The 57,671-nt window shown below is 39.3% G+C and carries 50 protein-coding genes (1 of these 50 running past the window's edge); 8 read left to right on the forward strand and 42 right to left on the reverse strand.

Going from position 1 to position 57,671, the window contains the following annotated elements:
- Positions 1-250 precede the first annotated feature (250 nt).
- Together QCD85_RS00005 and QCD85_RS00010 are read right to left on the reverse strand one after the other, a co-directional pair.
- Positions 251-934, reverse strand: coding sequence for an HAD family hydrolase (locus QCD85_RS00005; protein WP_301261307.1), 684 nt, complete (start codon positions 932-934; stop codon positions 251-253).
- A gap of 224 nt (positions 935-1,158) precedes the next feature.
- Entirely contained in the window at positions 1,159-1,674 is a 516-nt protein-coding gene (locus QCD85_RS00010) for a DUF3939 domain-containing protein (protein ID WP_273615841.1), read from the reverse strand.
- Positions 1,675-1,978: 304 nt separating this feature from the next.
- Here QCD85_RS00010 and QCD85_RS00015 point away from each other — a divergent pair, with 304 nt between their 5' ends.
- The 3 genes from QCD85_RS00015 to QCD85_RS00025 all read left to right on the forward strand — a co-directional run bounded on the left by QCD85_RS00015 (position 1,979) and on the right by QCD85_RS00025 (position 4,176).
- On the forward strand, positions 1,979-2,962 hold the full coding sequence (locus QCD85_RS00015; RefSeq protein WP_301261942.1) for a YpdA family putative bacillithiol disulfide reductase: 984 nt from the start codon (positions 1,979-1,981) through the stop codon (positions 2,960-2,962).
- 115 nt (positions 2,963-3,077) lie between these two features.
- Positions 3,078-3,530, forward strand: coding sequence for a DUF441 domain-containing protein (locus QCD85_RS00020; RefSeq protein WP_373461954.1), 453 nt, complete (start codon positions 3,078-3,080; stop codon positions 3,528-3,530).
- Between the two features lie 139 nt (positions 3,531-3,669).
- Entirely contained in the window at positions 3,670-4,176 is a 507-nt protein-coding gene (locus QCD85_RS00025; protein ID WP_301261308.1) for an ADP-heptose synthase, read from the forward strand.
- Positions 4,177-4,257: 81 nt separating this feature from the next.
- Here the strand turns inward: QCD85_RS00025 and QCD85_RS00030 are convergent, their stop codons facing one another.
- A complete protein-coding gene (locus QCD85_RS00030) occupies positions 4,258-4,557 on the reverse strand; it encodes a HesB/YadR/YfhF family protein (protein ID WP_273615840.1) in 300 nt (99 codons plus the stop codon).
- Positions 4,558-5,076: 519 nt separating this feature from the next.
- On the opposite strand from QCD85_RS00030, the gene QCD85_RS00035 reads away from it, so the two are divergent.
- Together QCD85_RS00035 and QCD85_RS00040 are read left to right on the forward strand one after the other, a co-directional pair.
- The gene (locus QCD85_RS00035; RefSeq protein ID WP_273615838.1) at positions 5,077-6,822 is read left to right on the forward strand and encodes an ABC transporter ATP-binding protein; all 1,746 of its coding nucleotides are present in this window, start codon (positions 5,077-5,079) and stop codon (positions 6,820-6,822) included.
- Positions 6,823-6,831: 9 nt separating this feature from the next.
- A complete protein-coding gene (locus QCD85_RS00040) occupies positions 6,832-8,967 on the forward strand; it encodes an ABC transporter ATP-binding protein (protein WP_301261309.1) in 2,136 nt (711 codons plus the stop codon).
- Between the two features lie 75 nt (positions 8,968-9,042).
- Here QCD85_RS00040 and QCD85_RS00045 read toward each other — a convergent pair whose 3' ends face one another.
- On the reverse strand, positions 9,043-10,314 hold the full coding sequence (locus QCD85_RS00045; protein ID WP_274170280.1) for a methyl-accepting chemotaxis protein: 1,272 nt from the start codon (positions 10,312-10,314) through the stop codon (positions 9,043-9,045).
- Between the two features lie 342 nt (positions 10,315-10,656).
- Between QCD85_RS00045 and QCD85_RS00050 the strand changes: the two genes are divergently transcribed.
- Complete coding sequence (locus tag QCD85_RS00050) at positions 10,657-11,823, forward strand: AI-2E family transporter (protein WP_273615835.1); 1,167 nt, start codon at positions 10,657-10,659, stop codon at positions 11,821-11,823.
- Positions 11,824-11,965: 142 nt separating this feature from the next.
- On the opposite strand, the gene QCD85_RS00055 is transcribed toward QCD85_RS00050, so the two are convergent.
- The 4 genes from QCD85_RS00055 to QCD85_RS00070 form a co-directional block, all read right to left on the reverse strand.
- Positions 11,966-12,895 carry an S-layer homology domain-containing protein gene (locus QCD85_RS00055; protein ID WP_301261310.1) on the reverse strand — a complete coding sequence of 310 codons (930 nt, stop codon included), beginning with the start codon at positions 12,893-12,895 and terminating at the stop codon, positions 11,966-11,968.
- 115 nt (positions 12,896-13,010) lie between these two features.
- On the reverse strand, positions 13,011-14,720 hold the full coding sequence (gene argS, locus QCD85_RS00060) for an arginine--tRNA ligase (protein WP_301261311.1): 1,710 nt from the start codon (positions 14,718-14,720) through the stop codon (positions 13,011-13,013).
- Positions 14,721-15,302: 582 nt separating this feature from the next.
- Positions 15,303-15,641 (reverse strand): four-helix bundle copper-binding protein, encoded by a 339-nt coding sequence (locus QCD85_RS00065; protein WP_274172944.1) that lies wholly within the window; start codon positions 15,639-15,641, stop codon positions 15,303-15,305.
- Positions 15,642-15,720: 79 nt separating this feature from the next.
- A complete protein-coding gene (locus QCD85_RS00070; RefSeq protein ID WP_301261312.1) occupies positions 15,721-16,740 on the reverse strand; it encodes a CobW family GTP-binding protein in 1,020 nt (339 codons plus the stop codon).
- 149 nt (positions 16,741-16,889) lie between these two features.
- Here QCD85_RS00070 and QCD85_RS00075 point away from each other — a divergent pair, with 149 nt between their 5' ends.
- Positions 16,890-17,402, forward strand: coding sequence for a MogA/MoaB family molybdenum cofactor biosynthesis protein (locus tag QCD85_RS00075; RefSeq protein ID WP_273615831.1), 513 nt, complete (start codon positions 16,890-16,892; stop codon positions 17,400-17,402).
- 200 nt (positions 17,403-17,602) lie between these two features.
- Here the strand turns inward: QCD85_RS00075 and QCD85_RS00080 are convergent, their stop codons facing one another.
- From QCD85_RS00080 to yfmF, 23 genes are all read right to left on the reverse strand, one after another.
- Positions 17,603-18,601 (reverse strand): acrylyl-CoA reductase family protein, encoded by a 999-nt coding sequence (locus tag QCD85_RS00080; protein ID WP_301261313.1) that lies wholly within the window; start codon positions 18,599-18,601, stop codon positions 17,603-17,605.
- 158 nt (positions 18,602-18,759) lie between these two features.
- Positions 18,760-20,214 carry a nicotinate phosphoribosyltransferase gene (locus QCD85_RS00085; RefSeq protein ID WP_273615829.1) on the reverse strand — a complete coding sequence of 485 codons (1,455 nt, stop codon included), beginning with the start codon at positions 20,212-20,214 and terminating at the stop codon, positions 18,760-18,762.
- 91 nt (positions 20,215-20,305) lie between these two features.
- Entirely contained in the window at positions 20,306-20,848 is a 543-nt protein-coding gene (locus QCD85_RS00090; RefSeq protein ID WP_301261314.1) for a cysteine hydrolase family protein, read from the reverse strand.
- A 48-nt stretch (positions 20,849-20,896) separates the two neighbouring features.
- Complete coding sequence (locus QCD85_RS00095; protein ID WP_204824509.1) at positions 20,897-21,670, reverse strand: NUDIX domain-containing protein; 774 nt, start codon at positions 21,668-21,670, stop codon at positions 20,897-20,899.
- 71 nt (positions 21,671-21,741) lie between these two features.
- Positions 21,742-22,140 carry a PaaI family thioesterase gene (locus QCD85_RS00100; protein WP_273615827.1) on the reverse strand — a complete coding sequence of 133 codons (399 nt, stop codon included), beginning with the start codon at positions 22,138-22,140 and terminating at the stop codon, positions 21,742-21,744.
- Positions 22,141-22,170: 30 nt separating this feature from the next.
- Positions 22,171-23,211 (reverse strand): GNAT family N-acetyltransferase, encoded by a 1,041-nt coding sequence (locus QCD85_RS00105; RefSeq protein ID WP_301261315.1) that lies wholly within the window; start codon positions 23,209-23,211, stop codon positions 22,171-22,173.
- A 132-nt stretch (positions 23,212-23,343) separates the two neighbouring features.
- A complete protein-coding gene (locus QCD85_RS00110) occupies positions 23,344-23,805 on the reverse strand; it encodes a RicAFT regulatory complex protein RicA family protein (RefSeq protein ID WP_204824512.1) in 462 nt (153 codons plus the stop codon).
- 32 nt (positions 23,806-23,837) lie between these two features.
- A complete protein-coding gene (gene miaB, locus QCD85_RS00115; RefSeq protein ID WP_204824513.1) occupies positions 23,838-25,388 on the reverse strand; it encodes a tRNA (N6-isopentenyl adenosine(37)-C2)-methylthiotransferase MiaB in 1,551 nt (516 codons plus the stop codon).
- A gap of 169 nt (positions 25,389-25,557) precedes the next feature.
- Positions 25,558-26,295, reverse strand: coding sequence for a L,D-transpeptidase family protein (locus QCD85_RS00120; protein WP_301261316.1), 738 nt, complete (start codon positions 26,293-26,295; stop codon positions 25,558-25,560).
- A gap of 112 nt (positions 26,296-26,407) precedes the next feature.
- A complete protein-coding gene (gene pduL, locus QCD85_RS00125) occupies positions 26,408-26,980 on the reverse strand; it encodes a phosphate propanoyltransferase (RefSeq protein WP_273615823.1) in 573 nt (190 codons plus the stop codon).
- A 278-nt stretch (positions 26,981-27,258) separates the two neighbouring features.
- Positions 27,259-27,519, reverse strand: coding sequence for a stage V sporulation protein S (locus tag QCD85_RS00130; RefSeq protein WP_017813748.1), 261 nt, complete (start codon positions 27,517-27,519; stop codon positions 27,259-27,261).
- Between the two features lie 156 nt (positions 27,520-27,675).
- Positions 27,676-28,470, reverse strand: coding sequence for a TIGR00282 family metallophosphoesterase (locus QCD85_RS00135; protein ID WP_273616286.1), 795 nt, complete (start codon positions 28,468-28,470; stop codon positions 27,676-27,678).
- Positions 28,471-28,535: 65 nt separating this feature from the next.
- Positions 28,536-30,077, reverse strand: coding sequence for a ribonuclease Y (rny, locus tag QCD85_RS00140; RefSeq protein WP_069327318.1), 1,542 nt, complete (start codon positions 30,075-30,077; stop codon positions 28,536-28,538).
- A gap of 366 nt (positions 30,078-30,443) precedes the next feature.
- Complete coding sequence (locus tag QCD85_RS00145; RefSeq protein WP_273615822.1) at positions 30,444-31,205, reverse strand: regulatory protein RecX; 762 nt, start codon at positions 31,203-31,205, stop codon at positions 30,444-30,446.
- Between the two features lie 143 nt (positions 31,206-31,348).
- Positions 31,349-32,416: a recombinase RecA gene (gene recA / locus QCD85_RS00150; RefSeq protein ID WP_273616285.1), complete on the reverse strand. Its 1,068-nt coding sequence runs from the start codon at positions 32,414-32,416 to the stop codon at positions 31,349-31,351.
- A gap of 314 nt (positions 32,417-32,730) precedes the next feature.
- The gene (locus tag QCD85_RS00155; RefSeq protein ID WP_301261317.1) at positions 32,731-34,005 is read right to left on the reverse strand and encodes a competence/damage-inducible protein A; all 1,275 of its coding nucleotides are present in this window, start codon (positions 34,003-34,005) and stop codon (positions 32,731-32,733) included.
- A 165-nt stretch (positions 34,006-34,170) separates the two neighbouring features.
- Positions 34,171-34,758 carry a CDP-diacylglycerol--glycerol-3-phosphate 3-phosphatidyltransferase gene (gene pgsA, locus QCD85_RS00160; RefSeq protein ID WP_274170290.1) on the reverse strand — a complete coding sequence of 196 codons (588 nt, stop codon included), beginning with the start codon at positions 34,756-34,758 and terminating at the stop codon, positions 34,171-34,173.
- 128 nt (positions 34,759-34,886) lie between these two features.
- Positions 34,887-35,375 carry a YajQ family cyclic di-GMP-binding protein gene (locus QCD85_RS00165; RefSeq protein ID WP_204824518.1) on the reverse strand — a complete coding sequence of 163 codons (489 nt, stop codon included), beginning with the start codon at positions 35,373-35,375 and terminating at the stop codon, positions 34,887-34,889.
- A gap of 126 nt (positions 35,376-35,501) precedes the next feature.
- Positions 35,502-36,554 (reverse strand): helix-turn-helix domain-containing protein, encoded by a 1,053-nt coding sequence (locus QCD85_RS00170; RefSeq protein ID WP_301261318.1) that lies wholly within the window; start codon positions 36,552-36,554, stop codon positions 35,502-35,504.
- 37 nt (positions 36,555-36,591) lie between these two features.
- Positions 36,592-37,359 carry a DUF3388 domain-containing protein gene (locus tag QCD85_RS00175; protein ID WP_069327324.1) on the reverse strand — a complete coding sequence of 256 codons (768 nt, stop codon included), beginning with the start codon at positions 37,357-37,359 and terminating at the stop codon, positions 36,592-36,594.
- 322 nt (positions 37,360-37,681) lie between these two features.
- The gene (gene ymfI, locus QCD85_RS00180; protein WP_273616284.1) at positions 37,682-38,410 is read right to left on the reverse strand and encodes an elongation factor P 5-aminopentanone reductase; all 729 of its coding nucleotides are present in this window, start codon (positions 38,408-38,410) and stop codon (positions 37,682-37,684) included.
- A 44-nt stretch (positions 38,411-38,454) separates the two neighbouring features.
- Positions 38,455-39,738, reverse strand: a complete 1,284-nt coding sequence (gene yfmH, locus QCD85_RS00185; RefSeq protein ID WP_273615818.1) for an EF-P 5-aminopentanol modification-associated protein YfmH — start codon at positions 39,736-39,738, stop codon at positions 38,455-38,457.
- Between the two features lie 2 nt (positions 39,739-39,740).
- Positions 39,741-41,024, reverse strand: coding sequence for an EF-P 5-aminopentanol modification-associated protein YfmF (gene yfmF, locus QCD85_RS00190; protein WP_273615817.1), 1,284 nt, complete (start codon positions 41,022-41,024; stop codon positions 39,741-39,743).
- 396 nt (positions 41,025-41,420) lie between these two features.
- Between yfmF and QCD85_RS00195 the strand changes: the two genes are divergently transcribed.
- Positions 41,421-42,497, forward strand: a complete 1,077-nt coding sequence (locus QCD85_RS00195) for a stalk domain-containing protein (RefSeq protein WP_204824522.1) — start codon at positions 41,421-41,423, stop codon at positions 42,495-42,497.
- A gap of 156 nt (positions 42,498-42,653) precedes the next feature.
- Here the strand turns inward: QCD85_RS00195 and QCD85_RS00200 are convergent, their stop codons facing one another.
- The 11 genes from QCD85_RS00200 to truB all read right to left on the reverse strand — a co-directional run.
- A complete protein-coding gene (locus QCD85_RS00200) occupies positions 42,654-45,452 on the reverse strand; it encodes an FtsK/SpoIIIE family DNA translocase (protein WP_301261319.1) in 2,799 nt (932 codons plus the stop codon).
- 171 nt (positions 45,453-45,623) lie between these two features.
- On the reverse strand, positions 45,624-47,303 hold the full coding sequence (locus QCD85_RS00205; RefSeq protein WP_273615815.1) for a ribonuclease J: 1,680 nt from the start codon (positions 47,301-47,303) through the stop codon (positions 45,624-45,626).
- Between the two features lie 491 nt (positions 47,304-47,794).
- Entirely contained in the window at positions 47,795-48,673 is an 879-nt protein-coding gene (gene dapA / locus QCD85_RS00210; protein ID WP_301261320.1) for a 4-hydroxy-tetrahydrodipicolinate synthase, read from the reverse strand.
- 51 nt (positions 48,674-48,724) lie between these two features.
- Positions 48,725-49,963 carry an aspartate kinase gene (dapG, locus tag QCD85_RS00215; RefSeq protein ID WP_301261321.1) on the reverse strand — a complete coding sequence of 413 codons (1,239 nt, stop codon included), beginning with the start codon at positions 49,961-49,963 and terminating at the stop codon, positions 48,725-48,727.
- Between the two features lie 18 nt (positions 49,964-49,981).
- The gene (locus QCD85_RS00220) at positions 49,982-51,028 is read right to left on the reverse strand and encodes an aspartate-semialdehyde dehydrogenase (protein ID WP_273615812.1); all 1,047 of its coding nucleotides are present in this window, start codon (positions 51,026-51,028) and stop codon (positions 49,982-49,984) included.
- A 204-nt stretch (positions 51,029-51,232) separates the two neighbouring features.
- Positions 51,233-51,688 (reverse strand): dUTP diphosphatase, encoded by a 456-nt coding sequence (gene dut, locus QCD85_RS00225; protein WP_373461953.1) that lies wholly within the window; start codon positions 51,686-51,688, stop codon positions 51,233-51,235.
- The gene (locus tag QCD85_RS00230; RefSeq protein WP_274170296.1) at positions 51,672-52,925 is read right to left on the reverse strand and encodes a M16 family metallopeptidase; all 1,254 of its coding nucleotides are present in this window, start codon (positions 52,923-52,925) and stop codon (positions 51,672-51,674) included. The genes dut and QCD85_RS00230 overlap by 17 nt, the downstream gene beginning before the upstream one ends.
- 226 nt (positions 52,926-53,151) lie before the next feature.
- Positions 53,152-55,260 (reverse strand): polyribonucleotide nucleotidyltransferase, encoded by a 2,109-nt coding sequence (pnp, locus tag QCD85_RS00235; RefSeq protein WP_273615809.1) that lies wholly within the window; start codon positions 55,258-55,260, stop codon positions 53,152-53,154.
- Positions 55,261-55,485: 225 nt separating this feature from the next.
- Positions 55,486-55,755, reverse strand: a complete 270-nt coding sequence (rpsO, locus tag QCD85_RS00240) for a 30S ribosomal protein S15 (protein WP_273615808.1) — start codon at positions 55,753-55,755, stop codon at positions 55,486-55,488.
- Positions 55,756-55,918: 163 nt separating this feature from the next.
- The gene (locus tag QCD85_RS00245) at positions 55,919-56,869 is read right to left on the reverse strand and encodes a bifunctional riboflavin kinase/FAD synthetase (RefSeq protein ID WP_273615807.1); all 951 of its coding nucleotides are present in this window, start codon (positions 56,867-56,869) and stop codon (positions 55,919-55,921) included.
- Between the two features lie 33 nt (positions 56,870-56,902).
- Positions 56,903-57,671: the 3' portion of a tRNA pseudouridine(55) synthase TruB gene (truB, locus tag QCD85_RS00250; RefSeq protein WP_301261322.1), read on the reverse strand. Its footprint extends 173 nt past the window's final position; 769 of the gene's 942 nt are visible here — the last part of the coding sequence; the start codon falls outside the window, past its right edge; it ends in the stop codon at positions 56,903-56,905.

Raw genomic sequence — 57,671 nt, forward strand, 5'->3', positions numbered from 1 at the left:
TTGATTTTTTGATAATGATTCTGTCATCATTTCCTCCAAATAATTCATAGTTATTAGGTGTTTATTTCAACTTTAATATTCTAATCCATTTAATTGTAAAATAAGGGGCAATCTAACAAACAAGTAAGCCTATAGTATCACATTATTTTTTCAAAAAATAGAATTTTCTTCATTGAACGACAAAAAAAGACCTTAATAATAAGGTCTTTAGTTTCATTTTCAAATCAAAATCATGTCTACTCTCCTAATACTACTTCTTAACCCCCTGCCAAATATCCTCCAACTCATTCAATTCATCAATCATATACCAAGGTTCTACACCCAACTTCTTATCCCACTCAAAACTTCGACGCAGGAAAATACCGCGCATGCCTGATTGGGAGGCTCCCCAGATATCGTTGGTAGGATGATCGCCGACAAATATTGTTTCTTCTCCGGTTGTGCCTAATTTCTCTAATATCATCTCGTAAATCTTCGGATCTGGCTTTTTGATCCCTGCTTCACCTGAAGTCAAAATGACATCAAAGTAAGATTCCAATCCCAAATGCTCTACTTTGCCATATTGTATTTCATGTGCTCCATTGGTTAACATGCCTAACTTATACCCTTGATCCCGACATGCTTGAATAGCATCGAGCGCATGATTCATTAGACGTGCTTCTTTCATATAGTGCTCTGTATAATAAGCAAATAACTCATCTACAGTAGGCTTCTCTGCCCAGGGTAGGAGTTCAACTAATTCTTCAAAAAATCCACGTTTAGGACGATACCCATCGGCATCAGCGATACGCATATATCCTAGTATATCTCTCGCTTTCTCTTCATTGATATGACCTAAATAATGATTGATCAACTTTTGCGAAAAGGCTCGAAACGTATAATCTCGATCCATCAATGTATTATCCAAATCAAAAATAACTGCACTAATCTTCATATTCTGTCCACTCCTACAAGTAAATTATGTATACATTCTGCTAAAAGTATACCAAATCTTGTCTGGCTTCGCTTTTGCCTATCGTAGAATATCTATCAAAATAGCAAACAACACAGCAAAAAACCCGCACATTACTAAGCGGGTTTTATTAAGTATACAGTTTGCAGAGAATATTCTCTCTTTGGTCTGTGAATGTTCAACTTTATGATAACTTATAAGTCATTTTACAATAATACGTAAGAATGATCTTCCTGTGCTTTGACATCAGGTAATGCCACAGGTTGACGATGGGTAACCATCATTTCTTGATCGGTCATATACAATTTGAATTCAGGAATCTCATGCAAATAATGCTGTTGATACAACATACGACAATCGACTTCAAAATACACAGAATCTTCTACAATCGGTAATTTTCCAGTCTCATTCATATAATCATCGACAGCAAGCTGTACACGATCCAAATGGTACGGAATAGACTGTTCTTCTTCTGCAAAAATTTCAAATGTTTCACGTGATAAATAGAACTTCTGGTCACTCACTCCGCCTAAATAACGAGCAATTCGTGGCAGATCGAGACTTCCATCTTCTTTCATCAACACCGTACGATTAATACCGTTATCCATTTCGCGTTCAAATTGCAATACGGCACACCGCAACTCATCTAATGTGACATGAACAGATGGTAACTTATTGACGTCTTCTTTGTCTTTTCTTCTAAATAGTCCAAGTACAGACATATCGGTCTCTCCTCCCTCAAGCTGGGATTATTAAGCGATCGAGTGCGAAAACGTTTTCAGATACGTGTAAAGAAAGTTGCTAACTTTTTTGTGCTTACTATCATTGTACCTCATTTAACATACATTGATTCAATTTTTTACAAATTTGTGCGTTTTGAACGTTAAATTGTGTCTATGTGCCTAAGTACGCTAGAATTTTATAACATATTAAGGTAGGATAAATATGGTTCTATTTTAATAACGATCTGAACGGATAAGATCGTTTATACAGAAAAGAGATTATGGAAGGAGCTAGACCACTGTGATGGAAGATGTAATTATTATCGGTGCAGGGCCTTGCGGGCTGTCTGCTGCAATCGAATGCACACGCTTAGGCACGAAGACATTATTGATCGAAAAGTATAATATGGTACATTCTATTTATTTGTACCCCACAAATATGCAATTTTTCAGTACCCCGGAACTGTTAGAAATCGGAGATTTGCCATTTTCAACTCCGTATGACAAGCCTTTCCGCCATGAAGCTTTAGCTTATTATCGTCGTGCAGCAGGTCATTATGATCTGCGTGTTCAACCTTATACAGAAGCGCTTGAGGTACAGCCACTACAAGACGGTACATTTGCAATTCAGACCACCAATCGTCATGGTGAAGACAAAACTTATACGGCACGCAAAGTGATTCTGGCGACAGGTTATTTTGATCATCCTAACTACTTGGGTATCCCGGGCGAAGAATTGGATAAAGTCACTCACTATTTCCGCGAAGCTCATCCTTATGCAGGTATGAAAGTAACAGTAATCGGAGGCAGTAACTCTGCTGTCGATGCTGCACTTGAAATTGTACGTGTAGGGGCTCATGTCGATATGGTCTATCGTGGTAGTGATCTTTCGCAAAATATCAAATCCTGGGTACGCCCTGTATTTGAAGGTCAGGTACTCAAAGGCAATGTGACTCTTCATCTCAATTCTAAAGTAACCGAGATCACTCCATCTCAAGTTATTATTACGCAAAATGATGGGGAAACAGCGACGATCGAAAATGATTTTGTACTTGCGATGACAGGCTTCCATCCTGATCGTAAATTACTCACTTCTGCTGGTATTGAAATGAGTGATGATATGGATAAGCCGAAGTTCGATCTGGAAACGATGGAATCCAATATTCCAGGGCTCTATGTAGCAGGCGTTATCGCTTCGGGTCGTAATGCTAATGAAGTATTTATCGAAACCGGTCGTCGTCATGGTAACAAAATTGCTAACCATATTCATAAGCAAATGGCTCATTAATCATTGTAGAATCCATACAGAATAGACTACATGTAGTTGATTACCTGTAAAAAGTGTCCGCTTAGGCGGGCATTTTGCTATGTAATGACATCATGAAAGGAGTGATCTTATCAAAATGGCTGCGATTGATACACCGGCAATAATTTTGTTAGTGCTTGTCGCTCTTGGGATTATCGGCAACAACTCTACGGTTACGATTGCAATGCTTGTGTTATTGCTTATTCGTGTATTAGGCTGGCATCAAGCATTCCCATGGTTGCAGAAATATGGGTTAACGATCGGGATTATTATTTTGACAATTGGTGTGATGACTCCACTCGCAAGTGGCAAAATTTCACTAGATACGATCCTTTCTTCTTTTTTAAGTTGGAAATCACTTGCTGCGATAGGGATTGGTTTATTTGTCGCTTACTTGGGCGGACGAGGAACCATATTAATGACCAATCAACCAACAGTAGTAGCCGGGTTATTGATCGGAACACTAATCGGTGTCGCTTTTTTCAAAGGTGTTCCTGTTGGGCCATTGATTGCAGCAGGTCTGCTCTCTTTATTAATCGGCAAATCCTAGCAACTATTCTACATGAGGACAAACTCTATTCAACGATTGTGCTTATCCGATAGGCTTAGGTGTGGTATACTTTCTAAATATGAATCGATGATAAAATGCTTATATTGAATGTGTTAGCATCATCCAGGAGGATACACCTATGTCTCAAACTTTTGTTATTGAAGCGGTTATGATCGCTATCTATGGTCAACTGCTTGATCCGGAAAAACCGGTAGAATATATTGTGCCATACACAAGTATTATGGAATTATACGAATTTGCTGAAAGTACTGAACCTCTAATGAACGAAGACAATGAGAATCAGTATGTCAAAACAAGAATTCAGCAATTGATTGCTTATTTCGAAGAACCGCTTAACAAAAAGAAAATTCAACGTTCACTGAATGTTCCGTGGGCTCAAAGTTCAGCTATTTTACTCAGTGAAAAAGTACAATTGAAAATTATCAATGCAATGGATATTGCTCATTATGGTGAATCGTTTGATCCGATTGAGACCGAAATGATTCTTTCTGCTCTAAAAAAAGAAGTTCCTATGTTAACCGATCAATTTGAAATGATTCATCGGATTATTGAAGCCAAAATCCCTGTTCAAGTGTATGACATTGAAGACTTTTCTTTTGCGCTTGAAGGAACACCTACAGTGTAATGTAAGTTGTAATATGTGGATCAATAAGCAAAAAAGCTTCTTCCTTATTCGAGGAAGAAGCTTTTTTTAGGTCTGTTCTGTTTACTGAGATTGCGGCATATAGGCGTACCGAATATCATCTTCATGTTCAATATATTCTACATTCAATTGATATCCGTTGATATACCACAAATCTTGATCTTCCATATAAAAATGGATATTTTCGACATCCTGCGTTAGTGCCGGACTCACTGGCGGTTCTACAGAAATACCTAATGAAAATCCAGGATGAATTTCACTATTACTACTGTATCGTGCATAAAAGCGCACAGCATCGCCTTCTGCTAAACTCAATTCTTTTTTATACCAGCGTGCGGCTTCATCAGATACAACTATACTCATGATTTATACCACCTCTCTTTTTAACATTTACCCTATTCTCTAGCCTATTATAACACGATATCACTATTGCTTTTTTATTCATTTCTGTGTATCCAAATAACAATACCTTAAAAAAATATGAAGATTTTATGAATTTTACGTTGACAATGCAAAAATTGCAATGATACAATCAACAGCAGACAGGTACTAATTTAGAAGTTATTACCATCTGCATACTACATTTGAGAAGAAAGGGTGAATCTCCATGGATAAAATGATGAACGTACATATTGACGCTTATATTCCCGTAGCTTTATCACAATTAAATATCGGAGCACCCCGGCAGATGGAATTCTTCAAGTAGATTGTGTACTTTAAATCACGCTTGATCTTTATCCACAATGATATCTATTTGTCATATGGCGGTTGCTCAGCAATCGCGCTATATGATGTCCATACAAGACACGTCGTTTGCGTTTGCAGACGACGTGTCTTTTTATGTGGATTTTGACCAGTGTTCGAAAGAAAGGTAGTGATGATATGTTTGCAGTTTTCAAAAATTTAGGCTGGTTTTTCAGTCGTGAACGAAAGCGGTACTTGATCGGTGTTATTTTATTGATCATTGCCGGCGTGCTTGAATTAGCGCCTCCTAAGCTGTTAGGAAGTGCGATTGATGAGATTTCAGGGGGAACGATTACTGTCTCTTCATTAGTTTATTATATTTCAGTCACGTTAGTTATTTTGGTTGTTATTTATGGAATTACGTATGTATGGATGCACAGTCTATTCGGTGGATCGAATCTAGTAGAGCGTCTTTTACGGACTCGATTTATGGCTCATCTATTGCGTATGACTCCACCCTTTTTTGAACGGAACCGTACAGGTGATTTGATGGCTCGTGCTACCAATGATCTACGTTCTGTTTCTATGACGGTTGGATTCGGAATGCTTACTCTTACCGATTCTACATTCTTTTTATTAACAATATTGTTAGCGATGGGATTTGTGATCAGCTGGAAATTAACGATCGCTGCAATTCTCCCTCTTCCCTTTATTGCTCTTGCTATGGCGATTTACGGAAAAGTCGTACATGAACGCTATACTCTGGCGCAAGATGCTTTCGGGGATATGAATGATCAGGTACTTGAATCAGTCGCTGGTGTACGTGTTATCCGTGCCTATGTACAAGAACGTTTTGATGAGAATCGTTTTGAAAAGATTACCGATGATGTCTATCGCAAAAACTTACGTGTCGTTATGGTCGATGCACTGTTCGAACCGACGATCCGACTATTTGTTGGACTCAGTTATATTATTGCACTCGGTTATGGAATCTATCTGGTATTTCATAATGAGTTAACACTGGGCGATCTTGTATCGTTTAACTTGTATCTGGGAATGATGATCTGGCCGATGTTTGCAATTGGTGAATTGATCAACTTGATGCAACGTGGTAGCGCTTCGCTAGATCGTGTAAACGAAGTACTCTATGTCAAACCGGATGTTGAAGATATCGCTCAACCGGTTCATGTGCCATCGCTTCATAAGATTGAATTTAAAGATGTCACTTTCCGTTATCCTACTTCTACAGTGGATAATCTAGAGCATCTGAATCTACAGATTCGAGCTGGTGAAACGCTAGGCGTAGTCGGTAGAACAGGTAGTGGTAAGTCTACTCTGCTCAAACAACTACTCTATGAATATCCTACAGGAACAGGTGAACTTGAAATTGGTGGTGTATCTATCCACGATATCGCCAAAGACCAATTGCATGGATGGATCGGTTATGTTCCGCAAGAACAGATCTTATTCTCGCGCAGTGTGCGTGAAAATATTCGCTTCGGCAAATCAGATGCATCCGATGATGAAGTATTGAATGCGATCCATACAGCAGCATTTGATAAAGATTTGCATACACTTTCTGATGGTCTAGATACGATTGTCGGTGAACGCGGTGTGGCTTTGTCCGGTGGTCAGAAGCAGCGTGTATCTCTAGCACGTGCATTTATCGCTGAACCTGAAGTATTGATTTTAGATGATGCTTTATCTGCTGTTGATGCTCGTACCGAAACTAGAATTATCGAGAATATTCGCACCAAACGTGCGGGTAAAACAACTCTAATCGCAACTCATCGCCTATCAGCGGTAGAACATGCAGATCATATCGTAGTACTCGATCGCGGTAAAATTATTGAAGAAGGAACTCATGCTGAATTGCTACAGTCGGATGGCTGGTATCGTGAGCAATATGAACGTCAGCAACTGGCAGATTCCTTAGAGGGGTAGGTGTCTTTATTGGAGACTCAAGATTATAACGAGCAACCCACAACGAAGCTCGATAACAAAACAATTACCAAAAGGCTTTATCAATATGCATTACGTTCGAAAAAAACATTTATTATCGCGTTAATTATGTTAGCGATCGGTGTAGGGGCTGAGCTTGCCGGCCCTTTTATCGCTAAAAATATTATTGATAATCATTTATTTGCGATTGAACAACCTTTTTATCAGACTTCTTCTAGTACGAATGCTGTCTTGTATAACGGCAATTATTATAAACGCGAAGGATTCTGGACAGCAGGCGAAACCAAAGGCGCACAGGCTCATGTGATCCAAAGTGGAACGAGCTTTTATTTTATCGAAGGTGCTGTTGAATCAACCAAAGGAGAACGCACGTACAGTAATGGTGTCTTAACGATTCAAAATAACCAAAGTACAGCGAAATATCCAGCGGTTCCGTTAACAGCTAATAAATTATTTTCATTTTATCAACCAGAACTACCGGGTATTTATAAGCTAATTGGCTGGTACTTTGTATTCTTGCTTATTACAATCATTATGGAATTCGGGAAAACCTACTGGTTGCAATCGTCAGCTAACAAAGTTATTCAGCAATTACGCTTAGACTTATATGCTCATATTCAGCGATTACCAATTCCTTTTTTTGATAATCTGCCAGCCGGTAAAGTCGTATCACGTATTACCAATGATACGGAAGCGGTCAAAGATTTATTTGTCGCAGTATTGGCTAACTTCAGCTCAGGAATTGTATATATGATCGGTGTCTATATTGCACTGTTTTTACTAGACTTTCGACTGGGTCTGATCTGTTTGTTTGTTGTTCCATTGCTTGTTTTGTGGATTGTGTTATACCGCAAAGTTGCAACCAAATACAACACTATTATCCGTTCTAGACTTAGTGAGATTAACGCTATTATCAATGAATCGATTCAAGGAATGTCGATTATTCGTGTATTCCGTAAGCAACGTCAGACTCAAGAAGAATTTGAAAATCTAAACAACGATTATCTGTTTTATCAGAATAAAATGTTAAATCTAAATGCTTTTACTTCGCATAATCTAGTCAATGTGTTGCGTAGTCTTACATTTGCTATTGTATTATGGTATTTCGGTGCTTCTGCACTGGGCGGAGTTGAAGGTGTCATTTCATTAGGGGTACTATATGCGTTTGTCGATGTATTGGGAAGATTGTTCCAACCGGTTACAGGTATGGTCAATCAACTAGCAGCACTCGATCTTTCTATGGTATCCGCAGGACGTGTATTTGAATTAATGGATGAAAAAGGCGAGCCAGTAACCGATGGTGGAATGCCTCGTTACAAAGGTAATGTCGAATTTAAAGATGTGACTTTTGCTTATAAAAAAGATCCTGTTCTCAAGCATATCACCTTTGAAGCGAAGCAAGGACAGACTGTCGCTCTGGTGGGTCATACAGGTTCGGGTAAAAGTTCTATCATTAATCTACTGTTCCGCTTCTATGATCCACAACAAGGCACGATTACGATTGATGGACAAGATGTACAACAGTTGCCCAAACAATGGTTACGTCAGCATATGGGCATCGTATTGCAAGACCCTTATCTATTTACAGGAACGATTGCTTCTAACGTCAATTTGGAAAATGAACAGATTTCACGCGAACGCATCGAACAAGCTTTACGTGATGTCGGTGCCGAGCAGATTTTGTCTGATCTTCCTAAAGGCTATGATGAACCTGTTATGGAAAAAGGAAGCACATTGTCGGCTGGACAACGTCAATTGATTTCGTTTGCTAGAGCACTTGCTTTTGATCCAGCGATTCTTATTCTGGACGAAGCTACAGCCAATATTGATACCGAGACCGAAGCTTTGATTCAATCGGCTTTGGATGTTTTGAAAAAAGGTCGTACGACTTTTATTATTGCTCACCGCTTATCCACTATCCGTAGTGCAGATCAGATTCTAGTCCTACATCGCGGTGAAATTGTCGAACGTGGTAACCATGATGAATTGATGGAACTCGACGGACGCTATCGCCAGATGTACCGAATGCAAGTTGGTTCTGGTTCTAACGCTATTGCTGATGGTACAGAGTCTGCCAAAGACAAAGAAGTTCCTGTACCTTCTCATCTAATTGGACGCACCACATAATAAACAAAAGAAGCCTGCATGATCCAGATTAACGGATGATATAGGCTTCTTTTTGTTTACTTATTCTCTCAATTTTTACAACGAAAACGCTTTTGTTTTTTCTAATAAACGACTGGTCATCATGCTCAATTCATCAGACGATGATGAGATTTCTTCCATGATCGCTGTTTCTTCATGAGTAGCCATTGAGATTTGTTTGGCTCCTTCATAAAATTTATCAGCCATTTGACGAATTGTATGCACATTCTGGTATGTTAATTCTACACGATCGGTTTGTTCAGTGATCGAATGTTCCATTCCTTGAACAGCAGACATAAATTCATAGACTACATTTGCAAATTCAATCAGTGTAGATTCGACTTTATGCGTATTGGATGTTTCATTTTGTACCAGTTCATTTTGATTATGAATCAATTGCACTGTATCATGAATCTGAGATTGGACTGCCATAATCAGACTATGAATTTTTTGCGCAGAATCGTTACTTTGTTCAGCTAATTTACGAATTTCTGTCGCTACTACTGCAAATCCTGCTCCATGCTCCCCTGCATGGGCGGCTTCAATAGAAGCATTTAATGCTAACAAATGAGTCTGTTCGGCTAATTCTTTGACCGTTCCTGTAACGGCACCGATATCGGAAGCTTGATGATCCAGTAGACGTACCGTTTGTTCCGCTTGTGTCTGAGAGTCTGCAAGGGTACTCATGCCTGATTTTAACGATGAAAAAATATGCTTGGTTGCTTCTACCGATTGCTCCATATTACTGGACAATGCGCGCATATGCGATGACTTCTCTTTCATTTCTTGGAAAGAACCTAACATCTGCTCTGCCGTTTGTAGTGAAGATTCAGAAGATTCACGTTGCTTACCAACACCATGATAAATATCATCGGCTACTGCTGCCATCGATTCAATCTGGCTAGTCGCTTCTGTAATAGATTGACTTAAATTCTCTGCATTATGCGATGTTGTAGTGGTATTGTTAGAAATATCATTAATAATATCTTTAATATTAGTAACCATTACGCGAAACGCATCGTTAAGCACTTTGATTTCATCTTCTTCACGACGTTCTGGAATATCTACCATCAGATCACCATCTGATACCCGTTTGGCGGCTTTGGATAAATTAACGATTGGTTTAGTTAAAAATTTAGAAATAACAAATCCTAATATTCCGCTCCATGTAATACCCATAAGCAATATAATAGATACGTATAACCAATCACTCATCGCTGTTGCTAAATACGCTTTCAAGTAAAAAATAAAAAAAGCACTTGTTCCATACGTAATAATAGATACGCCGATAAAACTCAATACTAACTTTGAACCTAAAGATAATTTCATGATACACCTCATATATCTAAGATTTGGAGTAGAAATAAATAAGGTCATATACTGGATAATGAGTCAAAAGATGAGCCATACTTTGCTCCTACTTGTATTTACTTTTCTATCACTTGAGTCACTTATTAATTTAAATTTTAGCAAAAAATAAGAGAAATCGGTGTGATAAAAGTCATAGCAAAGTAAATTTTATGAGTCTTTCGACGCAATAATTATTTTTGTGTCTTTTTTCATATCCTTGTATATGTAACTTGCTCTCTTGCTTGTAGCAAGCTATTCTTAACTTAAAGCTTTTTCACTAACCTAATTAGAGCATAACGTCGTCAAAGGGGATGAATCACTATGGAACGAACTCGGCTTTGGAGCGAGCGATTCAAATTATTTTTTCTAAACAATCGGTTTGTTATTTTTTTACTCGTCTTATTGTTAATCTCACTAAATATTTTTCTACTTTCCAAAATACCTTATGTGTTTACTCCTCTGTTTGTTTTGGTCAAGACGGTCATCTTACCGATCGTTTTAAGCGGTATATTGTTTTACTTACTAAATCCATTAGTGAATTTTCTGGAAAAACGTAAAGTAAAAAGAATTTATTCCATCATTTTGCTATACCTTCTTATTATCGGTCTGATCGTATTAATTGTTAGTCTTGTGATTCCTGTCATTCAGACACAGATTCGAGAATTAATCCGTAATATTCCTGCCTTTTATGATGGAATTGTAAATCAGATTCAATACTGGTTGGGCGGCGATGTTTCCAAACAAATTCAACATACATTTAGTATCAATCCTAATGATCTGGTACAAAATTTATCGGAAAAAGGTTCTTCGATTATCAATCAGACGTTTACCGGTATCGGTGGATTTTTGGGAGCATTAACAGAAACGATATTATCTATCGTTACAGTGCCATTTATTTTATTTTACTTATTAAAAGATGGTGCCAAATTACCGGGCTTTATTATGAAATTTGTACCGGTCACTTTACGTAGTCAGACAGGCAAAGTGATGTCTGAAATGAACCACCAAATTAGCTCATATATTCGTGGACAGATTATTGTAAGTCTATGTATAGGGATTCTACTATATATAGGGTATCAGATTATCGGACTTGATTATTCATTAGTGTTAGCCATTGTTGCTTCTTGTACGAGTATTGTTCCTTATCTAGGACCTGCGATTGCAATCACACCAGCATTGATTGTCGCCTTGGTGACTTCGCCATTTATGTTGCTCAAAATGGTAATTGTATGGACGATTGTTCAATTGGTTGAAGGTAAGCTTATCTCGCCACAAATTATGGGTAAATCACTTAAAGTGCATCCTATTACGATTATCTTTGTGATTTTAACAGCTGGTAAATTATTCGGAGTAGTTGGTATTTTGTTAGCTGTTCCTGGATATGCAGTACTCAAAGTAATCGTGACTCATCTATTCGATTGGTTTAAAGTTAGCTCCAATCTATATGAGACCAAAAAAGCAACTGAACCACCTGTTATCAAGCCTTAATGAAATAACGTATATTGCGATTTTCTTATTACATTAATCCATCAAAAAGACCTGAACCGACTGTCTATGTCAGCACAGTGGGATTCAGGTCTTTTTTGGTATAAAGATTTATTAACGTTGCAGATATACAGGAATTAATGCTTTATTTAGCTAGTTCTGGTGTATAACCTGCTGGTATTGTTGTTGTTACTTTACCTTCTGTAATTACTTGAGGATTCATTTCACCTGGAGCTGGTTTGGCTGTAGTATAGCTAATCACTGCACGCTTATCATCTGTCAATTTCACATCAGTAATTTTGACCGAGTATCCCGGGTTAGGAAGCTGTACTGTCAATGTTACTGTTTGTTGATCTGCTGTATCTGCAGGTGCAATGCTAAGTTCTGGATCATAACCCATTTGACCACCATCCGTTTCGCCCGGTGTAGGAGTTGTTGTATCATCATTAGCTTTATTGTAGCGATCTACCATTTGTACCGCATGATATACCCACTCTGCTGCTTCCATACGTGTAATATCTTTGGTAGGCATAAATGCTTTACCCATTGTACTACGATCGATCACATTCATATTGACCAAATCTTGAATCGCTGCTGAAGCTGTTTTGCTGATTTTGTCTTGATCGGTAAAGACGACAAACATTTTTGTACTCGGGTACGTTCCTGTAACATTAATCGCTTCATGTAACCACAAAGCAAATTGCTCACGTGTTACTTTTTCTTCAGCATTAAATGTTTCTGGCAATGATAAGTTGTTTGCTTTGGCAATACGCAAAGAATCGGTATACCATGCTTTACGTGCAAGATCATCACCTGGTTCTGTTACATCACCTTTAAGATCAAATGCTTTTACAAGGATTTGAATGGCTTGTGGTTGTGTTAGTGTCATATCCGGCTTAAATTGAGTTGAGCTCACTCCGTTAATAACCCCTTTGTCATGTAACGCGTTGACAATTGTTTGATTATCTTTATCTTTTACATCTGTAAACGTAGAAGCTGCACTTGCACTTCCTGCCCCAGCAATTGCCAATGATAATGTTAATACTGCTACCGCTTTTTGTTTATGATTCCACATATATTATATTCCCTCCATTTGAATAGGTCTGTTGCTGAATAATGGTATGTTATTCAACCTTACAATGCCCTAGACGTACAGAAGTAATTATTTGTTGCACCTTTTTGATCTTATCTTACATCTGAGCTGGCGTCTCTATTCCTAATAACGTCATCACTCGTTTTAAATATAATCCGGTTTGTACCGTTAATGCTACACGCTGATTTTTCAATGCTGTAGGGGCATCTACAATACGATCTTTATTATAAAATTGGTTAAATAACTTCGCTATTTCGATAATATATCTAGCCAAAATGGATGGCTCATGTTGAGCAACTGCGCGCTCTAACTGCTGTGTATACGTAGATAAATGAACCAACAAAGCCCAACTTTCATCACTCCAAGGATGGTTGGATATTTCTTGTTCAACAGCATTAAGGTCTGATGTGACTTTTCTCAAAATACTCTGGATTCTAGCATACGTATATTGAATATAAGGCCCTGTTTCTCCTTCAAACGTTACAGCTTGTTGTAATGAAAAATTGATTTCGTTTTGACGATTATTTTTGAGATCACCGAAAATAATTGCACCAATACCTACTTGTTCAGCTACACGCTCTTTATCCGGTAAATCAGGGCTTTTTTCAGAAATAATTCGACGTGCCTGTTCTACTGCTTCATCCAGTACCTCCTCTAAAAAGACAACTTTTCCTTTACGTGTAGACATTTTTTTGCCATCGACTTTCATTAATCCAAATGATACATGTGTACAATCTTTTGCCCATGTGTAGCCCATTTTGCGAAGTACTTCAAAAACTTGTTTGAAATGAAGAGTCTGCTCTCCGCCAACCACATAGACTAATTGATCTGCACCCATCACTTCTTTGCGGTAAATAGCAGTAGCCAAATCACGTGTAGGATAAATCGTTGTACCGTCTGATTTCAAAATCAAACATGGTGGTAATTGGTGCTCATCCAATCTAACTACCTGTGCTCCATCGCTTTCTACTAACAATCCTTTGCTCTGCAATTGTTCGATCACCGCAGGCATTTTATCGTTATAAAAACTTTCTCCCAACACATAATCAAATTCCACACCTAACCGTTGATACATGGGCTGAAGTGACTCTATACTCACATCTACAAAATACTTCCATAATTCTACCGCTTGAGCATCACCTTGTTCTAATCTGGCAAACCATTCTCTTGCTTCATCTTCTAACTCCGGTGCTTGTAGAACCTCTTCATGAAATTGAATATACACTCTTAACGATTCACGAATCGGATGATGCTTGAGCTGTTCTGGATCGCCCCAGCGTAAATATGCTGTAATTAATTTACCAAATTGTGTTCCCCAGTCTCCTAAATGATTGACTCTAATCGCTTCATATCCTGCTGCCTCATAGATCCGATGCAAAGCTGCTCCGATTACGGTAGAACGTAAATGCCCTACGCCAAATGGCTTAGCAATATTAGGTGACGACATATCGATCACAATCCGCTGCCCTGCGCCGATCGTAAGTTCTGTATTTTGCTTTTCCGCTAAGCTGGATAATAATTGAGCTCCATAATGCTCACGATTCCATTTCAAATTAACATAAGCACCTACAGCGGTAGCTTGAACCCAAGAATCGGGATGATTTTGAATCGCGACTGTTAATTCAAGAGCAATCGCTTGAGGTGAACGTCTCCATGTTTTGGCAAGCAAGTAACAGGGAAATGCCAGATCACCCATTTCAATCTGTGGTGGAACTTCTAACATATGTATCAATTGTTCTTCAGTAAGCGATGTTAATGGTTGTAGAATCGAAACGGCTTGGTGTTGGAAAAAAGATGCTAATTTCATCGTTCTAGTCTCCTTTGAATAATATGACGGTACGTTGGCAATCCTCAAAAAAACAGCAAAAAAGCACTCATCTTTTAAGTGAATTATCACTTAAGAGACGAGTGCTTATGATTAGCATTCCCGCGGTACCACTCTTTGTACAGTGTATTGATGATCAATCAGGACATACAATCCTATTGCATTCATCAATTTTACTGTCACTTGATTACGATAACGGTGTCAGCCGGACTTATCTATACAGGTTCGCAACAGTATCTGTGCGGTCGCCCTTTCAATAAATCATTTCCCGAGTGCGGTTCACCTACGAATGTTTTACCGGCTCTCACTCTCCCGGCTCGCTGCTCAAACAGTGATCGTTATGGCTACTCTCTCGTTCATTAACGATAAATATTAAAGTTAGAATGTATTATACATACCATGTTAGGTTGAAGCAACTTTATTTTTTAAAAAATATGTTTTCTTTTCGTAAAATTCATTCGCCGATAGGCTATCAATAAAACCCAAACAAAAAGACCTTCGCAAATATGCAAAGGTCTTTAGCAATAGATATTTATCACAGTCATCTATGTATAAAGTAGTAGATTATGCAGCTACCATTAGGTCTTTACACATTTCTACACAATGACGGCAAGCTTCGATACATTCACGAGAATGTTGATTATCATGCTTAGCACATTCAGCGATACAAGCTTCACATACTTTTGCACATAATTCAGCAATTTCACCTGCAAATTGACTACCTTGACTTAGCGATTGCGCGGTAAAAGAGCAGATTTCTGCACATTCACGAGTAATACGTATACATTCACATAATTTTTCAAGATTATATTCTTTCAAATTAGCCACATACGAAAGGTTACAAGCATTCATAGCCTCGACACAAGCTTCAATATGAGCATGGTATAATTTTTGATTAGTCATCATTAGTATGACCTCCGTTGAGATTGTAATAGTTATATCGAACTATTACCCCGGCTATACTCATATTGAAACTGTGTACTTACGATAATTTAGCAGCTTGCTCTTCTAATGCTAACAACTGTTCCTTTATCTGCCGTTTGTCGAAATGTTCACCGATAAAAACAGCCACATCCGGTACTTCTTTTTGCGGAGTAATCTTCATAAAATCCATTTCACGATAAGCATACTGGAACAAAAATCGACTTGCAGTGTCGTTAAATGTTAGAATTCCTTTCGCCCGGTATACTTCGGTAGGTAAAGACCGAATCACATTCTCAAAATCTTCACTATTGATCGGATGTTCAAAATAATGTGTGTACGCCATCACATGACTATGAGAACCATGCATATGCTCTGCATGATCATGAGTATGGTCATGTTCAGAATGATCTTGCTGATGTTCGCTAGCAGATGAAGTAGACTTATTTCTATCCAGTGTTTCTTTGGCATCGACTACCGATGAAAGGTCTGTATACAGTGTACTTGGTACTTCACAGCGTACAGTAGTATGGATAGGTGCATACGCATTCCAGCCCCGCAAAATGCCTTCTAATTGGGTAATCGTTTCCGTATCAACACGATCGCTTTTATTCAAAATCAATACAGAAGCACAGCGAATCTGTTCTTGCATAAGACGATACGTTTTACCTTTTTGCTCTTGATACAATTCCCATAGATGAGCAGCATCGACAACGGTAATCAAATTTTTCAATTCCATACGGTTGTATAATGAAGTCTCGGTGACAGCATCTAAAATCTCGATTGGATTCGCTACTCCAGAAGCTTCGATAATAATCACATCAGGCTTTTCGGTTTCCATCAGATTGTACAATTCCATGCTTAGATCCGCACGAATCGAACAACAGATACATCCACTCAGTAATTCAGCCATTGCTACATCTTGATCAACCATCATCCCATCCAGATTGACATCGCCGATCTCATTCATAATGACAGCAGGTGTTTTGCCAAGTGCTTTCCATTCTTGAATCATATGTTGAAGCAATGTAGTCTTACCACTGCCTAGAAATCCAGACAAAATATATACAGGTGTTGTCATTGATATCCTCCTTATGTCTCTTTCTTTACTTTTTTCATTATTGGTCTACTCTTTTATTATACACTGACCTGGCAAGTGTTCATGATCAATCATGACCTGTGTTACAATGGCAAAGATGCTTGAATGAGAACAAAGGAGTGAATAATCATATGAGATCAGTGGATGAACATCGCGCAGAAGCACCTAATACTGTACGCTGTATGGTAATTACAGTATCTGATACACGTACGATAGAAACGGATACAGGTGGACAATTATTGCAATCTCTGTTAACTGAACATGGTTATGAGGTTATCGATTATACGATTGTTAAAGATAGTTATGTAGGTATTCGTGAATTGCTTCATGATGCCGCAGAACGTCCGGAAGTCGAAGCTATTTTGTTAACAGGCGGAACAGGTATCGCACCACAAGATGTAACTTTTGAAGCGGTACAAAGTCTTTTAACTAAAGAATTGCCTGGCTTTGGAGAAATTTTCCGCTTTTTGAGTTTTACTGAAGATATTGGTTCGGCTGCGATTATGAGCCGTGCAATTGCAGGTACAATCGGAGGAACCGCTGTATTCTCCATGCCTGGTTCACGAGGTGCTGTTAAGCTAGCAATGGAACGAATTATTATTCCCGAATTAGGTCATGTTATGCGAGAAATTTATAAAAAATAATTTTAATAGTTAAAAATGGAAAGTAATTATTATAAAATAGTTATTTTCTCGATAAGAAATGATGTATACCGCTGGTTATACTAATTACAATATATAGATGAAATTAGCGCAAAAAAATATAGCAAAAAGCACACTGTGATTGATAAACAGTGTGCTTTTCTATGTTATTTGTTATCTGATACAGTGATATAAGATTAACGTTAAGATGTTACTTTAATCAACTGGCGACCTACTGCTTTGCCTGCCAGAATCGTTTCTAACGCTTGTGGTATCTCTTCCAGTGTATATTCGGTCACTGCCTGATTAATCGCTGTTGTCGGTTTCCAGTCGCTTGCTAGATGATTCCAGACTCGTTGTCTAATCTCTAACGGACAGAACACTGAATCAATACCGATTAGATGCGCTCCACGTAAAATAAACGGAAATACTGAACTTTCAAAATCATTACCTGCGGTCATACCAGATACAGCTACTACACCGCGATATGTTAATGATTTGAGACGCTCTCCTAATCCTTTACCACCTGTAGGATCAATAATACCTGCCCATGTAGATGTACCTAATGGACCTTTTACAGTCTGCTCTGCTTCTTCTCTAGAAATAATAGAGGTAGCACCTAATGTGGTTAACCATTCTTTTTGCTCTGCTTTGCCACTTGCTGCATAGACTTCATAGCCTAATGCACTTAGTATCGATATTGCGATCGTGCCGACTCCACCGGTAGCTCCTGTGACAAGAATAGGTCCATCTTCAGGTTTCACTCCATGTTGAACCAATGCGTCGACAGACATGCCCGCTGTAAAACCAGCTGTGCCGATAATCATCGCTTCTTTGGCAGTTAGCCCTTGAGGTAGCTTGATCAACCATTCTGCTGGTACGCGAGCATATTCACTATATCCGCCATAATGACTAACTCCAAGCTTATAACCTGTACAAAGTACTTGATCTCCTACTTGAAATTGTTCATCGGTAGAATGTACCACTTCTCCTGCCAGATCAATACCCGGTACAAATGGGTACTGCTTGACGATTTTACCTTCTGCGATACTTGCCAGTCCATCTTTATAATTGACATCTGAATAAGATACTTTAATAGTTACAGACCCTTCTGGTAATTGATCCAACTGTAACGATTGAACTCCGCCTGTAACTTCTTGACCTGTCTTTTCTAAAACAAAAGCACGAAATGTCTGTTCCATGTGATTCATCCTTTCTGTATTTCCTTGTTGATTATAATGATTAACGTATAATAAGGCAGCGATAAATTGTACAGTATACGAACAACACTCTCCTATATTATATAACCAAAAAACCTACCTTTAGCAAAAGGCAGGTCTGGCATAAGGTTGAATATGAATTACAATTCTTCTTCTGGTAAATATTGCGCAAGTAATTTCTGCTTCATTTCCCAAGCTTTCACACTTACATTTACACGATAAATCTCAGGATTTAATTTACGCAAATATTCAGGCCAGAATTCATCCAATTGACTCACATGATAAGCGCGAATCTCTTCCAAATTAGGCATCGTATACACTTGCTTGCCTTCGATAAAAATAGGTTCTAACATCGGAACCGCTTTGTAATCTGATACATATTTACGGATATATGGATGTGCCGGGTTAAATAATTTAAGTCGCTTGCCTTCGAGCGGATCTTTCTCATCAGGGAAACAGATATAATCAGCGATCGCTTTACCGTTGGTTGGATTAATAATCCGGTATACTTCTTTGGTACCCGGTGTAGATACTTTTTCAGGATTAGCAGAGATTTTGATCGTTGGTACCATTTCACCATCAATCTCACATTCGACTAATTTGTATACTCCACCTAAAGAAGGTTGATCGGATGCTGTTATCAACTGTGTACCTACGCCCCATGTATCGATACGTGCTCCTTGAGCTTTTAGATCGAGAATCGTATTTTCATCCAGATCGTTAGAAGCAACGATTTTGACATACGATAATCCGGCATCGTCTAGCATTTTACGCGCTTGAATCGATAAGTAAGCAAGGTCACCACTATCCAGACGAATAGCGATCATCTTTTTACCACGAGCTTCCAAGTCTTTAGCTGTTTTGATCGCATGTGGAACACCGCTACCTAATGTATCAAATGTATCGACTAGCAATGTCACTCCGTCTGGCATTGCATTGGCATAACGATCAAACGCTTCTTGTTCATTGCCAAAGCTCTGTACCCATGCATGAGCATGTGTGCCTTTGGTAGGAATGCCGAATCTTGCTCCTGCTAACATATTGGATGTTGCATGAAAGCCTGCGATATAAGCTGCTCTGGCTCCCCAGATCGCCGCATCTGCTTCTTGAGCGCGTCTTGTACCAAACTCTAGTAGAATATCGTTACCGCCCACCTGCTTGATGCGTGAAGCTTTGGTAGCGATTAGGGTCTGATAGTTCATAAAGTTAAGCAAAGCCGTTTCTACCAACTGTGCTTCAATAATCGAACCTTCTACACGAATCAATGGCTCATCTGCAAAAACAACTGCTCCTTCTTTCATCGAAAACAGATTGCCATGAAAACGGAACTGGCGCAATTCTTCTAAAAACTTAGCGTCATAGTTTTCTTCCTGTTCTGCCAGATAAGCAATATCTTCTTCACGAAAACTCAAGTTGGTTATATAATTCACAATCCGTTCCAGACCTGCAAAAACGGCGTAGCCATTACCAAAAGGAAGTTTGCGGAAATAAGCTTCAAATACTGCTTTCTTATGATGTGTACCATTAATCCAATGAGCATACATCATATTGATCTGATACTTATCTGTATGTAAAGCCAGTCCCATTTCATTCATCACCATGTCACCTCTTCATTGTTGATCATGCAAAAGCAACTCTGCTTGCACGTCTTTCTGCTGCACAAGCAGAATTGTGAATCATTGCACATTAATAGCTATCAATAAGCTCTGCACCCATACTTTGTTCAAAATGACTGATTGCCCATACATGACCTTCTGGATTAAAGCTTGCGATTGCATCCGTATGGATCACTAATTTGAATCCTTTATTATAAGCATCTACCGCTGTATGCAAAACACAAATATCTGTGCATACTCCAATCAGATGCACTTCTGTAATTCCACGTTCACGTAACTTCAATTCAAGATCAGTACCTGCAAAAGCGCTATATCTAGTCTTGTCCATCCATACGATCTGCTGTTGATGATTCGCATACACTTCACTCAGTCCACCATACAATTCTCGACCTGCTGTACCGCGAATATTATGCGGTGGAAAAAGATTGGTCTCTGGATGGTAAGCATCATTAGGCTCGTGCATATCAACAGCCATCACTACATAATCATCGTTATTAACAAATTTCTCGGTCAACTCCACCATACGCTGTTCAATATCGATCGCAGGTTGTCCTACAGGTAAAGCACCATCTACAAAGTCACGAGTATAATCGATTACAATTAGAGCTTTCATAATATACGCCTCCAGATATCGAAATAAAAATAACGACTCAGAATATCTTTACGAATAAATTGAAAGACGTGGTACAAGACCTGTAAAACGATATAATTGTGCAGGTCGCTGAGAATACTGATTAGAACTTAACAAGTTCCCTTCTTCATCGTGAACCTCTTCAATAATCCCTTTGCGACTACGAGTTGATGTAATTTTACGAATAAAATTCGGTTCTTCAAAATCAGGCACAACTGCTTTGATCACCTGATACAATTCACTTAATGTAAATTCAGGCGGTAAAAACTTTTTAGCGATGACTGTACTGAGCATCTGTTCTTGAATCCGCATATATGCATCACGAATAATATCATGATGATCAAATCCAAGTTCTAGCTTTTCCAGTGCTTCTTCAATTGTAAATAGACCTACTTCTTCTGCATCGTCAGCCGCCTGCCGTTTCTCTAACACCTGCTCTTCTACTAAAGCAAAAAACGCATGAGAGATAATCCAACCACGAGGATCACGCCCTGGTTCACTATAGACACCAAGATACTCCAGATGGCGACCATCTACTCCTGTTTCTTCTTTGAGCTCACGTTGCGCTGCTTCAAATAACGATTCATCGTCGTGTGAAAATCCACCAGGCAACGCCCATTTCCCGGCAAAAGGCCATGAGCGGCGACGAATCAACATTACTTTCAATTCACGTAAAGGTAATGTTTTGGTAAAAGTCTTCCGCTCTTTTTTAGTCAAAGTAAACATAACAATATCGGCTGGTGCGCCATCGGGCGTACGATACTTTTTGACATCATACGAATGCTGTTTGCTGTTATCCGTCATCGTTATCACCACTGTTCATTTTATCTATTTGATAATATCATTATGAATGATTCTCTCAGATAGGTCAATCTTTATTTGCGAGTTGCTATAAATGTTGCAGTTGAGATAGCTCCTATTGTTCCTTCTGCGTTAGATACTTCTGCTTGCAAAGTCACTGTTCTACCAGCGAGATGAAGTATACGAGCTGTCGCAAACAGTTCGCCTTCTTTCATCGATTCTACAAAATGAGTGTTCATATTTGTGGTTACACAAGGTTGTCCATCTTGAATCGCCATCGACAACATCCCCATCACTTGATCCATCATCGACATCTGTACACCACCATGCACAATATGCATATGATTTAAATGTTGAGGTGTTGCTGTAAGCCCTATCGTAATATAATCCTGTTCACTTGCAATAAGACGGCAACCTAGTAGTCCCCAGTATAGTTGTTCGCTTTTTTTTAATATTTCATCCCAATGTGTCAAAAAAATGCTCCTCCTGTTCAAAACGGCTTGTTACAATAACAATCCCATTTGTATCAAATCTACATAGCGCTGTTCAACCACTAATGCGTTTTTTTGAATCCCTTCAATCCGAAAACCCAATGAACGATATAAATGTAAAGCGCGTTCATTATTACCTTGCACATTCAATTCAAGACGATGCAAATGACGATCTTGTGCCCAGTGAATCATCGTCTGAAATAACCGTCGTCCTATACCACGATTTGCATACTCTTGCAGTACACCTACAACAATATATACACTATGGCGATTACGTGCAACTTTGCCACCAATCGCTTCCAAATATCCAATAATCTGACCTTCGTGTTCAGCTAGAAAAATATTAGAATTAGCACTACGCAGTGCATAACGAATCATATCCCGTTGTTCTGCTTCATTCAGATTCCGCTCACCAGGCTCAAGCAACATAAAAGTAGTCTGCTCGTCTAATTTCTGCTTCATCCGAATCAAAGCACCAGAATCCCGAATCTGAGCAATCCGCACAGAGACAACCATCGCCAAATAAGGTTCTTTGCTATAAGGATACATATAAGATAGAGAGTTAGAATCGCCCCAACTCTTTTGCAAAATGATTTGATCCCGACATACAATACCATTTTCAATAATAGGCTGTTCATAATGAGTAGTAAAATGATCATGTTCTATTCTTATGATACGAAACCCATGTTTTTGATAAAAGGCAAGTGCGCGCAGACTGGAATTACCTGTAGCTACTGTCACAACGTTAGCTTTGAACTGCTTGAGTTGCTCTAATACTTCGTCCAGTAACTTACTGCCTATGCCTTGACCTTCATAACCCTCTTCGACTGCGATATTCATAATTTCCCATTCTTGTGCTGTACGTTGAAGCACTCCACAGACTCCTACTACATGATTCGCTATCTCTGCTATCCACCAACGACAATATGCTTTGTAACGCTGTATCGCTTCTAGATCAGGATCAGCAAGCATCAATAATGTAATAGGTACACATTCGTGATTGGATTGAGTACGGATTAACACAGAATCATAACCATAATTAGAAGATTCCATGACCATTCACTTCTTTCTGCATGTAGAGTCAACAATATGAAATCATATGGCAGGTACCTATAGAGATAGCCCATAGAGTTCTACAAAAATCAAAAAAGACGCGGCTATATGCTCCGCGTCTTTGGATTTGTTCTAGTCATTGCAGGACGATGGAGGTGAATCCTTACCGCTCTCTACATTGATTTTCTCAGAAACGGTATCATGAATAACTGAAATAACCATTTGTAACATGTCGTTAATTTCAACCTGACTTTCTTGATAATCCGATACTAATGGAATATCATCCAGTTCTTGTTGTAAGGCTGTTAATTCGCCTTCAATTCTAGCAATCATTTTTTCATTTTTCATCGATTCAAAAGCAACCACTTCTTTTTGCTTTTTCTTAATCGTACGAATTAATTCTTCGATTCGTGGATGAGATTGAATCATTTTTTCTGCTCTTTTGAAATGATCCACTTCTTCACTTTCTGAGATCAGCGCAGCCAATTGCTTGGTTTTTGCCATAATATCTTCACGAATAAAAAGACCCTGTGTATTTAATTCAAGTGGTGCTCCGCCTGTCGTTGATTCAACATTGCGATCATGATGCTCCATCGACAATCCTCCGTTTACTTGCTCAAATTTAATTAATAGGCTACAGCAGGTTCAGCAACCAGTTCGCCTTTGATATAAAACGTTTTGTAATCGGTAATCTGTACGTGTACGAATTGACCGATCAAGTCTGCTGATCCTTCAAAATGAACTAATTTGTTAGAACGCGTGCGTCCTGCCAGAACCGTTGCATTGTTTTTACTTTCACCTTCAACCAGTACTTCAACCACTTGACCTAAGAATTTTTCACTACCGATTAAGCTGTAGTCTTTAATCGTTTGGTTCAAGCGTTGCAATCGTTCTTTTTTCACTTCCATCGGTACATTGTCTTCCATCACAGCTGCCGGTGTACCTTCACGTGGTGAATAGATAAATGTATATGCCGAATCAAATCCAACTTCACGTACAAGTGATAATGTTTCTTCAAATTGCTCGTCTGTTTCGCCAGGGAAACCTACGATAATATCGGTAGTCAGTACAGCATTAGGAATGGAGGCTTTGATTCTACCTACCAGATCCAAATATAACTCGCGTGTATATTTACGACTCATTTTTTTCAATACAGCACTGCTACCTGATTGTACAGGCAAGTGAATATGTTCTACCAGATTACCACCTTTAGCCAATACTTCGATCAGACGATCATCGAAATCTCTTGGATGCGATGTGGTGAAGCGAACACGCGGGATATCAATTTTGGAGATATCATCCATCAAATCTCCAAATGTATAGTTCATACCTGTCAAGTCTTTGCCATAAGCATTAACATTTTGACCTAGTAGTGTAATTTCTTTAAATCCTTGACGCGCTAATTCACGCACTTCAGCGATCACATCTTGCGGAAGACGACTGCGTTCTTTACCACGTGTAAAAGGCACGATGCAATACGTACAGAATTTATCGCATCCATACATAATATTTACCCAACCACGCATACCCTGCCGCTTTTTCGGTAAATTTTCGACGATATCTCCTTCTTTGGACCAGACCTCGACGACCATTTCTTTACTGAATAGCGATTCTTGAATTAAATAAGGCAGACGGTGAATATTATGTGTACCAAAGATCATATCGACAAAACCATGCTTTTGCATAATACGATTAACGACGCCTTCTTCTTGAGACATGCAACCGCATACGCCTAATAATAGGCCTGGCTTTTCAAGTTTTAATGTTTTGAGATGACCCAATTCACCAAATACTCGATCTTCTGCATTTTCGCGAATAGCGCACGTATTTAACAAAATAATATCTGCTTCTTCACGACTTTCTGTGGCTTGATAGCCCATCTGTTCTAACATACCTTTGATCGTCTCAGAATCATGCTCATTCATCTGACAACCAAATGTATAGACAAGATAATGCTTGCCTATCCCAACAGTACGTAGTTCTTCTGGAATACTTTCCTCATAGACAACTTGCACATCTTGTTTACCACGTTTCTTTTCTTCACGTTGATTCGGTTCAGATATAATATGGATTTCCCGACCTCGGATACGAATTTTTTTGCCGTTTTCATCTTCTGAAATCACTTTAGCATCCGAAAAATCAAAGTACTTGGAATAATCCTTAATTTCTTTTGACATGCTGCCACTCCCCACTGTAAGCATCATTCTAAAGTTTCTGTATGCCTCTTCCAACATCTTAAAAAAGCATTACTGCTAATTATATCATGCTTACTCTATTATAAAAAGCTGTCAAATCGTGCCTGTTCCACCAGTACAATGGTTCATGTTCTTAGTTACTTAACAAGATTTAACGAGCATTTACTGTACCGATACGAATCTTAGGTGATTTGGCAGGATCAATCGCTTTTAATACTTTTAACAAATTGGCTTCTGATAAAGCGATACACCCATCTGTCGGTTGGGTGGAACTTCTCCATTTGTGTACAAAAATCGCACTACCTTTGCCTTTTACAATCGGATTGATATTGTAATTAACCACCATTCCATATTTATAAAGAGGATTATTCATTTTCTCATAAGATGCCCAGCGTTGGTTGGGATCGCCCGATTCTGTCACTTTCTGATTATAATCACTAGAATTCACATCATCGACCCAGTAATCTTGAGCGGTGTGTTGTTCATAATCTAATTGTAACCCTGTAGGCTTAGGTGCTGTACCAAACGCTGTTCCTAATGAATATGTACCGATTGGTGTTTTACCATCACCTTCTTTGGTTTTGCCCAGTCCATGCTTACCCAAGACCACAGGTAATGCCGATAATTGCAATGTCCATTGTCCATTTTGTTTGGTATATACCTGAAGTGTGCCTTTAAATGTATTGTTGTGTGCAGCGGTAACGAGAACCACCTGTTCTGTATGCAATTGATCAAATGTCCGAAAAAGATTTTGCTGATACGCATCTTGTTGAGCGCTAGGCAGATTGGATGCTGCTATGCTTACCGATGTGGTTGTATTCGTGATAGCACTTAATGTATATAAAATGATCGCTAATGATATCCATTTGCCTATACTTTTACATGACATCTATATTCCTCCATTGTATATTTGATTTTAATAAGGAATGTACCATAAAAAAGATAAACAAAAAAGCCTATTTCTATAGAGCGAAATAGGCTTTTTGTCTATCTATTTATGATTAATCGATAATTTCAGCAGTGTCACCAGTCGCAGCACCGGAAGCATTTGCTTCATCTGTATCAATGTGCATATCCAAAGCGAAAGAATCGGATACACGTGCAATGACGTTTTCAAGAACAAGACCACGTTCACCAGACAAACGCACTTTTAACAACTCTTGATCTTTAATTCCCCATTTTTCTGCATCAGAAGTATGGAAATGAATATGACGTGCAGCTACAATCACGCCTTCTTCGATTTGCACTTCACCAGCTGGTCCTTTTAGAAGTACACCCGGTGTACCATCGATTTTACCAGACTCACGAACAGGAGCTTTCACACCAATAGCGAAAGAATCCGTACGAGAGATTTCCAATTGTGTTGCTGGACGAGCAGGTCCCAAAATACGAACTTTTTCAAACGTTCCTTTGCTTCCTACTACAGCAACCGTTTCATTAGCAGCAAATTGTCCTGGTTGGGACAACGGTTTGAATTCTGTTAATTGGTAACCTTCACCAAATAATACTTCGATATGTTCTTGGGTTAGATGAATATGACGTGCTGACACGCCTACAGGTACGATTTTACTCATGTAATCACTCACTCCTCTATTATTCTCTATTTCATTTGCACTTTGTAACAAAACGCACATACTCGTACATTTGCAAAATGCATGCTACTTTATTATACATCTTTTGTACCAAAAATGAAAAGCAACTCAGCAAAAAGACCTCCAAGCTTATAAAACAAGCTTACAGGTCCCAAGTATGCAAACAAATGACCACTTTCACCATCATCTCTGTTGCAAGAGGTATACGCTATGATCGTTAGGACTATAGGTATCTACTTACGTTCAGGATAGCAGCAGTATTATCTAGGTTCTACAATCAATTTCATGGCGGTTCTGTCTTCTCCATCAATCACAATGTCCGTAAAGGCTGGAATACAAATCAGGTCAACTCCACTTGGTGCTACGAATCCCCGGGCAATAGCTACTGCTTTAATCGCTTGATTAAGGGCACCTGCTCCAATGGCTTGAAGTTCAGCGGCACCTCTTTCACGCAATACACCTGCCAATGCTCCTGCTACAGAATTCGGGTTGGATTTTGCTGAAACTTTTAATACTTCCATGATAAGTACCTCCCCTGGGAATGAATGATGGCTTGATTCCATGATTAGTAGATAATATTCGACAACATCTCTACTGTTCCTGCTGAATTAAATCAAAAATCGATTATTTTCAGAGAAAATTTATAAAGATTTTAAACATCCTGCTTCTACTTGAAACTATTCCATATGCCATTCATCTTCATACATGCGAATCTTTTCGATCTTTTTCGCTCTACCGGTCTGATCGTCTATATCCACATACACAGCATGAAAATGCCATTTGCCTTCACAAACTTGAAAACGTGCTGGCAACTGTGTCTGAAATTTATATAATACCGCATCACGCTGCATACCGAGTACGCCTTCATACGAGCCTACCATCCCTGTATCGGTCAGATAAGCTGTTCCGCCAGGTAGTAAGGTATCGTCATTACTTTGTACATGAGTGTGTGTACCAACGACCATAGAAGCTCTACCATCCAAATGCCATCCCATAGCAATCTTCTCAGAAGTGGCTTCTGCATGGAAATCAACTAATACGCAATTTACTTTCCCTTTAAGCTCATCCATAATCTCATCGACTTTGCGAAAAGGACAATCGATCGCTGGTAAAAAGGTACGACCCTGTAGATTAACAATACCTAACTGCTTACCGCCAGCTTTGATAATCGTATATCCACGACCAGGCGTACCTGGAGGAAAGTTAGCGGGACGAATCATACGAGGTTCATCATCTATAAATTCAAAAATCTCTTTGTTGTCCCATGTATGGTTACCCATCGTTATACCATGTACACCCATTTCAAAAAGTTGACGTGCAATCCCTCGTGTAATTCCTCGACCTGAAGCAGAATTTTCGGCATTCGCTATGATGATGTCCGGGGTATACTTTGATTTTAACCGAGGTAGCGTCTCTTTAATCGCTTTACGACCTGTACTTCCTACAATATCTCCAATAAAAATAACTTTAATGATAATTCCTCCGTCCACGAAGAGAAAAAGTGACCTGATTGCCAGGTCACTTTTCGCATCGTTCTTTATTTTGCGTAATCGACTGCTCTCGTTTCACGGATTACAGTGACTTTGATATGTCCTGGATAATCCAGTTCATTTTCGATCATTTTAGTAATATCACGTGCCAAACGGAAACTATCTGCATCATCCACTTTATCCGGTTGAACCATAACACGAATTTCGCGTCCGGCTTGAATAGCATAAGATTTCTCTACGCCTTCAAAGGATTCAGAGATTTCTTCTAGTTTCTCCAGACGACGGATATACGTTTCTAATGTTTCACGACGTGCGCCTGGTCTTGCGGCAGACAATGCATCTGCTGCACCAACAAGCATCGCTATAATAGAAGTGGCTTCCGTATCGCCATGGTGAGACGCAATACTGTTAATAACGACTGGATGTTCTTTGTATTTCTTAGCCAACTCTACGCCAATCTCTACATGAGAACCTTCCACTTCGTGATCTAGTGCTTTACCGATATCATGCAGTAAGCCTGCACGTTTCGCTAATGTGATATCTTGTCCCAATTCGGAAGCCATTAGGCCGGTAAGGTAAGCCACTTCCATGGAGTGCTTGAGTACGTTTTGACCGTAACTGGTACGGAATTTGAGACGACCCAAAATTTTGATAAGATCTGGATGAAGTCCATGTACGCCAACTTCAAATGTAGATTGCTCACCGTATTCACGGATACGCTCATCCACTTCGCGGCGTGCTTTATCCACCATTTCTTCAATTCTTGCAGGATGTATACGTCCATCTGCTACCAGTTTTTCAAGAGCTGTACGGGCAATTTCACGGCGAATCGGGTCAAATCCAGAAAGGATAACAGCTTCCGGTGTATCATCGATAATCAAATCGATACCTGTAAGTGTCTCCAATGCACGAATATTACGACCTTCACGACCAATAATTCTGCCTTTCATTTCTTCATTAGGCAAGGTGACAACAGAGACGGTAGTCTCGGCTACATGATCAGCAGCACAACGTTGAATAGCAAGAGTAATAATCTCACGAGAACGTTTGTCTGCTTCATTTTTCGCCTGTTGTTCAATATCCTTGATCATTTGTGATGTTTCGTGGCGAACTTCCTGCTCCACGTTGCTCAAAATGATACCACGAGCATCTTCCATCGACAGATTAGAAATTCGTTCGAGTTCCGCAACCTGACTGGTGTGAAGTTGTTCGATTTGTTGCTGAGTCTCTTCAATACGTTTCTCTTTGTTAGCCACTTGTTCTTCTTTGCGTTCTAATGATTCAATTTTTTTATCCAGCGACTCTTCCTTCTGCAACAATCGTCTTTCCAGGCGTTGATTTTCATTACGACGCTCACGAATGTCTTTTTCAGCTTCAGTTCTGAGTTTGTGCACTTCGTCTTTTGCTTCCAGAACTGTTTCTTTCTTTTGTGCTTCTGCTTCTTTCTTCGCACTTTCTACGATTTGGATAGCAGCTTGTTCAGCACTAGAAATTTTAGCTTCTGCAAGAGACTTGCGAATAAAATATCCGACCAAGAACCCAAAGAATAATGCGGCAACAACGAGAATTGTGGTCCAGAGAACTTCCATTCTGTTCACCTCCTCGCTGATTCCTCCAAGGTATTCCCTGGGAATTACATGTTCATTGGTTAATCGATGATTCGTCCCTTATGCATTTGATTCATTGCTCATGCGGGTACATGTGCTAATTCCCTGTTCATAGGGAGATCAAACATTCTAAAATTCTTCAGAAATGCCTTGCTACAGAATCCATGATCACCTTCATCTTATCACCTGCCGGGAAAAGATGACGTAAAAATGACAATCTGCACAAGTACATTTTATTATTTGCCAAAAGACATTGTCAAGCAATTGCCGTAACCGTATTTATAGATGTCAAGTTTGTTATCCCAAATAAAGCGGTTATTCTGTTTTATTATATTTGGATTTTGGCGGTTATTCCCAATCATCTTCTGGTTTTTGTTGAACAGCTTCCAATGCTTTCCTTACAATATCCGAAGAATATCCTCTTCTCATTAAAAAAGCCATTGTTTTTCTTTTTTTATCAAAAACTTCTCCCGAAGTGGATTTCCATTTTTTTTCTGCCAATATAGTAGCACTGGCTATCTCATCATCTGGATCGATATCTTCCAAAGCTTGCTCAATATTTTCTTTATTTACACCTTTTTGGCGTAATTCTTGTCTAATCCATACTTTACCTTTTTTCTGACTTTTGACTCTTTGCTTCGCCCACTGTTGAGCATATAACTCATCATCGATCAGTTTCTCTTGTTGTAATCGCACCAGAGTAGTTTCGATAATTTCAGGATGGATTTCTTTTTCTTTGAGTTTGCGTGCAATCTCAGTACGAGTTCTTGCTTTACGGCTTAAATAATTTAAAGATTCTGCATATGCTGTTTGACGTTCATTCGCAATAACAATATTCTCTAGTTCTTCTTTAGAAAAAGACATCCCTTTTAACAGCCTATATTTGATCATAACATCTTCATGCACCATAAGAGCCAATTCCCCGAAAGATAACTTGTAATGATGCCTAGGCTTACGTAGAGGGGTTACAGCGGTAATCTCTACTTCACCTTCCTCGGGAAACCCATCTAAGCGTTCTCCTTCATCTGCATAGATATCCCATTCTTCATCGCCCTCAGGTTCAGATGTAGTATTTGATGTTTTTTTGGAATAACGACGATAATCAGCCATAATTGTTTCCTTTCGTCTATCTATATTTTAAATCAGTGTATAGTGTTCATATGAATCTCTTATTAAATATAAATAAAAAACGCCCTGAACGTATTTCACGTCCTGGGCGCTACAGGATTTAAGCTTGAAGCATCTTAAAGTTATTATTCAGTTGCTTTAGAGAATAATTCTTGCTCTTCAAGACTCTCTTTTTCTTTTTCTTCAGCAGATGGTTCTTCAACCACTGTTGTCAAATTGCTAGATACACGAATTTTTTGCTCGATGATATCTGCAATATGCGGATTTTCTTTCAAGAATTGTTTAGAGTTCTCACGACCTTGACCCATACGTTCACCTTCGTAAGAGTACCAAGCACCACTTTTATTTACAATATCGTGTTCTACACCGATATCGATCAAGCTTCCTTCTTTAGAGATACCTTCTCCGTACATGATATCTACTTCAGCTTGTTTGAATGGAGGAGCAACTTTGTTTTTAACAACTTTGATACGTGTACGGTTACCAACAACATCGTTACCGTTTTTGATTGCTTCTATACGACGTACGTCTAAACGTACAGTGGAGTAGAATTTAAGCGCACGACCACCTGGAGTTGTCTCAGGGTTACCAAACATAACTCCAACTTTTTCACGAAGCTGATTGATAAAGATTGTGATTGTTTTGGATTTGCTAATTGCACCAGACAATTTACGCAAAGCTTGAGACATCAAACGTGCTTGCAAACCAACGTGAGAATCTCCCATTTCGCCTTCGATCTCTGCTTTTGGTACCAATGCTGCTACAGAATCGACAACGATAATATCAACAGCACCACTACGTACAAGTGCTTCAGCGATTTCTAGACCTTGCTCACCTGTATCTGGTTGAGAAAGTAGTAATTCATCAATGTTAACGCCTAAGTTTTTAGCATATTGAGGATCTAGAGCATGCTCTGCATCGATAAATGCTGCTTGTCCTCCAGCTTTTTGAACTTCTGCAATTGCATGAAGTGCTACAGTTGTTTTACCAGAAGACTCTGGTCCGTATATTTCGATAATACGTCCTCTTGGCATACCGCCTGTACCCAAAGCAATATCTAATGCAATAGATCCACTAGGAATAACTTCAACTTGCATATGAGTGGATTCTCCAAGTTTCATAACTGAACCTTTACCGAATTGCTTCTCTATTTGACGAAGCGCCATATCTAACGCTGCACGACGATCTGACAATAAACTCACGTCCCTCTTCTTCTTATTTATACTCTAATTATACTACTTTTTTTCTCATTTGCCAAGCTTTTTTCGAACATATATTCGTGTTTTTGATATGAAATCCATATTATATTACATTTATTGGTAATAAATCAGGATTTCATTTTTTTACGTAACTTTTTTACTTTTTGGGGTGTAAACATAAAAAAACCGCAACAAATAAATTTGCTGCGGTTCTTCCGTCTGCGCTTATTTTACCATAGTAGAACTATACATTGCAACATATGCTTGGCATGATAAGACGTCTGTCACACACGTTTGTACGCATTTTGTTACTTTGGTAAAGATTCCTTCTGAAGTTCACTTAAACGAAGCCACAAACGGTACAGAATACTTTTGGCAGCGCGAACACGAATCGACTCACGATTGCCACGTATATTTAATTCAAATACCTGTGTAGGTTGATTCCGTTCTGCGAGTCCAATATAGACCAATCCCACAGGTTTGCGTTCTGAAGATCCTGGACCAGCAACACCGGTAATCGAAACAGCAAAATCAGTATCTAATATCTTTCTTGCTTCATCGGCTAATACTTCGGCTACTTCCGGGCTTACTGCTCCTGGAGCTTCTTCGCCTTCTAACAATTCACGAGGCACATTTAACATTTTTTCTTTCATTTCGTTGGAATAGCAGACGATTCCACCAAGAAATACATTTCCACTTCCCGGAATAGCGGTTAGATTTTGCATCAATAGACCACCTGTGCAACTTTCTGCTGCTGTGAGTGTCAATTTCATACCTGTCATCATCAGCAAAATCTGTTCTTCGATTCCGATATCTTGATCAGCATACATATGGTCAGGCAAACGTTCCCGAATTTGAGATTCCATCTGTTTGAGTTTGACCATGGCTTCTTTTTCTGTAGCGGCTTTGGTTGTCAAACGAATCGTGACTTCGGCTTCTTTGGCATATGGAGCAATTGTAGGATCACTTTGATCGTTAATCAGATCAATCAATGCTTCCTCCAATGCAGATTCACCAATACCGGCAAATTTAAGCATTTTCGAATAAATAGGATGTTCATCTGTTAATACATGTTCTAACAACCAAGGTTTTGCTTCATTTTCAAACATAGGCTGTAACTCTTTTGGTGGGCCTGGTAGAACGATATAATATTTTTCTTTATCTTCAATCGCTATACCGACAGCAAGCCCTGTTGAATTTGCCAATATATGGCTGTTCTCAATAACCAGTGCTTGACGACGATTATTTTCAGTCATCGTAATATTTCTACCTTCAAAAAAGCTTGCGACTTTTTCCATAGAAGCAGGATCTATATAGATAGATCTGCCTAGCACTTCAGCTAATGCATCTTTGGTTAAATCATCTTGCGTTGGTCCGATCCCGCCTGAAAATAAAATAACATCTGCACGACTACTGGCAAGCTCAATCGCTTGTTTGAGTCGATTTAAGTTATCCCCTACTACAGTCTGATAATATACATCTATTCCTATATAGGATAATTGTTGAGATAAATATCTGGCATTCGTATTCGTAATTTGACCTAGTAATAGTTCTGTACCTACTGCGATAATTTCTGCTTTCATTACAAGTGCCTCCTCGTTATTAGGGTTGCTCTGTGATGTAAGTGCTTAAAAAATAAACCAATCATACGTATGGCAAAAGGAAAAGGCAATAGAGAGAACCCTATTGCCACTTACGCTGTATTACTTGTTATATCACCTATTTGCTGTTAAACAGAAACAGGTAGTTTATTCGGAAAAATGAATAACCGATTTGTTTTTGACAAAATAATCAATCCCTGAATAGATGGTGATTAACGTAGCTATCCAGATCATAATTTCTGCAAATGGAATACCTAGTAGAGCAAATGGAAAATTGTTAATCATCAAAGCAGAAATCGCAATAATTTGTGTAATCGTTTTGGCTTTGCCCCAATTGCTAGCAGCCATTACTTTACCATCCAATAAAGCAATTTGACGAAGTCCTGTGACTGCAAATTCGCGACTGATAATAACTACAACCATCCATGCTTCACATTTACCCAGTGCAACCAAAGAGATCAAAGCAGCAGATACTAATAATTTATCAGCCAAAGGATCAAGTAATTTGCCTAGATTCGTTACCAGGTTACGACTACGGGCAATATGTCCGTCAATTCCATCTGTACTGGCTGCAATAATAAAAATTAATGCTGCAATCAGATCGTTATAACTGACCTCAAAAGATGCTCCAATTTTTAAAAGCCCTTCTCCAAACGAAAAATTAACGAGCAGGAACAACATCATCACTGGTACTAAGAAAATACGTGTAAGCGTTATGCGATTAGGTAAATTCATTGTGTATCCTCCTTGCTGTATCTATTGTCCACAGCGAACCAATGATATGTAATTGCTCCCGCCTGCATCTTTTGTTTCATACTTTTACTGCCTCCATCAATTCTATAGCAAATAGGATAATACCGTGTTTATTTCATATTGGTGAATTGAAGATCCACAGTAAGGTCAGCTTTGCGAAGCAATTGAATCACTGCTTGCAAATCATCTCTATTCTTTCCGGTAACCCGAATCTGATCGCCTTGAATCTGACTTTTTACTTTCAGCTTCGCATCGCGAATCAATGTATTGATTTTTTTGGAGTTTTCTTGATCGATGCCTTGTTTTAATTTGAGTCGTTGACGTACTGTTCCCATCGAAGCAGACTCTATTGTTCCATATTCTATATTTTTGATCGGCAATCCTCTTTTGATCATTTTAGATTGCAAAATATCGATCAAAGCACCCAACTTATAATCGTCATCCGAAACAACAACTAATGTTTCTTTTTCCAAAGTTAGACTACTTTTGCTTCCTTTAAAATCAAAACGGCTCGCTAATTCTTTCTCCGTTTGAGTAATAGCATTGGTCATTTCTTGCATATCCATTTTGGATACGATATCGAATGAACTATCTGCCATGTGATCTCCCCCTTTTAGATAAAATTATAGAATATATGTTGTTACAAGTCTAATGGCACAAAAAGGACATCCTTAATCTGCTGTCTTATGGCAGCTTGAAGGTATGTCCTTTTGTGTGACTGACCATTAATTTCCGCTTGTCTCTGTAGAAGTTGATTCGTCAGTAGTTCCATCTGTAGATGTGCTTGTAGAATCAGTACTACTATCTGTAGCAGCTTCTTTTACTAATTTTAGAACAATACGTGAAGTTGCTTTACCATCTGTGATTGGTTGTCCATTGATTGTAATATCGGTCGCTGGAGAATTACCAGATTTGATATATAATCCTGTATCACCTAGATCATAAGAAAGGTCTTGTCCACTTTCCGTATTATTGAAAAATAAACGTTCTCCACTAGAATCTGCTGATTTGTATACTTCAAGCCAACTTTGACCTGTTGCTTTGATACTTACTTTAAGCGGTGTTGTACCTGTGTAATTCACATTAAAAATAGTATTTCTTCCTTCTTTACCTGCTTGTGTAACGACAGGTTGTGATGCTGTATCTGTAGGCGGTGTTGTAGAATCTGTTGCTTCTTCATCCGTCCCAGTTGCATCAGGTGTTGATTGTTCTTGCTCTGTACCTGCTCCAGTAGGTGGTGTTGTCGTTGTACTTTCTGGAGTCGTTGTTGTGCTTTCAGGTGTTGTAGTCGCTGGCGGTGTAGTGGTGGTCGTTGGCTTAGTTGTTGTTTCTTGTTGCTGTTGACCTTTGTTATTACTTGCCACTTCAGGAGCGCCATTATCGTTACGTACTACAAAAATATAGACCAATACGACAATTAACAATGGGAAGATCCACATTAATGTGGTCGATAACCATTTGCCGCTTCGTCCTCCTGATGAAGATGTTCTTCTTGCCGCTCGCCTTTGTTGCACTACCGGTTCCATCACTGCTTCTGTTTCGGTCTCTGGAACATCGTCTTGATGCTCTTGTAACAACTCGTCCGCACTAAGACCTACCGCTTCCGCATACGTTTTAATAAATGCACGTACATAAAAACTGCCTGGAAGCACCTTAAAATCTCCTGCTTCAATTGCTTCCAAATAGCGTTTACGTATTTTGGTCATTTCTTGCACATCATCAAGTGATAAACCTTTCGCAAGGCGGGCATCCCTTAACTGCCGACCTAGATCTGACATACTATTACCTCCTGCTTAGAATGTTTTTTGACTTTTTTTATATATCATCCGCATAACTTTCCGTGAATGTATCATAGACGATCTCTTCTCCCGGATTGTTGCGCAATTCAATAATAATGTTGAAATCACTGTATTCATAATCAGATTCCCGCACAAAAATATCGGGATGTTCGATCACTTTGGTACTTGGCATCGCCATAATATCTTGAAGCAATTGATGGTGACGTTCATTGGAACGAATCGTACTGACAATCCCATCGATAATAAAGATGTTGTTTGGATTGTTTTCCTCTTCCGATAATTGGCTTCGTACAGTTTGTCTTAGCAACGTCGAAGACACAAATGTCCAGCGTTTCATCGCACATACGCTACCTGCAATAATCGATTCTGTTTTACCAACACGAGGCATTCCGCGTAAACCGATAATTTGATTGCCTTCACGTTTGAAGATTTCACCTAAGAAATCAACCAGTAAGCCCAATTCATCTCTTGTAAAACGGAATGTTTTTTTGTCATCCGAATCACGCTCAATATAGCGTCCATGACGTACCGCTAAAATATCAACAAGCTTGGGTTGACGCAAAGCCGTCACTGTAATATTGCTAACTTTGGCAAGCATATCACCAAGTAGACGAATCTTCTCATCATCATCCGTCTCTAATAGCATACCACGTGTCTTACCCTCTACACCATTAATGGTCAAAATGTTAACATTCAGCATACCTAATAAAGACGCTACATCTCCCAATAGACCAGGACGATTTTTATGTATCCTGTATTCCAAATACCACTGTTTTAGTTCCACGTTCACCTCTAACCTTTCTATCGCATGAATACTTTCTAGCCCGAATCCTATGTCGATGGATCACACATTTATTTTTATAACGGCACTGCTATATAGTCATCAAAGCAGATAGTCTATACCAACTCCGACCCTTTTCTGCTATTCAATGCAAAGTCATTAACACGTTAATGATATATAAAATAAAATAGAAAGGCAAGAAGCAGACAGTAACAACTTCGTAATCACTCAAACTACAAGATTATAGCATGATATGAATAGAAGCTTCTATACCTAAATATAGAAGCTCCTTCATCGTATAATATCTTATGGATCGATAGCAATATCAGGTCAAAAATCCACCGTTAGGACTTACGACTTGACCTGTCATATAACCTGATTCCGGCAAAGCCAAAAAGTAAACCATCGAAGCAATCTCATCTGGTTCAGCGATCCGTCCTGCAGGAATCTCTTCTTCTAACGACTCAATCTCTGCTGGTTCCAGATGAGCAATCATTTCAGTGCGGACAACTCCGGGTGCGATAGCATTCACTGTCACACCTGAAGGGGCTAGTTCTTTGGCTAACGCTTTGGTAAAAGCATTGATACCACCTTTACTTGCCGAATACAATACTTCACAAGAAGCGCCTGTAATGCCCCAAATACTAGATACATTAATAATCCGCCCATAACGTTGATTGATCATATGAGGCATAAAGACTTGAGTACAGAGAAATACACTTTTGAGATTTGTCGCTATAACATCGTCGAAATCTTGTTCTGTCATATCGGTAAGCATGCCATAATGAGCAATTCCTGCATTATTTACCAAAATATCAGGCAACATATCATGCTGTTCTAACTTATCACGCATTCGCTTAATCTGCTCCATACTGCGTAAGTCTGCGGCAATGGTCAACACTTTCACACCATATTCCAGACATATACGAGCAACATCATTCGCTTCTTCATGCGAACTGCGATAATGAACAGCTACATTGATGCCAGCCATAGCAAATCTCTTTGCTGTAGCAGCCCCTATTCCTTTACTTGCACCTGTAATCAGTACAGTCATTTGTGAAAAAGGCTTGCTACTTGCAGCTACAGATTGGGGCTGATTCACGGACTAACAACCACCGATACAGCCAGTTGATCCCAGTTCATATGTTCACGCAAGCGAGCATTCACATCTTCTACTGTAAGCGATTCATAGATTGGAAGAATATCGAAAAAGTCGCTATCACGGAAACGATTGCGTGTGAATTCATGAGCGATACTTTCAGGTGAATTCAGCATACGCAAATATCCACCAATTTTTTTACGCAATGCACGATCAAATGCATCCTGACTAAATCCTGTAGCAATCACTTTATTGATCTCTTCTTGCAAACGTTGTACAAGTAGCTTCGGATCGCGGGTATCTCCACCCATCATCGAATAGCCATACTCTGTTGTACTGCTATAATCGCTACCGAAATCATCGGAAATTAATTCTTCATCATACAATGTCTGATACAACTGAGTACTGTTACCAAGTAACAAATCAAGCATCAGCTTGGTCGTTAATGTACGACGTTGCAATGCTTCACCAGTCAGACCATTTTTGACTTCTTTCAGACCTAATAGACATTTAGGCTCTGATACAGGCAAACGAACTTCATGCCACGGTTCACCTACAGCCACCGGTTCTTCTTCAAAGAAACGACTGATCGAACCTTGTGGTTGATAATCTTTGGCTTGCTGATTAGCACGCACTTGCTCTATCACTGTCGCAGGATCTACTCCACCTACTACAAATAACATCATATTGGAAGGATGATAAAACGTGTTGTAACACTCATACAGTGTATCTTTTGTAATCGTGCTGATCGATTCAATCGTACCTGCGATATCAATACGTAATGGATTTTTTTGATACATTGCTTCTAACAATCCATAATATACACGCCAGTCGGCATTATCTTGATACATTTGAATTTCTTGACCGATAATCCCTTTTTCTTTATCTACATTTTCTTTAGTAAAGTAAGGGTTTTGTACATAATTAAGCAATGTTTCTAAATTGTCTTCAATCTGTTCGGTTGCAGAAAATAAATATACCGTCTGCTCAAAGCTAGTAAATGCGTTAGCCGAAGCACCTTTAACCGAAAATTTAGAAAATACATCAACACCATCAGGTTCTTCAAACATTTTGTGCTCCAAAAAGTGAGCAATCCCATCCGGTACTTTAACTTCTTCTTGTCCTTCTACTTGGAAATGATTATCTACAGAGCCATATTTGGTAGCAAATGTAGCATATGTTTTTTGAAATCCTTCTTTGGGAAGCACATATACTTGTAATCCATTATCCATAGTTTCGAAATATAAAGTTTCTTGTAAACGATCATAGCGGATACTTTCCATAATTATGCCTCCTTCTGTTCTGTCGTAAGGAAATAAATCGTATCAAGCGTTAATACACTTGCAGCAGACTGGATCTGTTCTGGTGTAACCGACTCTACTTCAGACAACAATTGTTCTACCGGACGATCTTTATCTGCAAAACGACCATTAAAATCATAACCGATCATTTGATACGCAGAATCACGAGACTCTAACAAATCGTTACGGATCATAGCTTTGGTCTGACTAATCTCTGATTCACTGATGTCTCCAGCTTGTAGATTAGCCAATTGTTCTTTGATAATATTTAATGCTTTATCAAAGTTCTGTATTTCAATTCCTGATTGGATCGTTGTAATGCCTTTATATGGATCAAAGCGTGAGCCTACATAGTAAGCCAAACTTTCTTTTTCACGTACATTGGTAAACAATTTAGAATGTGGGAAACCACCTAAAATACCATTTGCTACCCAAGCGGAAGCATAACGATTATCTCCGTACGTAATCGGTGTACGTAATCCCATATTCAGTTTACCTTGACTGATTTCCATTTTTTCAACAATATGTTTGACTTCTGCACCAGCAGAGCGTGGAATCGATATTTTGTAAGCATGTAGTGTATTCGTTTTGCGAGCAAATTGACTGCCTACAAGTTCTAACACTTCTTCAAGGGTAGTATCACCCACAACATACAGATCCATCGTGCTATTTTCAAGCCATTGTTGGTAACGTTCATATACATTAGCACCATTAAGCCCATCCAGATCACTTAATTGTCCCAAAGCGTTTAAGCGATAAGGCTCATCTTTGCACATTTCCTGGATACAACGTTCAGCAGCATAACGAATTTTATCGTTTACCACAGACTCCAAGCGTTTACGAACATTTTCACGTTCTGCGGTTACATATTTTTCACGGAATGCATTATTTTCAAGTACAGGATTGGTTACGGCATCTCCTAAAAAAGAAATGCTTTGTTTTAACAGCGATTCATCGGCAGATACAAACGAATCATTGATCGTATCCATACGGAATTGCACCATCTGATAATCGCCTTTTTTGTATACATCAAATCCAAAGCCTGCACCATACATATTTTCTAAAGCTTCACGAAATTGTGTTGTTTCTGGATACTTGGCTGTTCCTCTACGTAAAATAAAAGGAATCAAAGCTGTAGGAGTAACTGTATCTTCTGCAAGAGGGGTTCCCATATAAAGTGAAACGGCAAATGTTTTGAATCGTGTAGTTGGCATTACATGTACACGTATCCCATTTACTTCACCGCGTTCGAATCCGGTATTATTCAACGTCAAAACTCCTTTATCAAGCCAATTTGGTAATGCTCTAACTTTACTTATTTTATACTAATCGAAATACAAGAAGCAAACGAGATGATAGGTATTTCGTTATACTGCAATATAAGACAAAGTATTCAAAAAAGGCGTTGGGTTTCTTTCCTACCTCTATTTGTGATAAAATTTAGTCTCTGATAGAGGAATATAGACGTTCTAATGTCGAATTTCTGGAAATCAGCATCTTTATAGCAACATATTTTATACACACTTCGTCATACTATACGAGGAATGGTCATGCTCAACCTACCGAGCAAAAACAAAAAGGATTACGAAGGGGTCATACTTTAGATTACGTATAGTAAAAAAGTATATCTCCAAATCTAGAAAAAAAGGAGCTCGACGAACAACATGAAACTAAGAAAAAAACCTGTGATTATTGCTACTGTGTCCGCTCTTGCTATTTCCGGCAGTATTTTTGTAAATAGCACTTATGCTTCGCAAGCGACCAAGCAACTCAAAGCGATGTACAACAATATTAAAGTCATTTACAACAACCAGGAAGTGACTGTAGATGCCAGCCAAGAACCATTCATGGTCAATGGTACTACATACATTCCACTTCGTATGATGGGTGATGTATTTGATAAAAAAGTAACTTGGGACAATACGAACAAAATTGTAAATGTTGCTGACAAAACAACTCAAGTACCGCAAACGACTGTAGATACATTGAATTCTCAAATTCAAAATCTACAATTGCAATTGAATACAGCAACAGCACAAAATACAACAAAAGATACAACGATTGCTCAATTGCAAGCGCAAATCACAAGCTTAAATACTCAAATTACAGATTTGAAAAACAATAACACTAGCTCAAATTCAAACAGCACTACTTTGAACAAGTTACAAACAACACTTAACAATTCTTATGCTGATTACAAAGGTACAAGTGCTAATATTGAATTAACAGGTAATTCAGACAAATTGAAAGTGAATATCAAAGTCACTGAAAGTGTATGGAATGATCTGTCTACTTCTAACCGTAGAACATTGTTACAAAATATCGTAGATGCTATTCATGATAACAGCACATATGATGATGCTACAGTAACAGGAACTGTAGTGAACAAAAACTCTGTTAAATTGCTAACATTCTCAACAAATAGCAGTAACAGTATCATCATCGGTTCAAATGTTGATTTGAGCACAGTTCAAACGACTTTGAATAACGACTTCGGTACGTACAAAGGTGTTAAATTATCGATTGAATTGTCTAACGATAATGATGAAGAAATCGTATTCCGTATCTATGCGAACAAAGGCGATTGGAATTCTTTAACTTCATACCAAACCAATACTTTGTTCAATAGTGTTGCTGAAGAAATTGACAGCGCCTATAGCAATATGAACAAAAAGATTTATGGATTTGTATATGATAGCTCTAACAAAACAAGTATTTTAGATCGTTATAACGGTTCATAAGATTCCGTTCGTTGAGCATTGAATACTCATAAAAAAAGAAGCGCTACTCGCTAATACATAGGAGTGGCGCTTCTTTTTTGTTATAGTCTAGTCCATACAGACAGCATCTACTTTAGACAGATAGATTGAATCTTCTACGGTCTATTTTAAAGCATATTATGAATTACTGGCTAACTTCTGCTGATATTGTTCAACAGTAATTAACACTTCACGAGGCTTACTGCCTTCATAAGGCCCCACAATACCATGAGCTTCCAGTGAATCAATCAGACGTGCAGCACGAGTATATCCAACTCTCATTCGGCGTTGTAATAGCGATACAGAAGCTTGCTTCCCTTCTACTACAATCTGCACAGCTTGATCATATAATTCATCCAACTGTTCATCTATATTGTTAACTGTATCATCGATCTCTGGCACAAGGTCTTCTACATATTGTGCATCACCTTGACCACGACAATAAGATACAATCGCTTCAACTTCTTCGTCAGACATAAATGCTCCCTGTACACGAGTAGGCTTAGAAGAACCTACAGGCATAAATAGCATATCTCCGCGTCCTAACAATTTCTCTGCTCCGCCCATATCCAAAATAGTACGTGAATCAATTTGTGAAGATACACCAAAAGCAATACGCGAAGGAATATTCGCTTTGATCACGCCGGTAATAACATCAACCGAAGGACGCTGAGTAGCAATAATCAAATGAATCCCTGCTGCCCGCGCCATCTGTGCTAGACGTGCAATCGCATCTTCTACATCGCCCGCAGCTACCATCATGAGATCGGCTAACTCATCGACAATAACAACAATGTACGGTAAAACTGCTGCTGGATTATCTTTCATCAGGTTGTTATAACCTTCCATATTACGTGTACCTGATTTGGAAAATAGCTCATACCGTTTTTCCATTTCGACAACGATCTTTTTGAGTGCTAATGATGCACGCTTAGGATCGGTTACTACAGGTGCTAACAAATGCGGAATACCGTTATAAATATTCAACTCTACCATTTTGGGATCGACCATTAAGAATTTTACTTCATCAGGCTTAGCTTTGTATAAAATACTTGTAATAATCCCGTTAATACATACTGATTTACCCGAACCTGTAGCTCCTGCTACAAGTAAATGGGGCATTTTGGCTAAGTTGCCTACAATCGTCTGCCCTGCGATATCCCGTCCAAAAGCAATCGACAATTTGGCTTCAGATTCTTTGAAAATAGATGTCTCCATTACTTCACGCATCGTGACCATAGCAACTTCGTTGTTCGGTACTTCTATACCGACTGCCGCTTTACCCGGAATCGGAGCTTCCATCCGTATATCTTTGGCAGCTAGTGCCAGTGCAATATCATCGGTTAAGCCTACGATACGACTTACTTTTACACCTACATCGGGTTGTAGCTCATAACGAGTTACCGCTGGTCCGCGAACAACTTCAACTACTTTCGCCCGTACTCCAAAACTTTCAAGTGTAGTCTCTAGCTTACGTGCAATCACCATATAATCATTCTGGTCATTAGCAGTACTAATATTCTTCGGTTTGGCTAATAATGCAAACGAAGGCAATTTGTAAGGCTTAGGCTGTGGCACAGGAGGTGGTATAAGGGTTCCACCTTCTACTACAGAACCACTATTGGAATGTGGATGTCCTTCTACAGCTTGATTATTCTCAGACGACATAGATTCTGCATCTGTATGAGTGATATCTTCTTCGACTACCTGTAATGGTGTTCCATTCGTTTCATTTGAATCAGTCTGAAGAATAGCTGTTAAAGCTTCTGCTTCTATATCTGTTGTTGAAGCATCAGCGCCTATATTCTCACTATGTGTGTCCTCTTCATTACGTTCTCCACGTTCATACTGCATTTGTGCAAAAAAATCACGAATAATAGGCGGTTTCTTATCTACCTGTCCTTCTGCATCTGCATTATCCCAGAGATCACTTTCAGGCGTAGTAGCTATCGCAGGTGAAGATAAGATATCTGCTTGTTGAGTAATTCCTGCTTTTGGAGACACACGACTTTTGGATCTTGTTGGCATAGCAGTAACAACAGATGCTGGTGTAGGTTCTTCTTCAAATTGAGCATCTATCACTGCATATGGATTTTCTTCATCTTGTTCTGATTGACGATTCCGTTTACGACTCCACGGAAATAGACCTGATGCAGAACGTTTGGAATCTTGTTCCTCTTCTTCTAGTTCGTCTTCATATGCTTCCATCTCGGCGGCTTCCGCTGCTTGCAGTTCACGTTCTTCTTGACGTTCAGCTTTGGCAATCTGCATCAATTCCAGCTTTTCTTGACCCCATGCCGATAATTGTTTTACATAACCACGTATACGCTGTACTAGATCAGCAACCGATAACTGAGTAATTAACATCAGACTGATAATCACCATAACTGTAGCGATTAATTTGGTTCCGATCACACCGAATAACATCATAAATAACCACATTTGTACAGCACCAATATAACCACCTGCCGCTTGCCTTGCTGGCAAAGAAGTTAATTGTTCGACTGGCACATATGTCAAAATACTGATTAATGTCGCCGCGCAAGTTAATAAGACCAAGCCTGATAATCTACCATTCCATCCTCGTGGCCATTTTCGCCGAAGCATAATAGCCAGCCCTATGTAAATACCAACCAAAGGCAACACAAAATAGACCTTGCCTAGTATAAAAGCAGTTATGTAATGCAAAAATTCGCCTACTGCCGCTTGTCTGGATAAAGCAATCACAGAAAATGTGATTAAAATAATACCATAGACTTCATATTTTAACGTTGCCCAAGCCGAAGCTTTTGCTTTGCTATTTCGCTTACGGGCAACCGGTTTGCGCTTTGTTGTCGTTGTTGTTTTCCGAGTCGCAGACGATGATTTGGACACCACTTTTTTTCGTGGTGAACTTTGTGCTGACTTGGACTTCTGGGTTGTTGTTGGCTTCGCCATTTGTCACCACCTCCGATGCACTATTATATCATATACCAAGCAAATGAAGTCTATTTGACTTCTAAAAAAAAACGCAAAACCCCCGTTCATCACATGGGACCGTCCAATATACCATGTGATGAACGGGGGCGACTGGTTGCCTCTTACCCGTTTATTCTATATTTCATGAACTCAGACTTCCATAATGATCGGAAGGATCATTGGTCTACGGCGCGTTTGCTCATATAAGAAACGACCAAGAGAGTCTTTAACACTTGTTTTCAATGATGCCCACTCGTTCACACGTTCGCTCATTAAGCGTTGCAATGTGCTTGTTACGATGCGGTTCGCTTCATCAAGTAATCCTTCAGATTCACGAACATATACGAATCCACGAGAGATAATGTCTGGTCCAGATACGATCTGTCCATCTTGTTTGCTCAGGGTAACGACAACAACAAGGATACCATCTTGTGACAATAGTTTACGATCACGAAGAACGATATTACCTACATCACCTACGCCTAATCCATCGATCAACACGTTACCAGAAGTGACTTTACCGGCTTTGCGTGCTACTCCACCTTGAATCTCAACTGTATCACCGATATCAATCATAAAGATATCTTCTGGAGCGATACCCACTGCTTCACCTAGTAAAGCATGTTTGCGTTGCATACGGTGTTCACCATGAATTGGGATAAAGAATTTCGGTTTCATCAAGTTAAGCATTAATTTAAGCTCTTCTTGTGATCCGTGTCCAGATACATGGACGCCTGAGTTAGAGCCACTGTAGATAACGTTTGCACCTAAGCGGAACAATTCATCAATCGTACGTCCAATATATTTTTCATTACCCGGTACAGGTGTAGCTGCAATAATAACAGTATCTCCCGGTAAAATATCGACTTTGCGGTGTGTCGAACGGGCCATACGTGTAAGTGCTGACATCGGTTCGCCTTGGCTTCCTGTAGACAGGATAACGACGCGATCTGCTGCCATTTTGTTTACTTCTTCCGGCTCAATAATCATGCCGTCTGGAATATCAAGATATCCAAGATCAGAAGCAATACCTACTACATTTACCATACTTCTACCGATTACAGTGATCTTACGACCTGTTGCAGCAGCAGCATTAACTACTTGCTGAATACGGTGAACGTTAGATGCAAATGTAGCTACAACTACACGTTGTGTTGCTTTGCGGAAAATATCTTCCAACACAATACCTACATTGCGTTCTGAAGGCGTAAAGCCTGGTTTTTCTGCATTTGTACTATCAGATAGTAATGCAAGAACACCTTTACTACCAATTTCAGCCATACGTTGCAAGTTAGCGAACTCACCATTTACAGGCGTATGATCAAATTTAAAGTCACCTGTGTGTACAACGTTACCTTCTGGAGTAGCTACACATACACCTACAGAATCAGGAATACTGTGGTTCGTACGGAAGAATGTAGCAGTGAGGGTGTTACCTAATTTAAGTTCGGAATCTTCGTTGATAAGGATACGTTTCGTTTCGCCAAGCAGATTAGCTTCTTTTAGCTTGTTCTCCACTAATCCAATCGTTAATTTGGTACCGTATACAGGTACATTTAAATGTTTCAATACGTATGGTAGACCACCAATATGATCTTCATGACCATGCGTTAAAATGATAGCGCGCACTTTGTCACGATTTTCAGTAAGGTAAGAAATATCAGGGATAACGATATCGATCCCTAGCATATCCTCCTCTGGGAATTTAAGACCTGAATCAATCACGACAATGTCATTACCATATTGAATGACGTACATATTTTTACCAATTTCACCGACGCCGCCCAAAGCAAAGATCGTCAGTTTTTCGTTATTCGTTTTTTTCGACAATGTTATCTAGACCTCCTATAAGTATTGGACGTTATTACTAAATATTTTTAAACAAAATTTAATGTGTACATACAATTAATTACAAAACCTTCAATAAAGGTGGGTTCCCTTTTCAAAACGGATATCTATCAAACCGTTTCGATTCCGCAAGGAATCAGCACCCGAAAGCTTTATCGGTTCGTTGACCGTCTGCTGAGTTACACGAATACTTTGCCTGACAAAGAATTCATTCAGCAAACCTCTATTTCTTTATACCGCACCCAGTCACTTGAGATTATTATACATGATTAAAAAACAAAAACACAAGTCATGTTTACTTGAGTCTACTAAAGCCTTTATAATCTGCACGATTTCATGCAAATTTTATGTAACAATTCGCTATATTTTGCTGACTACTTGCTATGTATTTATAAGAAATAGTTCTATGTTCATAAAAAAAGCTGCTCCAAAGTGAGAGCAGCTTGTCTATTTATCCTATAATCATGATTTACTTATACAAACAATTGATCAATAAATTGTTGTTCTTGCTCTGTAGGCGGCAACAATGGCAATCTTACGTTACCATTACCAAAACCACGTTTGGATAATTCATATTTAACCGCAGATGGATTAGGAAGCGGCTCAGGGCTCTCAAATAGCCCTTTGAAAATAGGGAACAGCTTTTGGTTAAGCTTCGCTGCTTCTACAGGACGACCGGCAAGATATGCTTCGATCATATCGGTCATTTCTGTTCCTACCACATGACTAGCTACACTAATAATACCATGAGCACCTACTGCAAGTGCTGGCAATCCTGAAGAGTCATCACCTGAATAGACGAGAAATCCTTTTGGTGCATGAGCCACAATCTGTGTCACTTGTTCAAGTGATGCACATTCTTTGGTTCCTACAACATTAGGGATCTCTGCTAACTTGAGTGTCGTGGCTACAGACATACTGGTGATCGTACGTCCAGGTACATTATACATAATAACAGGCAAGTCTGTTGCTTCTGCAATCACTTTAAAATGTGCATATATTCCAGCCTGATTAGGTTTATTGTAATAAGGAACAACAATTAGTACACCATCTATGCCTAATTTGGATGCTTCACGCGTCAAATGAATCGAATGACGTGTCTCGTTGCTTCCTGTACCAGCAATAATTTTACATCGTCCTGCTGCATGTTTAACTGCAAATTCAAACATTTGTAATTTTTCTTCATCGCTTAGTGTAGGCGATTCACCAGTTGTACCGCATACGACTAACGATTCTGATTTTTGCTCATCAATTAAATAATCGATTAATCTTGCTGTAGCATCCCAATCAATCTCATCTTGTTCATTAAAAGGGGTAATCATCGCTGTCATTAATCTTCCAAAGTCTACCACTCTATTTCCTCCTTCAAATACGGAGCTATCCGATGACCTGTATTCAGCACATTATAGATGCAATTGGAATTGAGAATGCAGAGCACGCACCGCTTGCACCATATCTTCTTTTTTCACAAGCACCCATATCGTTGTATTCGAATCAGCCGATTGCAATATAGGAATATTTTGCCCTGTCAGTGCAGCTACGATACGAGCCATAATTCCAGGCACTCCATTAATTCCGCCACCGATCACAGAAACTTTAGCGCAACCTGATAATCCTGTTGGTTGCAGACCCATTCCTTCCAATACCGCAAGCGCACGTTCTGCTTCGCTATCAAATACGGTATATACGGCTCCAAATGGCGTTACATTGATAAAATCGACACTGATACTATTTTCAGCCATTGCTTGGAACACTTTCAATTGAAGATGTTCTACCCCTTCTTGTTGGCCTACCGTAATCTGTGTAACGTTATTCACATAAGCGATACCTGTTACCAGACGATCGACGACACCTGTAGGTGTATCTGCAAAACGCTCCGATTGAGTGACAAGGGTTCCTTCGGTATCTCCAAAGGTAGAACGAACACGTACCGGTACTTGAGCTTGCATCGCAATTTCTACTGCACGCGGATGAATCACTTTTGCACCTTGATGTGCCATATTACAGATTTCATTATAGCTCACATAGGCAAGTGGCTTAGCATCTTCTACAATACGCGGATCAGCTGTTAAGATACCATTTACATCGGTATAAATATCAACCATATCGGCATGTAGTGCTGCTCCAAGCGCTGTAGCTGAAGTATCACTTCCGCCGCGTCCAAGTGTTGTTAGATCACCTGCTTCGCTTTGCCCTTGAAAACCGGTAACGATCACTACTTTGCCACTTTCTAATTCGCGTGTCACACGATCTGGACGGACAGCAAGAATACGGGCATTACCAAAATTATCATCTGTAATAAATCCAGCTTGTGCTCCTGTTAAAACGATCGAAGCGATTCCTTCGCTATTCAAAATACCACTTAGCGTCACTGCCGAAATCATTTCTCCGCAACCCATTAACAAATCACGTTCACGTGGAGAAGGAATACTGCCATTCAGTACAGTGCTCTCAAGTAATGTATCTGTAGCATAAGGATCTCCGCTACGTCCCATGGCTGAAACAACGATAACGAGCTTGACTTGCTCGGCAAGCTCGCGTTTGATATGACGAAGTACATGAACTCTCGCTTCAGGTGTAGATAGCGAAGTTCCTCCAAATTTTTGCACTAAAATATTTTGCTTTTCTACCACAGTAGACATAATAACTATGCGCCTCCGTTAGCTAATTGCTGGTGTTTTTGCTGCAATAATCTCGGCAATTTGCACGGCGTTCCAAGCTGCACCTTTAAGCAAGTTGTCAGATACAATCCACATATTCAAGCCACGTTCATGGCCTAGATCACGACGTAAACGTCCTACAAATACATCATTTTTACCTGCTGCGTCTGTAGCTAGCGGGTAAGCTTGATTAGCCGGATCGTCTACTAAAGTGATACCTGGCGCATTTTGCAATAAAGCTTTCACTTCATCTAGATCATAATCCTGTTTTAATTCGACATAGACAGATTCAGAGTGACCATAGACAACAGGAATACGTACACATGTTGTTGTAACATGGATCGACTCATCTTCCATAATTTTTTTGGTCTCATTGACCATTTTCATTTCTTCCAGTGTATATCCGTTGTCCTGAAATTTATCGATTTGCGGGATCGCATTGAAAGCGATTTGGTGTTTGACCGGTAATGAGCCTACTGGCAAAATATCCGGATTCACTTCTTCGCCTTCAAGCACCGATTTGCTTTGACGTTTTAACTCATCAATCGCCTGATTCCCTGCTCCAGATACCGCTTGATACGTAGAAGCAATAATACGATCGATACCATAACGATCATAAAGAGGTTTCAGAGCTGCAACCATCTGGATCGTAGAACAGTTCGGGTTCGCAATAATACCGTTATGATCTGCTATACGGTCGCTATTGACCTCAGGAACGACAAGAGGGGTATTAGGGTCCATACGGAATGCATTTGTATTATCGATGCATACAGCGCCATGTCTGACGGCGTGAGGAGCGAGTGCCTTACTGATATCTCCTCCTGCGCTAAATAAAGCGATATGTACACCTTCAAAACTATCCGGTGTCGCTTCCTCTACTGTAACTTCCTGCCCTTTAAAGATTACCTTTTTCCCAGCGGAACGTGCAGAAGATAATAACTTCAATGTGTTCACCGGAAAATCTCGTTCTTCAAGCAATCTTACGATTTGTTGACCCACTGCTCCTGTCGCTCCTACGACAGCCACATTAAACGATTGATTAGACATCTGGCATATCTCTCCCCTTCGATTTCAAAAAGTCCATTTACATCTGAATGTAAACGTAAACGGCAGTCGCAAAGACTACCGTCAACTTTTAGCCAGTTTGCACTGGATTATAATTTCAGTGTTCTGCAATAATTGTAGAAATAATATCATTCCCTGTTATATCTTTCAACTGTTTTCGCAAAAACATTTTAATCATGTAAAGCTTTACTTCGTTCCTGTATGTCCAAAACCACCAGCACCACGTACCGTTTCTGATAATTGTTGTACTTCAATCAGATCTACCTCAGGTACAATTTGGAATACCATTTGCGCAATTCGTTCACCACGAGCGATAGCAAACGGTTCTTCACCTAGATTGATCAATAACACTTTGATCTCTCCGCGATAATCCGCATCAATCGTACCCGGTGTATTTAGACAAGTGATCCCATGCTTATACGCAAGTCCACTACGCGGACGAATCTGTGCTTCTAGTCCAGCAGGCATTGCTAATGCCAATCCTGTAGGTACTAATGCTCTTTTGCCGGGTTCTAACACCATCGGCTCAGTCACCGCAGCATACAGATCGAATCCAGAAGCAAGTTCAGACATTTTACGAGGTAATTCTAATCCTTCACTTCCGGGTAAAGCCATAATTTCAACATTAATAGACAAGTTCATCTCTCCTAACATGAGCAAGACTTCGTTCAGAATGACCTACCATTGCAAGCGCATAAGGCTCTGCAAACATATCATCAATCACTGAGCGAATATCTTCCATCGTCACTTCTTCAATATATTGCAATGTCTGATCGACAGTATTGTGCTTTCCAAGCATGATTTCGTTTTTACCCAAACGATTCATAATACTGCTTGTACTTTCCAGACTTAGCACGAGACTGCCTTTCAATTGTTGCTTTCCTTGATATAACTCTTGTTCAGTAATGCCATTGACTTTGACATCATGTAAAAGTGCATGTGTCAATTCAAAAACATCTTTGGTCTGCTTCGGTGCTGTTCCTGCGTAGATCGTAAACAGTCCGCTATCTGCATGAGCCGTATAATAAGAATAAACAGAATACGCCAATCCTCTTTTTTCACGAATCTCCTGGAAAAGACGGGAACTCATTCCACCACCCAGTGTATTATTCAGAAGAACCATAGCATAATACCGTGGATCATCTATTTTACCACCCGGGAAGTTCATACAGATATGATTTTGTTCTGTTTTTTTCTTATGAAAAATCTGTCCACCTGCAAAAGAAGGTATACTTAACTCTTGCTTGGTTCCATGATTATCAAAATCACCAAAATGTTTCTCCAGCAAAGGAATAACACTGTCGTCTATATTCCCCGCCACACTGATGACTGTATTTTCTATCGTATAATGTTCTTTCATGTATGCTCTAAGCTCGTCACTACCCATAGGATGAAGTCGCTCTTCGGTTCCCAAAATAGGATAAGCTAGTGGATGATCGCCATACGAAGACATCGTGACTAGATCGTGTACCAGATCATCTGGATCATCTTCATACATCGAGATTTCTTCCAAAATGACATTCTTTTCTTTTTTCAATTCTTCTGGATCCAGCAAAGAGTGGAAAAACATATCTGATAAAATATCAACTGCTATCGATAAATGCTCATCTAACACTTTTGCATAAAAACATGTATATTCTTTGGCGGTAAAAGCATTCACATCGCCACCGATACCATCAAATACTTCAGCTATCTTTTGCGCATCAAACCGCTTTGTTCCTTTAAATAACATATGCTCGATAAAATGTGAAATTCCATTGGTCACTAAATCTTCGTAACGTGAACCTGTTTTGATCCAGATTCCAATTGTGACAGAACGGAAGGTCGGCATTTTTTCCATAACTATTCGTAGACCATTGTGTAGTTGAACTCGTTCCATGCGAGGGCCTCCCATTCGATAAATGCATACCTATCCTACCAGACTTTTAAAAACGGCTCAAGGCTTCGCTTTCTTCACCTTGTCTAATCAGTCCATGTACTTCTCGCTATTTTTTCACAATAACGAAAATAAAATGCTACAAAAAAAGAGTCAGAATAAAATCTTCTGGCTCTTTGAATTGTTTTACTTTATTTAATCATTACTACGTAAATAGCCATAGATGATCTTACGATTGTGTTTTCGCTGTTCCTTCAGCAACAAGTACAGCTTTGCGAGAAAGATTTACGCGACCTTGATTATCAATTTCTGTAACTTTAACAGTAATCGAATCACCGATAGCGATCACATCTTCTACGTTAGCTACACGCTCTGTAGACAGTTGAGAAATGTGAACCAGTCCATCTTTACCTGGAATAATTTCTACAAATGCACCGAACTTCTCAATACGTTTTACTTTGCCTAGATACGTTTCGCCAACTTTCACTTCACGTACTAAGTTTTCGATCATCGTTTGAGCTTGTTTGATCATTGCTTCATCAGAAGAACCGATAAACACACGACCATCTTGTTCGATATCAATTTTTACGCCAGTTTCATCAATAATTTTGTTGATGATTTTACCACCCGGTCCGATAACATCGCGGATTTTGTCTGGATTGATATTGATAATCATGATTTTCGGAGCATAAGCAGAAAGGCTTGTTCTTGGCGTTTGAATGATTTCCATCATTTTGCTAAGAATAAATAAACGTCCTTCACGTGCTTGGGATAATGCATCAGATAAAATTTGACGACTGATTCCGTCAATTTTGATATCCATTTGAATCGCAGTTACGCCTTCAGCAGTACCTGCTACTTTAAAGTCCATATCTCCCAAATGATCTTCCATACCTTGAATATCACTTAGAATGGATACGTGCTCTTGATCTTTGATTAGACCCATTGCAATCCCTGCTACAGGTGCTTTGATAGGTACACCAGCATCCATCATCGCAAGTGTACTTGCACAAATACTTGCTTGTGATGTAGAACCGTTAGATTCCAATACTTCAGATACAAGACGAATTGTATAAGGGAATTCTTTTTCAGAAGGAATAACTTTCATTAGTGCACGTTCGCCTAGAGCACCGTGACCGATTTCACGACGACCTGGTGGACGAAGTGGACGAGCTTCCCCTACGCTAAATGGAGGGAAATTATAATGATGCATAAAGCGTTTAGAAGATTCTGGCGCGATACCATCCAAAATTTGTCCGTCTCCAAGAGCACCCAATGTACAAATACTCAATGCTTGAGTCTGTCCACGAGTAAACAATCCTGAACCGTGTGTTCTTGGTAACAAGTCTACGTCACATTCAATTGCACGAATTTCAGCTAAGCTACGACCATCTGGACGTACTTTTTCGTGAGTGATTAGACGACGTACTTCTTCTTTTACGATATCATGTAAAATTTCTTTTACGTCTTTCATGAGGTCAGGAGTCTCTATGTACTTCTCCTCAAAAAAGGCTACAGCTTCATCGTTAATCTCATCAATAGCATCTTGACGAGCTTGTTTTTCAGCTACACGTACAGCATCAACCAAACGAGCTTGAGCATATTCACGAACTGCTGTATTTACATCGCTATCTACCGTATGAAGTTTAACTTCCATTTTCGGTTTGCCTGCTTTGCTTACTAGCTCTTCGATCGCTGCTACGATATGTTGAATTTCATCATGACCGAACATGATTGCTTCTAGCATAACGTCTTCTGGCATTTCGTTAGCTTCTGCTTCAACCATCATGATCGCTTCTCTTGTTCCTGCAACCACAAGATAAAGGTCACTCACTTCTTGTTGTGCAACTGTTGGGTTCACAATAAATTGTCCATCGATGCGTCCAACTGCTACGCTACCTACAGGACCGTTAAAAGGAACATCTGAAATACTTAATGCTGCTGAAGTACCGATCATTGCCGCAATTTGAGGCTCGCAATCTTGCTCTACACTCATTACAAGGTTAGCAATTTGAACATCATTACGGAAACCTTCAGGGAATAACGGACGAATAGGACGGTCTGTCAAACGGCTTGCCAAGATTGCTTTCTCACTTGGACGACCTTCACGTTTGATAAATCCGCCTGGAATTTTACCTACTGCATATAATTTTTCTTCGTAGTTTACGGTAAGTGGGAAAAAGTCTAAGTCTTTAGGACCTGATGATGCCGTTACTGTACATAGTACTGCTGTATCACCGTAACGTACCATAACTGCTGCATTCGCTTGTTTTGCTAAACGACCTGTTTCAAATGTCAGCGTTCTTCCTCCGAGCTGCATTTCAACTCGCTGTTCCATGAAATTCCTCCTTTTTTAAGTCCATTATTTGTATTCTATAAAAAGGTGATGATTCCCTGCTTCAAGGAAATCTCACCGCTAGACTCTAAATCACTATTATCATTTCAATATTTATAAGAATAGTTAAATTACCTCTACTTACAAAAAGCAACCCGGCCGTCACCGTCGGCTCCGAAAAGACCATACGGCTGAACAACCAGGCTGCTTTGGACATACTGTTTAATTTTAGCGACGAAGACCTAATTTTTCGATCAATGCACTATAACGTTTAACGTCAGTCTTTTTGATGTAAGCCAAAAGCTTACGACGTTGACCAACCATTTTCAACAATCCGCGACGGGAATGATGATCCTTCTTGTGAGCGCGAAAATGCGTTTGCAGGTTCACGATGTTCTCAGTAAGGATAGCGACTTGCACCTCAACAGATCCTGTATCGGATTCGTGAGTTCTGTGCTCTTCGATCAATTGGTGCTTGCGTTCTTGTGTTAATGCCATCCTATTCACCTCCTAATAGTGTAATTCATGATAACCGTTAGCCTCGTTATCGACGGTGAGATCGTATAACCAAGCCAAGGTTTTGAAGACTGTCATTTATTAGAATGACAACGTTGATTAGTATAGCATAAGTCGATATTAAATATCAACGGTATTCTTATGATTAATCTTCAAGGTTAGATAATAAGAAACGTGCACGATCTGCATCTTTGCGAATTTGAGTAACTAATTCTTCAATCCCGCTAAATTTTTGCTCAGGACGAATATAATCGATCAATTCTACCGCTAGTTGCTGACCATACAGATCACCTTGAAAATCAAGAATATGCGCTTCAAAGCTAGGTCTCGTCTCTCCTGTCTGGAAAGTAGGTTTGTACCCGATATTCATTACGCCTGCACGCCATGCTCCTTCAGCAAGAACACGCACAGCATATACACCCGAAGAAGGTACAACATAATTTCCATCCAGTTCTAGATTAGCTGTAGGGAAACCAATCGTCCGTCCACGCTTGTCGCCATCAATGACTTTTCCGCGAATCTGATAAGGACGACCCAATAGCTTATACGCGTGAGCAACATTGCCTTCACGCAATGCACTACGAATAGCTGAACTGCTTACTTTGTCTCCCTCTAACAAAAAGGCAGGAACTGTTTCTACAGACAATACATTTTCGCCAAATGTACGGAGTAGATCCGGATTCCCTTCCCCTTTATAACCAAAGTGGAAATCAAAGCCTACTACTACCGTATGCACTTGTAACGGACATAGCATTTGCTCATAAAATTGCAGCGGCGTTACCTGTGAAAAAGCATGATTGAATTCAGCAATGTATAACGTATCGACACCCATTGCACGCAACAATTCTTCTTTCATTGCTAGCGGTGTAAGATAGCCTTCATAATCGCCTTTTCCCATAACTTCTTTAGGATGAGGATTGAAAGTCATCACTGAAGCAGGAACACCCAGTCGTCTAGCTAGACGAATCCCATGATCAATCACACTTGCATGTCCAAGATGCAATCCATCAAACTGTCCAATCACAAGTACTTGTGGTTTGGAAGCATGTTTCACTACATCTTCAGGCCATGGATAAGATAAATGTACTGTATTCATTACGATATCACCTGCAATTCCACAATGGATTCGTTACGGTAAAAATACTTTAACAGGTACAATTTCTTGTGCGGATTGTTCCAGACGAAAAATACCGATAAAAATTCCATCTGGTGCATACAATTTAAATACAGGCGAATCTGTTGTCTCATCAGTAGATAGAAGTTGAGATCCGTCATGTGGCTTAATAGCATCAATACTGATACGTTTGCCCTGTAATGTATGCTTATATACCGAAGCGTCTACTGTATAAGAAGGTAGATTAGACATAGCTTGATCTGGCTGGATCAAATGTTGTTCTAATACGCCTTGTTCTACAGCTTCTGCAATTTGTTCAAAAGTTACACACTGATCGAGTGAAATACCAGCCGATTGTGTACGGATCAATTCAACCATCACCGAAGGTACGTGTAAAGCACGTCCAATATCTACACAAAGCGTACGAATATAAGTTCCTTTGGAACATAATGCTCGAAAAGAAACTTCAGGATGATCTCCTGCTTTGAAATCGATAATTTCTAATTCATAGATCGTTACTTCTCTTGCTTTGCGTTCAATCGTTTTGCCTTCTCGTGCTAATTCGTATAGACGTTTACCGTCTACTTTGATAGCAGAGTACATAGGTGGTACTTGAGAGATCGTTCCAATCATTTGTCCGAGTACATGACGTACTTGCTCTTCCGAAACGTCTACAGAGTCAATCTGCTCCGTAATCGTACCGGTCATATCTTCGGTATCTGTAGCTATTCCTAATCGAAGTGTGGCTACATATTCTTTGGGCATTTCTTGCAAATATTCAACA

This window comes from Paenibacillus sp. PsM32 (genome assembly GCF_030433815.1).
Lineage (GTDB): Bacteria > Bacillota > Bacilli > Paenibacillales > Paenibacillaceae > Saccharibacillus > Saccharibacillus kyungheensis.

What these genes read in the sequence shown, in the direction of transcription:
- QCD85_RS00005 (WP_301261307.1), bottom strand. Translation starts at nt 934, where the DNA reads ATGAAGATTAGTGCAGTTATTTTTGATTTGGATAATACATTGATGGAT.
- QCD85_RS00010 (WP_273615841.1), bottom strand. Translation starts at nt 1,674, where the DNA reads ATGTCTGTACTTGGACTATTTAGAAGAAAAGACAAAGAAGACGTCAAT.
- QCD85_RS00015 (WP_301261942.1), top strand. Translation starts at nt 1,979, where the DNA reads ATGGAAGATGTAATTATTATCGGTGCAGGGCCTTGCGGGCTGTCTGCT.
- QCD85_RS00020 (WP_373461954.1), top strand. Translation starts at nt 3,078, where the DNA reads ATGGCTGCGATTGATACACCGGCAATAATTTTGTTAGTGCTTGTCGCT.
- QCD85_RS00025 (WP_301261308.1), top strand. Translation starts at nt 3,670, where the DNA reads ATGTCTCAAACTTTTGTTATTGAAGCGGTTATGATCGCTATCTATGGT.
- QCD85_RS00030 (WP_273615840.1), bottom strand. Translation starts at nt 4,557, where the DNA reads ATGAGTATAGTTGTATCTGATGAAGCCGCACGCTGGTATAAAAAAGAA.
- QCD85_RS00035 (WP_273615838.1), top strand. Translation starts at nt 5,077, where the DNA reads ATGTTTGCAGTTTTCAAAAATTTAGGCTGGTTTTTCAGTCGTGAACGA.
- QCD85_RS00045 (WP_274170280.1), bottom strand. Translation starts at nt 10,314, where the DNA reads ATGAAATTATCTTTAGGTTCAAAGTTAGTATTGAGTTTTATCGGCGTA.
- QCD85_RS00050 (WP_273615835.1), top strand. Translation starts at nt 10,657, where the DNA reads ATGGAACGAACTCGGCTTTGGAGCGAGCGATTCAAATTATTTTTTCTA.
- QCD85_RS00055 (WP_301261310.1), bottom strand. Translation starts at nt 12,895, where the DNA reads ATGTGGAATCATAAACAAAAAGCGGTAGCAGTATTAACATTATCATTG.
- argS (WP_301261311.1), bottom strand. Translation starts at nt 14,720, where the DNA reads ATGAAATTAGCATCTTTTTTCCAACACCAAGCCGTTTCGATTCTACAA.
- QCD85_RS00065 (WP_274172944.1), bottom strand. Translation starts at nt 15,641, where the DNA reads ATGACTAATCAAAAATTATACCATGCTCATATTGAAGCTTGTGTCGAG.
- QCD85_RS00070 (WP_301261312.1), bottom strand. Translation starts at nt 16,740, where the DNA reads ATGACAACACCTGTATATATTTTGTCTGGATTTCTAGGCAGTGGTAAG.
- QCD85_RS00075 (WP_273615831.1), top strand. Translation starts at nt 16,890, where the DNA reads ATGAGATCAGTGGATGAACATCGCGCAGAAGCACCTAATACTGTACGC.
- QCD85_RS00080 (WP_301261313.1), bottom strand. Translation starts at nt 18,601, where the DNA reads ATGGAACAGACATTTCGTGCTTTTGTTTTAGAAAAGACAGGTCAAGAA.
- QCD85_RS00085 (WP_273615829.1), bottom strand. Translation starts at nt 20,214, where the DNA reads ATGAATGAAATGGGACTGGCTTTACATACAGATAAGTATCAGATCAAT.
- QCD85_RS00090 (WP_301261314.1), bottom strand. Translation starts at nt 20,848, where the DNA reads ATGAAAGCTCTAATTGTAATCGATTATACTCGTGACTTTGTAGATGGT.
- QCD85_RS00095 (WP_204824509.1), bottom strand. Translation starts at nt 21,670, where the DNA reads ATGACGGATAACAGCAAACAGCATTCGTATGATGTCAAAAAGTATCGT.
- QCD85_RS00105 (WP_301261315.1), bottom strand. Translation starts at nt 23,211, where the DNA reads ATGGAATCTTCTAATTATGGTTATGATTCTGTGTTAATCCGTACTCAA.
- QCD85_RS00110 (WP_204824512.1), bottom strand. Translation starts at nt 23,805, where the DNA reads ATGGAGCATCATGATCGCAATGTTGAATCAACGACAGGCGGAGCACCA.
- miaB (WP_204824513.1), bottom strand. Translation starts at nt 25,388, where the DNA reads ATGTCAAAAGAAATTAAGGATTATTCCAAGTACTTTGATTTTTCGGAT.
- QCD85_RS00120 (WP_301261316.1), bottom strand. Translation starts at nt 26,295, where the DNA reads ATGTCATGTAAAAGTATAGGCAAATGGATATCATTAGCGATCATTTTA.
- pduL (WP_273615823.1), bottom strand. Translation starts at nt 26,980, where the DNA reads ATGAGTAAAATCGTACCTGTAGGCGTGTCAGCACGTCATATTCATCTA.
- QCD85_RS00130 (WP_017813748.1), bottom strand. Translation starts at nt 27,519, where the DNA reads ATGGAAGTATTAAAAGTTTCAGCAAAATCCAACCCGAATTCTGTAGCA.
- rny (WP_069327318.1), bottom strand. Translation starts at nt 30,077, where the DNA reads ATGGAAGTTCTCTGGACCACAATTCTCGTTGTTGCCGCATTATTCTTT.
- QCD85_RS00145 (WP_273615822.1), bottom strand. Translation starts at nt 31,205, where the DNA reads ATGGCTGATTATCGTCGTTATTCCAAAAAAACATCAAATACTACATCT.
- QCD85_RS00155 (WP_301261317.1), bottom strand. Translation starts at nt 34,005, where the DNA reads ATGAAAGCAGAAATTATCGCAGTAGGTACAGAACTATTACTAGGTCAA.
- pgsA (WP_274170290.1), bottom strand. Translation starts at nt 34,758, where the DNA reads ATGAATTTACCTAATCGCATAACGCTTACACGTATTTTCTTAGTACCA.
- QCD85_RS00165 (WP_204824518.1), bottom strand. Translation starts at nt 35,375, where the DNA reads ATGGCAGATAGTTCATTCGATATCGTATCCAAAATGGATATGCAAGAA.
- QCD85_RS00170 (WP_301261318.1), bottom strand. Translation starts at nt 36,554, where the DNA reads ATGTCAGATCTAGGTCGGCAGTTAAGGGATGCCCGCCTTGCGAAAGGT.
- ymfI (WP_273616284.1), bottom strand. Translation starts at nt 38,410, where the DNA reads ATGACTGTACTGATTACAGGTGCAAGTAAAGGAATAGGGGCTGCTACA.
- yfmH (WP_273615818.1), bottom strand. Translation starts at nt 39,738, where the DNA reads ATGGAAAGTATCCGCTATGATCGTTTACAAGAAACTTTATATTTCGAA.
- QCD85_RS00195 (WP_204824522.1), top strand. Translation starts at nt 41,421, where the DNA reads ATGAAACTAAGAAAAAAACCTGTGATTATTGCTACTGTGTCCGCTCTT.
- QCD85_RS00200 (WP_301261319.1), bottom strand. Translation starts at nt 45,452, where the DNA reads ATGGCGAAGCCAACAACAACCCAGAAGTCCAAGTCAGCACAAAGTTCA.
- dapG (WP_301261321.1), bottom strand. Translation starts at nt 49,963, where the DNA reads ATGTCTACTGTGGTAGAAAAGCAAAATATTTTAGTGCAAAAATTTGGA.
- QCD85_RS00220 (WP_273615812.1), bottom strand. Translation starts at nt 51,028, where the DNA reads ATGTCTAATCAATCGTTTAATGTGGCTGTCGTAGGAGCGACAGGAGCA.
- dut (WP_373461953.1), bottom strand. Translation starts at nt 51,688, where the DNA reads ATGAACTTGTCTATTAATGTTGAAATTATGGCTTTACCCGGAAGTGAA.
- QCD85_RS00230 (WP_274170296.1), bottom strand. Translation starts at nt 52,925, where the DNA reads ATGGAACGAGTTCAACTACACAATGGTCTACGAATAGTTATGGAAAAA.
- pnp (WP_273615809.1), bottom strand. Translation starts at nt 55,260, where the DNA reads ATGGAACAGCGAGTTGAAATGCAGCTCGGAGGAAGAACGCTGACATTT.
- rpsO (WP_273615808.1), bottom strand. Translation starts at nt 55,755, where the DNA reads ATGGCATTAACACAAGAACGCAAGCACCAATTGATCGAAGAGCACAGA.
- QCD85_RS00245 (WP_273615807.1), bottom strand. Translation starts at nt 56,869, where the DNA reads ATGAATACAGTACATTTATCTTATCCATGGCCTGAAGATGTAGTGAAA.